Origin of the sequence: Enterococcus sp. AZ071 (assembly GCF_050499065.1) — a bacterium.
Taxonomy (GTDB): domain Bacteria; phylum Bacillota; class Bacilli; order Lactobacillales; family Enterococcaceae; genus Enterococcus_A; species Enterococcus_A ferrettii.
Genome location: NZ_JBIPAS010000001.1, coordinates 2867501 through 2925171, shown reverse-complemented (window position 1 = coordinate 2925171; position 57671 = coordinate 2867501). Strand labels below are relative to the sequence as shown.

The 57671-nt window shown below is 39.4% G+C and carries 43 protein-coding genes (2 of these 43 running past the window's edge); 13 read left to right on the top strand and 30 right to left on the bottom strand.

Annotation, left to right across the window (positions count from 1 at the left end; translation table 11 throughout):
- The 9 genes from IGI49_RS14450 to IGI49_RS14410 all read right to left on the bottom strand — a co-directional run.
- Positions 1 to 952, bottom strand: partial view of an ADP-ribosylglycohydrolase family protein gene (locus tag IGI49_RS14450; protein ID WP_429962256.1) — the 5' portion only. It extends 32 nt beyond the left edge of the window; the window shows 952 of its 984 coding nt (coding positions 1-952); it begins with the start codon at positions 950 to 952; its stop codon lies off the left edge, out of view.
- Complete coding sequence (locus IGI49_RS14445; RefSeq protein ID WP_429962255.1) at positions 953 to 2881, bottom strand: beta-glucoside-specific PTS transporter subunit IIABC; 1929 nt, start codon at positions 2879 to 2881, stop codon at positions 953 to 955. It lies immediately after the preceding gene.
- Positions 2882 to 2990: 109 nt separating this feature from the next.
- The gene (locus IGI49_RS14440; protein WP_429962254.1) at positions 2991 to 3821 is read right to left on the bottom strand and encodes a PRD domain-containing protein; all 831 of its coding nucleotides are present in this window, start codon (positions 3819 to 3821) and stop codon (positions 2991 to 2993) included.
- 151 nt (positions 3822 to 3972) lie between these two features.
- Entirely contained in the window at positions 3973 to 5175 is a 1203-nt protein-coding gene (locus tag IGI49_RS14435; protein ID WP_429962253.1) for a M20 family metallopeptidase, read from the bottom strand.
- Positions 5176 to 5191: 16 nt separating this feature from the next.
- Positions 5192 to 6007 carry a PTS system mannose/fructose/sorbose family transporter subunit IID gene (locus tag IGI49_RS14430; protein WP_207703277.1) on the bottom strand — a complete coding sequence of 272 codons (816 nt, stop codon included), beginning with the start codon at positions 6005 to 6007 and terminating at the stop codon, positions 5192 to 5194.
- A gap of 9 nt (positions 6008 to 6016) precedes the next feature.
- Positions 6017 to 6778, bottom strand: coding sequence for a PTS mannose/fructose/sorbose/N-acetylgalactosamine transporter subunit IIC (locus IGI49_RS14425; RefSeq protein WP_207703278.1), 762 nt, complete (start codon positions 6776 to 6778; stop codon positions 6017 to 6019).
- 15 nt (positions 6779 to 6793) lie between these two features.
- Positions 6794 to 7282 (bottom strand): PTS system mannose/fructose/N-acetylgalactosamine-transporter subunit IIB, encoded by a 489-nt coding sequence (locus IGI49_RS14420; protein WP_207703279.1) that lies wholly within the window; start codon positions 7280 to 7282, stop codon positions 6794 to 6796.
- A 28-nt stretch (positions 7283 to 7310) separates the two neighbouring features.
- Positions 7311 to 7712 carry a PTS sugar transporter subunit IIA gene (locus IGI49_RS14415; protein WP_429962252.1) on the bottom strand — a complete coding sequence of 134 codons (402 nt, stop codon included), beginning with the start codon at positions 7710 to 7712 and terminating at the stop codon, positions 7311 to 7313.
- Between the two features lie 125 nt (positions 7713 to 7837).
- A complete protein-coding gene (locus IGI49_RS14410; protein ID WP_429962251.1) occupies positions 7838 to 10657 on the bottom strand; it encodes a sigma 54-interacting transcriptional regulator in 2820 nt (939 codons plus the stop codon).
- A 483-nt stretch (positions 10658 to 11140) separates the two neighbouring features.
- Between IGI49_RS14410 and IGI49_RS14405 the strand changes: the two genes are divergently transcribed.
- Both IGI49_RS14405 and IGI49_RS14400 read left to right on the top strand, forming a co-directional pair.
- Positions 11141 to 13450: a MucBP domain-containing protein gene (locus IGI49_RS14405; RefSeq protein ID WP_429962250.1), complete on the top strand. Its 2310-nt coding sequence runs from the start codon at positions 11141 to 11143 to the stop codon at positions 13448 to 13450.
- Between the two features lie 137 nt (positions 13451 to 13587).
- Entirely contained in the window at positions 13588 to 15021 is a 1434-nt protein-coding gene (locus tag IGI49_RS14400) for a helix-turn-helix domain-containing protein (RefSeq protein WP_429962249.1), read from the top strand.
- Here the strand turns inward: IGI49_RS14400 and IGI49_RS14395 are convergent, their stop codons facing one another.
- From IGI49_RS14395 to IGI49_RS14375, 5 genes are all read right to left on the bottom strand, one after another.
- Positions 15022 to 17577, bottom strand: coding sequence for an HAD-IC family P-type ATPase (locus IGI49_RS14395; RefSeq protein WP_429962248.1), 2556 nt, complete (start codon positions 17575 to 17577; stop codon positions 15022 to 15024).
- 514 nt (positions 17578 to 18091) lie between these two features.
- A complete protein-coding gene (locus tag IGI49_RS14390; RefSeq protein ID WP_429962247.1) occupies positions 18092 to 19087 on the bottom strand; it encodes a choloylglycine hydrolase family protein in 996 nt (331 codons plus the stop codon).
- Positions 19088 to 19452: 365 nt separating this feature from the next.
- Positions 19453 to 20787 (bottom strand): hypothetical protein, encoded by a 1335-nt coding sequence (locus IGI49_RS14385; protein WP_429962246.1) that lies wholly within the window; start codon positions 20785 to 20787, stop codon positions 19453 to 19455.
- A 473-nt stretch (positions 20788 to 21260) separates the two neighbouring features.
- Entirely contained in the window at positions 21261 to 21668 is a 408-nt protein-coding gene (locus tag IGI49_RS14380; RefSeq protein ID WP_429962245.1) for a hypothetical protein, read from the bottom strand.
- Positions 21669 to 22209: 541 nt separating this feature from the next.
- Positions 22210 to 22818 carry a hypothetical protein gene (locus IGI49_RS14375; RefSeq protein ID WP_429962244.1) on the bottom strand — a complete coding sequence of 203 codons (609 nt, stop codon included), beginning with the start codon at positions 22816 to 22818 and terminating at the stop codon, positions 22210 to 22212.
- 100 nt (positions 22819 to 22918) lie between these two features.
- Between IGI49_RS14375 and IGI49_RS14370 the strand changes: the two genes are divergently transcribed.
- Complete coding sequence (locus IGI49_RS14370; protein WP_429962243.1) at positions 22919 to 23491, top strand: TetR/AcrR family transcriptional regulator; 573 nt, start codon at positions 22919 to 22921, stop codon at positions 23489 to 23491.
- 752 nt (positions 23492 to 24243) lie between these two features.
- Here the strand turns inward: IGI49_RS14370 and IGI49_RS14365 are convergent.
- The 5 genes from IGI49_RS14365 to IGI49_RS14345 all read right to left on the bottom strand — a co-directional run bounded on the left by IGI49_RS14365 (position 24244) and on the right by IGI49_RS14345 (position 29224).
- Positions 24244 to 24600, bottom strand: a complete 357-nt coding sequence (locus IGI49_RS14365) for a hypothetical protein (protein ID WP_429962242.1) — start codon at positions 24598 to 24600, stop codon at positions 24244 to 24246.
- Positions 24601 to 24718: 118 nt separating this feature from the next.
- On the bottom strand, positions 24719 to 26581 hold the full coding sequence (locus IGI49_RS14360; protein WP_429962241.1) for an ATP-dependent nuclease: 1863 nt from the start codon (positions 26579 to 26581) through the stop codon (positions 24719 to 24721).
- A gap of 5 nt (positions 26582 to 26586) precedes the next feature.
- Positions 26587 to 27672, bottom strand: a complete 1086-nt coding sequence (locus IGI49_RS14355; protein WP_429962240.1) for a DNA cytosine methyltransferase — start codon at positions 27670 to 27672, stop codon at positions 26587 to 26589.
- Positions 27673 to 28000: 328 nt separating this feature from the next.
- Entirely contained in the window at positions 28001 to 28399 is a 399-nt protein-coding gene (locus tag IGI49_RS14350; protein WP_429962239.1) for a VOC family protein, read from the bottom strand.
- Positions 28400 to 29224 carry a helix-turn-helix domain-containing protein gene (locus tag IGI49_RS14345; RefSeq protein ID WP_429962238.1) on the bottom strand — a complete coding sequence of 275 codons (825 nt, stop codon included), beginning with the start codon at positions 29222 to 29224 and terminating at the stop codon, positions 28400 to 28402.
- Between the two features lie 193 nt (positions 29225 to 29417).
- On the opposite strand from IGI49_RS14345, the gene IGI49_RS14340 reads away from it, so the two are divergent.
- The 3 genes from IGI49_RS14340 to IGI49_RS14330 all read left to right on the top strand — a co-directional run bounded on the left by IGI49_RS14340 (position 29418) and on the right by IGI49_RS14330 (position 32066).
- Positions 29418 to 30650, top strand: a complete 1233-nt coding sequence (locus IGI49_RS14340) for a replication initiation factor domain-containing protein (RefSeq protein WP_429962237.1) — start codon at positions 29418 to 29420, stop codon at positions 30648 to 30650.
- A gap of 89 nt (positions 30651 to 30739) precedes the next feature.
- Positions 30740 to 30922, top strand: a complete 183-nt coding sequence (locus IGI49_RS14335; RefSeq protein ID WP_429964925.1) for a DNA-binding protein — start codon at positions 30740 to 30742, stop codon at positions 30920 to 30922.
- Positions 30923 to 31019: 97 nt separating this feature from the next.
- A complete protein-coding gene (locus IGI49_RS14330) occupies positions 31020 to 32066 on the top strand; it encodes a tyrosine-type recombinase/integrase (protein ID WP_429962236.1) in 1047 nt (348 codons plus the stop codon).
- 56 nt (positions 32067 to 32122) lie between these two features.
- On the opposite strand, the gene rpsI is transcribed toward IGI49_RS14330, so the two are convergent.
- Together rpsI and rplM are read right to left on the bottom strand one after the other, a co-directional pair.
- A complete protein-coding gene (rpsI, locus tag IGI49_RS14325) occupies positions 32123 to 32515 on the bottom strand; it encodes a 30S ribosomal protein S9 (RefSeq protein ID WP_207671589.1) in 393 nt (130 codons plus the stop codon).
- A 15-nt stretch (positions 32516 to 32530) separates the two neighbouring features.
- The gene (gene rplM / locus IGI49_RS14320) at positions 32531 to 32977 is read right to left on the bottom strand and encodes a 50S ribosomal protein L13 (protein ID WP_342662608.1); all 447 of its coding nucleotides are present in this window, start codon (positions 32975 to 32977) and stop codon (positions 32531 to 32533) included.
- 313 nt (positions 32978 to 33290) lie between these two features.
- Between rplM and IGI49_RS14315 the strand changes: the two genes are divergently transcribed.
- Together IGI49_RS14315 and argH are read left to right on the top strand one after the other, a co-directional pair.
- Positions 33291 to 34499: an argininosuccinate synthase gene (locus tag IGI49_RS14315; RefSeq protein ID WP_429962235.1), complete on the top strand. Its 1209-nt coding sequence runs from the start codon at positions 33291 to 33293 to the stop codon at positions 34497 to 34499.
- A gap of 327 nt (positions 34500 to 34826) precedes the next feature.
- Positions 34827 to 36203, top strand: a complete 1377-nt coding sequence (gene argH, locus IGI49_RS14310; protein WP_429962234.1) for an argininosuccinate lyase — start codon at positions 34827 to 34829, stop codon at positions 36201 to 36203.
- Positions 36204 to 36266: 63 nt separating this feature from the next.
- On the opposite strand, the gene IGI49_RS14305 is transcribed toward argH, so the two are convergent.
- A complete protein-coding gene (locus IGI49_RS14305; RefSeq protein ID WP_429962233.1) occupies positions 36267 to 36734 on the bottom strand; it encodes a Dps family protein in 468 nt (155 codons plus the stop codon).
- 120 nt (positions 36735 to 36854) lie between these two features.
- Between IGI49_RS14305 and IGI49_RS14300 the strand changes: the two genes are divergently transcribed.
- The gene (locus IGI49_RS14300) at positions 36855 to 37547 is read left to right on the top strand and encodes a prepilin peptidase (protein ID WP_429962232.1); all 693 of its coding nucleotides are present in this window, start codon (positions 36855 to 36857) and stop codon (positions 37545 to 37547) included.
- 23 nt (positions 37548 to 37570) lie between these two features.
- Here the strand turns inward: IGI49_RS14300 and msrA are convergent, their stop codons facing one another.
- The 3 genes from msrA to rpoB form a co-directional block, all read right to left on the bottom strand.
- The gene (msrA, locus tag IGI49_RS14295) at positions 37571 to 38092 is read right to left on the bottom strand and encodes a peptide-methionine (S)-S-oxide reductase MsrA (RefSeq protein ID WP_429962231.1); all 522 of its coding nucleotides are present in this window, start codon (positions 38090 to 38092) and stop codon (positions 37571 to 37573) included.
- A 304-nt stretch (positions 38093 to 38396) separates the two neighbouring features.
- Positions 38397 to 42050, bottom strand: coding sequence for a DNA-directed RNA polymerase subunit beta' (gene rpoC / locus IGI49_RS14290; RefSeq protein ID WP_429962230.1), 3654 nt, complete (start codon positions 42048 to 42050; stop codon positions 38397 to 38399).
- A 71-nt stretch (positions 42051 to 42121) separates the two neighbouring features.
- Positions 42122 to 45742 carry a DNA-directed RNA polymerase subunit beta gene (gene rpoB, locus IGI49_RS14285; RefSeq protein ID WP_429962229.1) on the bottom strand — a complete coding sequence of 1207 codons (3621 nt, stop codon included), beginning with the start codon at positions 45740 to 45742 and terminating at the stop codon, positions 42122 to 42124.
- A 704-nt stretch (positions 45743 to 46446) separates the two neighbouring features.
- Between rpoB and IGI49_RS14280 the strand changes: the two genes are divergently transcribed.
- From IGI49_RS14280 to IGI49_RS14265, 4 genes are all read left to right on the top strand, one after another.
- On the top strand, positions 46447 to 47436 hold the full coding sequence (locus tag IGI49_RS14280; protein ID WP_429962228.1) for an ABC transporter substrate binding protein: 990 nt from the start codon (positions 46447 to 46449) through the stop codon (positions 47434 to 47436).
- A 28-nt stretch (positions 47437 to 47464) separates the two neighbouring features.
- The gene (locus tag IGI49_RS14275; protein ID WP_207705037.1) at positions 47465 to 48400 is read left to right on the top strand and encodes an ABC transporter permease; all 936 of its coding nucleotides are present in this window, start codon (positions 47465 to 47467) and stop codon (positions 48398 to 48400) included.
- Positions 48375 to 49178, top strand: coding sequence for an ABC transporter ATP-binding protein (locus tag IGI49_RS14270; RefSeq protein ID WP_429962227.1), 804 nt, complete (start codon positions 48375 to 48377; stop codon positions 49176 to 49178). Before IGI49_RS14275 ends, IGI49_RS14270 begins: the two co-directional genes overlap by 26 nt.
- Positions 49179 to 49262: 84 nt before the next feature.
- Positions 49263 to 50219 carry a biotin--[acetyl-CoA-carboxylase] ligase gene (locus IGI49_RS14265; RefSeq protein ID WP_429962226.1) on the top strand — a complete coding sequence of 319 codons (957 nt, stop codon included), beginning with the start codon at positions 49263 to 49265 and terminating at the stop codon, positions 50217 to 50219.
- A gap of 39 nt (positions 50220 to 50258) precedes the next feature.
- Here IGI49_RS14265 and sstT read toward each other — a convergent pair whose 3' ends face one another.
- The 5 genes from sstT to IGI49_RS14240 all read right to left on the bottom strand — a co-directional run.
- Positions 50259 to 51491, bottom strand: coding sequence for a serine/threonine transporter SstT (gene sstT, locus IGI49_RS14260; RefSeq protein WP_429962225.1), 1233 nt, complete (start codon positions 51489 to 51491; stop codon positions 50259 to 50261).
- A gap of 237 nt (positions 51492 to 51728) precedes the next feature.
- Positions 51729 to 53078 (bottom strand): glutathione-disulfide reductase, encoded by a 1350-nt coding sequence (gene gor, locus IGI49_RS14255; protein ID WP_207705041.1) that lies wholly within the window; start codon positions 53076 to 53078, stop codon positions 51729 to 51731.
- A gap of 60 nt (positions 53079 to 53138) precedes the next feature.
- A complete protein-coding gene (locus IGI49_RS14250) occupies positions 53139 to 54380 on the bottom strand; it encodes a peptidase U32 family protein (protein ID WP_429962224.1) in 1242 nt (413 codons plus the stop codon).
- Positions 54381 to 54392: 12 nt separating this feature from the next.
- Complete coding sequence (locus tag IGI49_RS14245; protein WP_429962223.1) at positions 54393 to 55313, bottom strand: peptidase U32 family protein; 921 nt, start codon at positions 55311 to 55313, stop codon at positions 54393 to 54395.
- Between the two features lie 110 nt (positions 55314 to 55423).
- Positions 55424 to 57671, bottom strand: partial view of an ATP-dependent Clp protease ATP-binding subunit gene (locus IGI49_RS14240; RefSeq protein ID WP_429962222.1) — the 3' portion only. It continues 251 nt past the right edge of the window; the window shows 2248 of its 2499 coding nt (coding positions 252-2499); the start codon falls outside the window, past its right edge — the gene reads right to left on this strand; its stop codon occupies positions 55424 to 55426.

Sequence of the window (57671 nt, the reverse complement as noted above, 5' to 3'; positions counted from 1 at the left end):
GCTGTTCAAAATCCAGCTCATTAACCTCTTCGATTTGACGGATCATTTCTTTCGGCAAATCTGGCTGCATACCGCCGCAAATTGCAGCACTGATAGCGCCAATGGTATCCGTATCCCAGCCGACTGAAGCACTTAATTGTGCTGCCTTCAGTGGATTACCAGCTGCTAACTCAACGATTGCAAAAGTGCTGGGGATCGTCTCGATCGTTTCCATTCCGGTCCCAATTTCTTCGTACAAGCGTTGCAGAATGATCGATTCATCGGATTCTTCTTGCAGAATTTTTCGAGCCTGCTTCATGCGGAAGGCCAGGGAAGCGGCTGGAAAATCATGACCATACTCTTTGGCAGCATCGATTGCGGCAAAAGCAAGCTGCCAAATTGCTTCGATCGATTGACCGCCACGAACAGTATAGCTTACTGCGGCCGCGACAGCACTGGCACCTGCAATAGCAATTTTTGTGTTGTGGGTTGGCAGGCAGATTTCAGCAACATTTTTTATCAGCTCGGGAAGCTTGCGGTAATCACTGATTAAGCCGATGGGGGCAATCTTCATAGAGGCGCCATTGGTTGTACCAGTTACTCCCGTTTCTTCAATAGGCACCCCCTGAGCAATTTTGTCCAGAGCCTTCAAGGTCGACGGTCCGGAAACAAAAGCTGAGACAGGTGAGTTATCATTCCATTCCCGTAATTCTGCCACATAGTCGGCCACCTGAATGCGGCCTTTGTTCTTCTTAATCATCGATAGAATCATCAGGACATTGATGGTGTCATCCGTGATTGCTCCAGCTGCCAGTTTGCGGCCAAAGACATCATTTTCGTTGGAGGCAACCAGCTCTGTTACACCCTTAGGAAATTGTTGGCGGATTTTTTGCTGTGACCAGCACTCGGTGGGCATGCCCAATGCATCTCCTAAAGCACCGCCGGCTAATACGCCCCATATTTTTTCTCGCATTTAATTTACCTCCGCTAAGTTGTTGAATTCCGTTTGATTGTTAAAAGGAATCACCGTCAAAATTTTCTCTCCAGCTTTGATGTTGCCAGCCTGTTCACTCATTACATCTAAAAACTGATCGGTATTCGTTACAGCAATCAGCGATTCTACCGAATAACCAGCTGCTTTGATTTTTTCTAAATCTACCTCAAGAATTTTTTCACCTTGAACGACGGTTTGGCCCTTCTTCACTAGTGGTTTAAAGCCTTCCCCTTCCAATTCGACGGTATCAATTCCAATATGAATTAAGATTTCGATTCCCGTATCGCTGACAATTCCGATTGCGTGTCCGCTGGGAAAAACAGTTTCGATCGTACCAGTTACCGGTGAGATGATTTCGCCATTTTTCGGCACAATTACGATGCCATTGCCTAAGGCTTTTGAAGCAAACGTTTCGTCAGCGGAGCTTTCGATAGGTTTTAATTCACCAGTGACCGGAGCCACAATTACTTCCGTTTTTACTAATTCCTTCTTCGGCTCATCCACCACATCATCTTCTTTTTTAAAGGTCATGTAGGTTAACATAAAGGCCACTACTGAGGTCGCAATCGTTGCGATAATTGCCATAATCAAGCCATTCATGCTGCCAGTTTCAGGATTGATAAAGGCTGCAAAGCCTAAAATACCAAAGGACATAGCATACATTTTCGTAGCGGAAAAAGCCATAATCAAGGAGCCTACTGCCCCACCGATCATTGAAAAGGCAAAGCGTTTCTTCACTGGCAGACTGAATCCATAAATGGCCGGCTCAATAATACAAAACAGACCCGATACCATCGCTGGGATTGCTAAGGCTTTTTGATCCTTCGAGCGTGTTCGCAGGAACACTGCCAGCACCACAGCTGTTTGCGCAAAGTTGGCAGTAAAGGACATTGGGAAAATGTAGTCCACTCCTGATTGTGCCAGGTTGGTAATCCCAATCGCTGAAATTGGCCAGTGCAAACCGAAGATGACTAACGGTTGATACAGTAATGCAACGACCAAGGAAGTCACGATTGGTGAGATGTCATACAAGCCTGACACTCCAGCACTGATTAACGAGCTAAGTACATTGGTAATTGGTCCAACAATTAAAATTGCTAAAGGAACGGTAATTAAAATCGTCAAAAAAGAATTCACATTATGAGCAATTACAGCGGGCACAACCTTCTTTAACCATTTTTCCACCTTTGAACCAACATAGACGATAAAGATAATCGGAATGACGGTATATTGATAGCCAGTAGCCGGGAACAGAATCGGAATACCAAAAAAGGTATTGTAAACCGGTGTTTGGAACAACGTACCCTTAAACAACGTATACAAAACATTGCCATCCGATAAGCCGGTCATCAATTCTGGAATAATCAATGTCGCCCCCAGCATCATACCGACAAAGGGATTCATTTTGAACGCCTTGGCACTGGTATAGCCTAAGGTAACTGGTAAAAAGTAGAACACTGCTTGCCCCATCGCATGCAGAATGATGTAGGCACCATCGGTTACAGACAACACCTGAGTAGCCGTCAGCAAAGCCAAAATCCCCTGCAGCAAACCAGAAGCAGTCAAAATGCCCAGAACCGGTGTGATCACTTTGGTAATCGTATCAACTAAAGTACTAAGCATCCCTTTCTTTTCTTCTGCCACCGCAGCTGTTGCATTGCCATTCAAATTCTCCTGAACCACCTGAAAAACTTCTGCTACATGCGTTCCAATGACGACTTGGAAACGTCCGCTGGCAAATTGCGCACTCATCACATCCGGTGATTGAACAATTTCTTCCTTTTTGACCAGCGAATCATCCTTCAAGGTAAAACGCAGTCGAGTCATACAGTGCGTCACACTTAGTACGTTATCCTTACCTCCTACATTTTTCAAAATGAACGTTACCAGCTCTTGATACTTTTCCATCCTGTCTCTTCCTTTCTTTTTTTGGGGTATCAAAAAAGGCAACACTCAAACAAGAGACGCTGTACATCTCTTGCTTGGGTGTTGCCTGCTTTATCAGTTACAATCCCGTTTATTTAATTAGCCGTTGGACATGTAGAATTAAATACATTTCTTCCTCCGGGTAAATCTGACAATGTAATTTGTCCTGCAGATAGCTCTTAATAATCCCGACGCTCTCTGTAGCCTTCGGATAAAACTGTACCACCTGATCGAACATCTCGGGTACCGCTTCTCGTCTTGGTTCATTTATTATGACACGTTGGATGAAGAATTTCAAGTGGGTCACAAAGCGAATATAATTCAAAGAATCCATATCCAGCTGAATGCCCAAGCAATCCTCCACGATCAAAACAATTTTTTGCAGCGTCTCAGCCGTCAATAAAGTCTGAGTCGTATCATTCCCTAATCCACCGTTGATAAAGTGCAGCGCAATAAAACCAACCTCGTCTTCATTCAGCTCAATGCCTTCATAATAAGCAATGGTTTCCAGTGCCTGCAATCCCGCTGCGTACTCCTTCGGATAAAATTTCTTGATCTCCAGCAGCAGTGCATTGCGAATGGTCTCCCCCTTACGGAAGCGATTAACCGCATAATTAATGTGATCCGCCAAACCGATGTAGGTATTGCCGTCGAAATTCTTCTTCAATTCAACTTCAGCATTCTTGATAATCACCGTAACCATCTCTAATCGGTTCACCGGAACCTCTTCAATTAGCTGAACAAAGCGATCCGTCACATTCGGAGAATCCACCACAAAGGTCTTTTCAATCTTTTCCTTTTGGACGGTTTCACCCACCTTTTTCCGAAAAGCAATTCCTCGTCCAATTAGAATACGTTCTAACCCTTTGGTATCAATTACCAACACGACATTGTTGTTAAAAATCTTTTTTATTCTAAGCAACTCACATCACCATCCCCAGGTCACGCTTTCATAGGTTATGCTACAGGTTATTTTATTTTTGTCAAGAAAGCGGGAGATACCTAAACGGATGTGTACTCTTTTTTTGAATAGGATGAATCAAGCTGGAACGTGTTCGCAAAGCAGTCTCACTTTAGAATTCCGGTGATTGCTGCCGTTCTCTCAGTTCCGCCCAAGCATCCTCAATCAGCTGCGAATCTAACAGGCAGTCAATGGCACAATAAGCCAACAGCTTGCTTGAAAAAATGCCCACATATTCAGAGCGTTTGGAGATAGCCAGTTGTTTGAACTGTTCCGTATGGTTGGAAATTTTTTCCTCGGTTAATAAAGAAATATATGGATTCAATCCAGGAACAATCCGCTGAACATTGCCAAAGTCTGTGGCACCATTATCAGCTGGTGCTCCAGCCATCACTGGTTCACCTAGCAGAGCCATATTTTGCTTGCCGACTTTTTCGAGAACGTCATTGTCTATTCTTCCTAAATAACCGGGCATTTCATTAATGCTGCAGGTGCAGCCAGTAGCAATGGCCGCTCCCTCCGCACAGCGCTTAATTTTTTCAACAGCGTTTGTCAGTGCCAAGGAACCAAAGCTGGTAATCAAACATTTTGCAGTTGTTTGCTCAGGAATCAAGCATTCTGAGATTCCACCCTCCTGCAGAAAGTAGCTGACTCCGATTTCTTTTGGCAGCTGCTGCCGTACTAACCCAATCGCGTTAAAAAATAGGGTCATGGCATCTAGTGCATTAATTCCGTCCTCGGGATGAGCTTCCGCATGGGCTGTTTTCCCTGTGAAGGTGACGTCCAATTCAAATTCAGACTTACACTTACCGGCAATTCTTGAAACCCCAGAGGTCGGATGCATTAACAAGGCAATGGCGACATCATCAAACACGCCATGGGCAATGTGGATGATTTTTCCTCCACCAGATTCTTCAGCTGGGCAGCCCACCAAGCGCAGGGTTCCTTCAAGCTCGTGCTTTTCCATTACTTCTTTTACTGCTAGTGCAGAGCCGATTGAGGAGACCGCAATTAAGTTGTGCCCACAGGCATGTCCAATCGGCAATGCATCATATTCGCCACAAATCGCAATGACTGGATCCTTCACACCCGTTGGACAGCACTCTGCAACAAAGGAAGTTTCCATCTCCGAAACACCTTTTTCGATCTTACTAAAGCCATGCTTTGCCAAAAAATCCGTTAATACCTTTTGTGCCTTGAATTCTGTAAAAGCTAGTTCAGGATTCTCGTGAATGTAACGGCTAATCGCTAACAGCTCTTCCTCCGCCTGATCAATAACCTGCTCGGCTTCTTTCTTGATTGTTACAGCCTCCATCGCTTTCTCTCCCTTTTTATAAGATGTTGAAATAGGATCCGATTAGTGAAAAAATCAGAATTGCGACCACAATCGCAATGTAATTGTCTTTTTTCTTCAAATAGAAATATACTGAAAAAATTGCCAGTAAAGGCAGCAAGCCTGGAACAATCTCATCTAAAACGTTTTGGATCACAATCGGATCCGTATTCTTCACCTTGATTTCAGTAATGATCTCAAAGGTGATATAGCTTGCTGACAAAGCACCCATCATAAATAATCCCATAGCTGAAGAAGCATCAATCAGTTGATTAATCAGTCCATCCTTCAACACTTTATTAATTGATTTTGTTCCCAAGTTGTAGCCTAAGCTGAATAGACGGTTACAGATCAGGTAGCCGGCAATTGGGAATAAGAAAACAATTACCCCACTTAACACATTTCCTTGAAGCGCCAAGGTTAAAGCCATTGAAAGAACTACCGTTTTCAACGTACCCCAAATCAGAGTATCGCCAATTCCAGCAATCGGTCCCATTAAACCAGTCTTCAAGCTGGTAATGGTTTCACTAGGAATAGTCACACCGTTGGCCTTTTGTTCCTCCATTGAGATAATTACGCCTAAAATCATTCCGCCAAACGTCGCTTCTGTATTGAAAAATTGCAGATGCCGTTCGATTGCCTCCACCTGTTCATCTCTTTCCGGATATAATTTTTCAATGCAATAGCTGATACTAGAAGCAAAAGGCACTGCCTGCATACGTTCATAGTTGCTGCCCAGCTCCGCAAAGGTATAGTAGCGGAAAAAGCTTTTATTCAAATCTTGTTTAGTCAGTTTAATTTCTTTTTTATCCATGTTGTCCTCCTAAGATTCATTCGCCACCGTTTCGTTTTTGTTGGTATTTAAGAAAATGAAAATTGCGACACACGCACCAAAGATAGACGCACCCATTGCATTCAGTTCAAAGTACTGTACCAAAAAGAAAGCAATGAAAAATAATGGCATATATTTACGTTTCATAATAACGGAAATAGCAATTGCAAACCCTAAGGCCGGCAAAATCCCCCCAGCGACTTCCATCCCATGCATAACCCATTCTGGAATGGCTGTAATAATTTTTCCAATGATCGTTGGTCCAGTTGCTACAGCCAGCAGCACAATCGGGAAGGAGAGCAAAAAGGCGACGGCTACCGGGAAAATCAGTTGATATTTTCGAACCATTTGTGCTGGATTTTTCTCAATCATGTCATCCAGCTTGTGAATACCAAAAATATTGATGGTTTTCTTCACTTCATACAACAAACCGCCGATAACTCCAAAAGGAATACCAATGGCCACAGCAGCACCAGGCTCTAGTCCATTTTGAATCGCGATAGGGATCGCAATCAGTGCCGCCAATCCGCCATCTGCAGGTACAATGCCCCCTGGATAAATCATACCGATATACATCAGCTGGATTTGCGCCCCAATCAGCAATCCTTTGCTGGTATCTCCCATGATAAAACCTACAATAATTCCAGAAAGAATCGGTGTTGTAATAATTTCTGAGAAGGTGTAGCCTAATTCTGAAAATGCTAAAAATTGTAAAGTTGCACAAACTAAGGCAACGAAAATAATCTTATCCATCACTCATCCTCCTGTTTAACTGTAGAATTTTTCTAAGGCTTTTTCTAACGACATCGTTGGCTCTGAAGGCAAGACATTCAGATAGATAACCAGCTCTCTTTTCTTTAATTCTTCTAAAACAGCGACATCCTCCTTGCTAAAGGAAATGCCTGGTAAGATGGTCGTACCTCCTCGTTTGCCCCCTAATCCGCCAATTTGAATTTCTTTTAGTGGAAATCCTAGCTTCGCTAACTCCAAGGCTGTCCCAACATCCTTTAGCAGCAGCAATACATTTCCCTCACCCAGTGTCCCATCCGCTTGTTTTTGACAGATTTCGTTTACCCCATAAATATCGACCTTGATGCCAGCTGGTGCAGCCATTTCATAAACCTCGGCTAAAAAATCATTGCTAGCCAGCTCGTCATTTACAATAATGATTCGATTAATCATCATTTGCTTTACCCATTTAGTAACGACTTGTCCATGTATTAAGCGGTAATCCATTCTAATTAGCTTGATATCCATTTCAACTTTCCCCCTTTTTAACAGCTTCCTACCTTCTCAACAGCTTTTCCTGCAGTACACAAAAATTTTGTTCATAATTTGTTTTACAGATCGCCGAAAGCTCCGCTTCCTCCATTCCTTGTCCTCGAGCCTCCAATAATGTAATCAACAATGGAATATTTGCACCGGTAAATCCTATACAGCCATACTTTTTGATTAAAACACTAGAAACATTTGCAGGTGTCCCACCATACAAATCCGCTAAAAAAATGACTGGCCCGTCTACCTCCTTTAATTGCTGTTCAATTGTATCCAGATAGTCTTCCGGAGCCACCTCCTTCAATAAAGGGAACGTTTTTATCTTTTCGATTTTTCCATAAATCATCTCTGTACTTTCTACAATTGCTTCACATAACCGTCCATGACTGACGACGAAAATCCAACTATTCAACTCGTTCGCTCCTTTCCTCTCTCTACTTTTATATAAGCAAGCGCTGTGCCAAAAAAGAAAAGGCTTTTCCCCTTTAGGAAAAGCCTTTTCTAAAACACACTAGTTATATCGCTTCTTTTTCTGTGTTAATCTGTGTCAAAAATTCCCATGATCAAACGAACCTCGGCTTCGGGAATCTGAAGCGGAAAAGCGTCTTCAATCAGCTGCAATGCTTGCTTTACTCGGTGGAACAGCTCTGAGCTTAATTCTTCTGAAGACGTTGCTTCAGCAAAGGAGAAGGGCTCATTCAAAATCAACCGTTCAATCATACAGCTTGTATGCAAAATGAAATTAATTTTTTTGTGACTTTCCAGCTCAGCCGGCACGAGATCCTTCAGCAGTTCAAAGACACTGCATAGTACATCATAGGCCTTTTGCGGGTCTAAAAAATCCAGATAATCCGTTAAGAAATCGCGAACCATATAATTGGGAAGCTCTCTCTTGGGTTCCGAAACATGCGATTTATTTACAATGGCTTCCAGCCTTGAGAAGCCATTGCCGATAATCAATTCATCTACCGGAATATACGGTACAGCTGGTAAAGCCAAATCAACCGTCCCCACTACTGCCAGCACTTCACTTGAGTATTCCGTTTCATATTCCTCAGCCTTGATTCGATTATCGTGAGAAATCACTTGAATCCCCAGATAATTATTCTTCAACAAATAGTCTTCAATGATTTTGCAGATCCGCTTTGCGGTGCCCACTCCACTGATACAAGTAGTTACAATTTTGGTTCTTTTCTCATGGAAAAGCTCCTCTTCTGTTTCGCTGCCAACAGATTCGCCAACGAAGGGAAGAAAGCGACTAACACTATTTTTTAGTGCTGCTACATCTACTGGATTAACTGCACTTTTTCTGGCTGCTTCTAAAATTAACGGTGTGCCATAAATCTCAATACACTTTGTCGGAATACTGGTCGCTCGGGTAATCATCTTAGGAAAAGCCAGCAAGGAGCCCATGTCCGCAAAAATCAAAATTCCCTTACCTTCATTGATCTCCTTAGCTTTACTAACCACCTTTTCAAAAAATGATTTAACCGATTCGTTTAGATCCATGTCCATTCCATGAACATAATCAATGTTCAGCAGCTGATTAACCGTCTGTGCCATGTATTTGGCCGTTCCATTCCCATGACATAAAATCAAAATCGCGACTTTTCCATTGAGTCGTTTTTCTTCATAATCACTTGCTAGAAAAGCTGTCAAAAAAATCATTTCCTCTTCGGGAATTTTGACCGACAAATACTCCTCCAGCATTTCCTTGACCATCGTCGCAGTTGCATAGATTTGAGGGTCTTGACTTAAAATTTCTCGCAATTCAGCAGGAGCCGTGTCCAAGCTGGTACCGTTAGACACACGCTCTAACAATGAACTAATGTGCAGTGTTAGCGAGACATAGACTTTGCGATCAAATTCCTTGGCTAACCGATTTTCTGCTGCTTTTAGGGCATGGTATACTGCGTGATAAATTTTTTTACTAACCAATTTATATAATTCATCATTGCCAATATCGATTTCATTCAACTGGTATTTCTCATTTAAAAATTCCGCATAATCGTCAATAAACAACGTAATCTCTTCGATTGTTCGCTGCCGATCCTTTTTCTTATCCTCACTTTTCAGATATAGATTTTTCATCTGTTGATACAAATGCTGATTGACAGAGTAGTCTTGAAGCTTATTCCTGCTATTTTTACCTGAAAAAATAAAATAATCCGAGGAATGATCACGAAAAATCGCATGCAGCGGCTCCCGATAATCCTTGTGATCAAGTGTACCTTCTTGAATATATTGGGGAATGTCAGAAAACTCTACTTCCAAATGTTTTCTGTCTTGAATGGAATAGTCTAGATAAGCACGAGCACACATTAGCTGAATATCAGCCTTCAGCTGGCCAACATTGCCCTTTGCTTCATATAATAAAAGTCCTTGAATAACATCCTTTGCTACATAGATGTCCTTTTCTAAAACCTTCGATTCAGAATTAAAAAACGCTTTGATTAATTGGAACTTTTCTTTGATTGACCGCTCCTTTAATGCAGGAAGATGGATCGAGAGGGGAATTCGTCGTAAAAATGTTCGAAGCAGCGTAGACTCGGTGTCCTCAGTCGTTGCACAAATAATCCTGACTGCGGCCTTAATTGGAGGGCTGGTATCGCCTAACCGATTATAAACACCCTTATCCAGCAGCGTGAAAAGAATTTCTTGTCCCTGCGGCGGTAAGCGATGTACCTCATCTAAAAACAAAACTCCGCCGCTTGCTTTATCGATAATTCCCGCTTTATCCTCCTGTGCTCCAGTATATGCTCCTTTGACATAACCAAACAATTGACCCAGTAGCAGCTGAGGATTATCTGAATATTCAGCACAGTTGAAGGTAACAAATGAGGCCTTTCTGTTAATCATTTTATGCTCAACTGCGTATGTATAGGTGGCCTCTGCAAAGCTGGATTTCCCCGATCCACTAGGTCCTGACAACAAAATATGTAGCCCGTTTGGCGGATAAATAATCCCAGCCTGTGCTTGCTTTATCGGTAAAGAGAGACTGCGATCATTGCCAATCATCCGAGAAAAGGTCATGTATTTTTTTTCAAGTTCTGATTCAGTCTGTGTCGAGACCGTTAAATTTAAACTGCTCAGCTGGTGATCAATAACTTGATCCTCTCCATACAATGCTTGCAATTGTTTCACGGTAAAATAGCGCACGGGTCGTCCTTTGATTTTGATTACCGTTTTCTCACTGACTAAGCTATTCAAATCACGACTCGTATTACTCCGATCAACCGAGGCTTGTTCCGCAATCTCTGTTGTTTCATAGCCGGAAAAACCCTGTTCGATGTCAGTTAGGGTCACAGTCTCACACATTTTAGATAAAGTAAAAAATATTTTATTCTTCCTATTCATTTTATTCCCCTCCCCTTCTATTTATTTTACATAACATTGAATCGTTTAGCTATAGACGCAGGTGACTTTAGCTAAACCTTCTTTTTGAACACTTAACAGATCTTTGGCTTACTGACTATCATGACAACCATCCGATTCATTTTTATAAATAGACGCGCTTTTCATTATTGAAAAAAATTTGTTCACTCAAATGAACGTTCTTGAGTATGGCCCACGAAAGATTTTCTTCTCCGTTTGGAAACACCCAAAGTTGTTTTTAACGCATTTTGTTATTTCTTTGTTATTTTCAACATTATTTTCTGTTGCCTTCACGGAAAAAAGCTGTTAAAATAAACTCCGGCTATTCTCATAATATACTCATAAAATTATTTGCTTTATTTAATAGCCAAAATAAACTATCCCCATAGGACTGACTTCACTAGAACAGGTACTGAATTATTGGTAGTTTGTGTAGTCTGGATTATTCAAAAGGAGAAGATACAAATGAAGTGTATATTTATAAAGAGGAAATACCTTATTATCACGATTTTTCTACTTGCTTTAAGCTTAATAAACACCCTCTCAGCACATGCAGATGGATGGAAATACTATTATATTGGTGATACTGAGCTTTCCACTGGATCAAACCAGCGCAGAAATGGCTGGCATACAGCTCTATATGAGTTTGATACTGTCCAGGTATTTGCTTATTTGAATAATCCTAAGAAAACAGCAATTACCAATCCACAACCTGGAGAAGACTATCCGCTGATTGCCTTTACCTTTGCTGGAGCCGGTTATACCCCCATGGAGGCTGACTTCAGCTATACTACGAGTAAAGATATAATGCTCGACAATTCTTTGATCGGTCATGTGTACACAACCTATTCCAACCTCGGCTTTACACAGATAGCTAAATTTGATAGTCCCAACGCAGAGTTAGTACAAACTTACGAAAACATCACTATCGAGTCAAATGTTTCTTACTACCTGCAATTTGGAAGCGTAGATCTAACTAAAAGACCGCAAATAACTGTACTAAGGACTGCCACCCTAAATGGTCACGAATATACTTTGTATAACGCTGGTACTCCTTATCTTCATTCAGATCTATCTACCTACGATATGACTGGTTATGTGCTTGGCGGTCCAATCACATGGCCTAGCGACGGTATGTACGGTCTTACCAGAGTGACCGAACCCGGCATTCCTAATAATGGTGTTTATATTAAAGACTCTGCTGTGATTAGCAGTAAAAAGACAAAAGCACCCGCAGGTCCGGTTACTGTACGTTATCTTGATGAAAATCAACAACCCATCCATGACGAAAAAAAAGTTTATGGCCTAGTTGGAAATCCTTACGATGCTTCAACTGATGAATACAAATTAACGATTGACAGGTATTCTTTAGATGAGAGCAAGCTGCCTGCAAATGCCTTAGGAACATTCACTTCCAACGGACAAATTGTTACCTATAATTATACAAAAAATAAGGCTGCAGCTAAGGATGTCACTATTCGTTATGTCGATCAGGAAGGGAATCAAATTCATGATCCGCAAACAATCAGCGGTTTCGTTGGGGACAGCTACGATGCTTCCGGCGATGTATACAAATTAGCTATCGATGGGTACACACTGGACGAGACTAAGCTGCCAGAGAATATCAGCGGAGCCCTCTCCGACCAAGATCAAACTGTTACCTTTGTCTACGCTAAAAACCAAGTGAAGGCTAAAGATGTCACTGTTCGTTATGTCGATCAACAAGGTAAGCAACTTCACGATCCACAAACAATCAGCGGTTTTGTCGGGGACAGCTACGATGCTTCCAGCGATGAATATAAATTAGCTATTGATGGGTATGCATTGGATGAAACTAAGCTGCCAGAGAACATTAACGGAGTCCTTTCCGACCAAGATCAGACTGTTACCTTTGTCTACACTAAAAATCAAGTGAAGGCTAAAGATGTCACTGTTCGTTATGTCGATCAACAAGGTAAGCAACTTCACGATCCACAAACAATCAGCGGTTTTGTCGGCAATAGCTATGATGCTTCTTCTGAGAAATACAAATTAGCCATCAGCGGTTATTCACTGGATGAGAAAAAACTACCACAAAATATCAAGGGTACTTTCTCTGATAAAGAGCAATCTGTCACCTTTGTCTACGCTAAAAACCAAGCAAAAGCTAAAGATATCACTGTTCATTACGTCGATTCAAAAGGCAAACAAATTCACGATCCACAAACGATCAGTGGTTCTATCGGAGATAGCTATGATGCTTCTGTGGACAAGTACAAATTAGCCATTACCGGTTATTCATTAGATGAGAAAAAACTGCCACAAAATATCAAAGGATTCTTTTCGGATAAAGAACAGTCCGTTACCTTTGTCTACAAAAAAATAGATGATCCAGTTCCAGCTAAAAAAGGGACTGTAATTGCTCAATATATCGATGAAACAGGTACGCCACTCATTCCAGAGGAAGCTCAAAGTGGATCGCTAGGCGAAAAGTATACTACTAAAGCAAAAAGTATTGATGGTTACGAGCTAATCCAAAGCAAGCTTCCCGAAAATGCTGACGGCTTCTTTACTGAAAAGCCGATTACAGTCACTTACGTCTATGCCAAGCAGCAAAAACCAGTAATCACTGACAAAACTACCCACACTCCTACTGGTAAAGAAACACTGTCCACTTATTCAAATACACTGCTCCCAAAAACTGGTGAGAATAAATCCATTGTTCTTACTTTGTTAGGATTAGTAATTTTGATTTTTGCAGGTGTGTTTATTTATAGAAGAAAGAATAATCAGTAACTTAAAAAACAACCTAGCCCCCTCTTGGAAGATGGCTAGGTTGTTTTGGCCTTATCATAAATTGCACTAAACTATGTTGTTGAAAATTGACCCTTCTCCGGTTTATTCGTATTCTTATATCAGAAGGATGTGTTTTCATGTATTCATTACTGAAAAAAATTATCACTGAAAAAGATATCCACCGACAGGTTTCCTTATTGGAGCAGCTCCTCAATCATCCAAACATCACGGCAAAGGAGCTTTCTCAGAAAATCCATACAACCCAACGGACAATTTTCTCCGATCTGCAGCTTATTCGTGACCAGCTGCCGCCTGGCTGGCAAATTGATTCTAGCAGTCAAGGTATTCAGCTGATTAATGAGCAACAACAGCTGGCCAATGATTTATGGTCGTTATTTCTCCCGCAATCGGTCAGTGTTCAATTTATTAAGTCCTTATTTTTCACCAAAGAATTGGCTACAGCCAGATTCCTGCAGGAAAATGGTCTTTCACTGGAAACCTTAAAACGGCATACAGCAAAGATTAATCAGCATTTGAAGCCCTATCATATTCAAATCAAACTAACAGCTAAAACTGCTCAGCTGCTAGGCAATGAAAGTGCCATTCGCATCTTTTTCCATCGCCTGCTGACGCCCTTTACGCATAATAACTATTTCTTTGAAGACTATGCGATTCACGAAGAACACTATTCGCACTATTTGAAGCAGCTTACGCAGTCGCCCTTAGCGGTAGAAACCGAGCAAATTTTTGGCACCTGCTGGTTTTTTATTAACACCATTCGCATTAAAATTAATTGCCGAATGGACGATTTTACCTTCAATGAAAATGATCCTTTGTATCAGCTTTATCAGATGTCCCTGACTGAGTTGTATCAAAAAGAAGGGGTCTATTTAAAAGAAGAAGAAAGCTTTTTTGCCTTTTTCTGTTTCCTGGAAAGCTGGAATTACAACAATTCCTTTGGTGAAGCAATTGACTTGGCCCAGCATTATCCGACGTTAGCTGCTGTCGCTAATCAATTGACGGAACAGGTTGCCAACCAAACTCGAATTTCCCTGCAGCAATCACAGCTGGCGGAAAATCTTTTGCTGCTCTTGTTAAAATACAATGAATCCACCTGGCTGTCAGAACAATTCCAATTGGAATACCAGGAACTGCTGACAGAGCGAAAAGACGATGATCGCTACCGGAGTGACGAGGAGCTTTTGCCGATTCTTCAACCCGTCCTGCAGTTGGATAATCCGGTTTATTTACTAAACTTGATCTCGCTTCTGGAGCAGCAAGCCTTGTTTGCCCTTCAGCCACAAATTATGACCGTTTATTTTATTTTTCAAGGCGAACCAGCCTGGAAGGTTTTTCTCCAGCAGGAATTAACTGACCTGTTGGGCCGCCGGGTTCATTTGCAAAATCTTGAAGCCTTGCAGGTGCAGAATACTGCCTTCGAACCGCAGGATATCATTGTTTCCAATATTCCTTTGGAAGCTATGCCGGTGCCCGTTGTTTATATCTCGACGATTCCCACAAAAAATGAGCTGCGGCAATTAACCGAGCTCACTTTAGAACACTATCTATAATCAGCTAAGATCACTGGAGGTTTGGCTCTGACTGCGGATAATTCGTTTAGTCAGGCCTTTTTCCACTTCAACAATCAGGAACAGCAGCGCTGCATTGGCAAAAATAATTAACTGCTGTGTGCCGCTTAAAGTAGTCGTTCCAACCCACTGCTGCATAATTGGCAGAAATAATACGGCCGATTGCAGGACTGTTAAGATGCCCAATGAAATAAACAATGGCCGATTCTGGAACAAGCCTTTATTGATTGAAGGATTGGTCAATTCCCGACAATTAATCATGTAAACTGCTTGGGCCAACACAATATTTTGCAGGAGAATCGTCTGCTGTAATGCTTGCCCTTCAAATCGCATCGCCAAGAAGTAAGCTGGCAGCATGATCAACAGCGAAACATAAATAACTCTAAACAAGCTGTAACCAGTTAAGATTCCTTCACTGGCATCCCTTGGCGGCTGGTTCATACTATCCTTGGCCGCCTTTTCGAAGCCTAGAGCATAGGAAAGCGTAATAGTTGTGACCATGTTTACCCACAAAATTTGAATGGGAGTTAATGGCAAAGGCCGGTTCATCAATAGAGCAAAGATGACTATCAATCCCTGTGCTAAAGCTGTCGGCAGAAAGAAATTAATCGTTTTCTTCAGATTGTCAAAAATCTTCCGGCCTTCCTTGACGGCTTTAGCAATGGTATGGAAATTATCATCCGCTAAGACCATATCTGCCGCCTGCTTGCTGACCTCGCTGCCTTTAATGCCCATCGCAATACCAATATCGGCTTTCTTCAGCGCCGGCGCGTCATTCACACCGTCACCAGTCATTCCAACAACTTCACCGTTGTCCTGCAGAGCACTAACAATTCTTAGCTTGTGCTCTGGTGTTGTTCGAGCGAAGACATCCACCTTTTGAACCTTTTTTGCCAATTCCTTATCACTCAAAAGATCGATTTCAATTCCCTCTAAAACTGTATCGGTATGCTTCAATCCGATTTCTTTCCCAATGGCTTTAGCAGTATCCTTGTGATCTCCCGTAATCATCTTCACAGCAATACCAGCGGTTTGACATTCTTTTACTGCTTGAATTGCACTAGCTTTTGGCGGATCAATGATTCCGGCTAAGCCGGCAAAGCTTAGGTCCGTCAAGGCTTCATGCGTCAGTTCCTGTCTTTCTGACACCTGTTTAAAAGCAAAGCCCAAAACCCGTTGTCCTTGTTGCGCAAATTGCGAAGCCTTCTTCTGCCATTTTTGTCTTTCTTCTGTCGTTAAATTCGCCTTATCCAGTAAAACCTCCGGCGCTCCTTTGACAAACATCACTGCCTGATCACCTTCTGAATGAAGCGTCGCCATGTATTTATAGCTGGAACTAAAAGGAATTTTACTTTTAACTGTCTTCAATGCTTCTGTCTGATCTTGGTCTTCCACGTAATGTAGTAAAGCCAGCTCAGTCGGATTTCCTTTTAATTCTGCAACTGTTTGATTATCCGTCAGCTTTAGTTCTTGGCAATTATTCATGATTTCCACTACTCTTGCCTGCTCATGAGTGGCTACATTTACCACAGTCATTTCATTTTTAGTCAGGGTTCCAGTTTTATCTGAACAAATTACCGTCATAGAACCCAGTGTTTCTACGGATGGCATACTCTTGATAATCGCGTTTTCCTCAGACATTTCCTTAACACCCATCGACAAAATCATCGTCAATACGGCTGGTAATCCCTCAGGAATCATTGCCACAATCAATGCGATCATCGCCGAGAACATCAACTGCCACTCCATCCCATAACGGAAGGTGGTAAAAAACAGCAGGAAGATAATCAGCACAATAATGCCCCGAAAAATCTGCCGGTTCAATTGATGGATCTTCTTCACTAGCGGTGTCGTTTGCTGCTGAACGGACTGCAAGGCCTGATTGATTTTCCCAATCTCCGTCGCATCCCCCGTCTCAACCACAACCCCAAAAGCCGAACCCGTTTGAACCATGGTTCCTGAAAAAGCCATATTCTTCTGGTCCCCAGCAGGCACATCATCTGACAGCAGAGCTGTATTTTTCTCAGCCGCTTCTGACTCACCCGTTAAGATCGACTCTTCAATCAGCAAATCATGAACTTCAATCAAGCGAAGATCCGCCGGTACCACATCACCAGCCTTCAATGCCACAATATCTCCTTGAACCAGCTCCTCAGTTGCAACCGTCTGTTTGGTTCCATCAATCAGGACCACCGCTTCTTGGCCCATCATCTGCTTCAAGCCATCCAGCGATTCCTCCGCCTTACGCTCCTGCCAGTATCCGACAAAGCCATTCACGATAACCACTAGAAAAATAATTCCACCTTCGACATACTCACCAGTCACAAATTTCAATATTGCCGCTGCCAACAAGACCAGCATCAATAAATCTGTAAAATGCTTCAAAAACTTTTGCCACGGCTTCAGCTGCTGACGCTCCTGCATTTTGTTATAGCCATGTTCTTCCAGCCGCTGACTTCTTTCCTCTGGAGATAATCCAGCTGTCGTTGTATTTATCTGTTTCATGATGTCCGTACTTTTTACTTGATACCACTTCATGAGACATGCCCCCTCTTTTGTTGATAATCTAAGTATAGGGGCAATTGACGACTGATAATGGTCGATAATTTCAGACGACTGTGAAAAAAGTGGAGGTTTCTATCTCTTTGTTTTAAAAACACTTATTCTGTTCGCTCTTTTTTAATAGAGGAAACATGGTAGCTTTTTTTACGACAATAAAAGGAAGTAATGAAGGACAACCCAAAGCTGCAGTCCGCTAATACTGAGTGCAATTACTCTATTTTGACCTTACAAACAAAAAAGACACTTTCCAGTGCCTTTAACCTTCTGTATAAACAAATTAATGGTTTAAAAATCTCATGCTATGTCTGTAGGCATTTCGAGGTCATAACTAAATATGATCTATTCAATAGCTGACATTGATTACAAATCCTAAAAAAGTTTTACCTCTGTTCCTCGATCTAGACAAAAATAGGTGAATATCTCTTACCTAATTCAATTTGGTATTTAAAACAGTCCCTGCATCTATATAAAACATTTCAAATAGATTAAACTATTTTTCTGAAACAATGTTCATGTCTTGCTCAGATAACACTTTAAACTCTGCTGGTTCAGTCAAATGATCAAGTAATGTATCAGTCAATTCAATCTTTTGAATTCGATTATTTTCATAATTAGAAAAATAATAGGTACGACTTTCACTGCACATGGCTGCTACATATTGGGTATAGTCAGCATCACCATCTCTTTGAATGACTACACCCTTTGGTATCCTAACAGTGTTTAGAACATGCCAACAGTTGGATACAGCTTGTTCCTCACCCGCAGCCTTTTCAATTGCATACTTGAAAAACACAGCACGTACAAAACGAGAAGGAGGGGTAAAATCTCCAGGTAGACCAATTGATCCTGATCCTTGCCCAAAAGGATGAATTTCTCGATTCGCCACATGCTTATTTTCTACTTGCTCCGGAGCTATGTTGACATAGTTATTTAAATTCTTGAGATGCCAATTTAATTCAGGACTATTTGTCATAACTCCGACTGGATTTTCTTGAATTTTCAAATTTAAGTCAGTTGGTTCAATCACTACAGAACGACCAGTGGTATCTGTCAGAATCCAATGTAACGGAGTCACTATACCTAATAACGGAACATCAGCTTCTACAATACAAATATTATTGATGTTTTTTTCTAGTTCAGCAATATTTTTGTATTCAGTCAAAATTAATAAAGGTATTTCATGTGGTGCAACAGACACTTTTCCTTCAATAGCCACTTTACTATAGTTAACTTCATCCGGAAAATACAAAGATGCACAGCTTAGCCCATGTTCATTTACACCATCTGCAAAAAAATATTGCCCTAACTTTCTGCCTGCCCCAACAAATCCATATTTTCCAACTCTGACAGTTCTTTCAAAATCACTTTGCCATTTATAATTTCTAGGGCACACAACTGGGTTGCCTTCTAATTCAAATCCAAAATCCATCGTTCTCGCTAAGAAATGTTTTTTTTCGGTTGACTCGCTTGTAAAACTAGTACACATAATAATTCCTCCTACATTTAAAAAAAGAGACTTAGCAACTCATTTATTCATTTTTCAAAATAAATATTTTACGTTCTATACGGTATCTAATGATCATTCTCAAAACCTTATGTTTTCTTTTTAAATCGACTGACACTGATGATACTATTCTATTTGCCAGCACGAAATTGAACAAAACAATACGTCGGTACTAGTTCTTACTAAACTAGTACACTATCCAACCCCTTAGAGTGAAAAAAAACATTACATAAAGTAAATCAGAAAATATTTTTACCAATACTCACATCTGAGCTACTTTCTATTGTACGTGACGCACAATAGACAATTTCCCCCGAAAAATAATCCTCACTTTTCGATTTCACCATCTAAGTAACTGCCCCTCCATGCTTAGAGACAGTTAAAATAATTTCTGTTGAATACTGAATTTGCTCATACATTAATTCCATTTCAGGCTTTATGTACTCACGATGTACTTGAAATAAGAATTCAGGCATAGTAATCATTGATACATTAGGAATATTCCGTTTAAAAATCGGCATTCCTTCACCAAAATAAGGAGTTTCATTAGCATCTAAAAATTGAATAATATCTTTTGTTTGGCTTTTTTTTAAAATTTCAGAAACGATTACTTGTTGGTGTTGATTAGAAGTATATAAGTAATTCGTTTCCGGGGAGTCAGTTTGAATATATTCATTTTTGCTATTATCATATGATGCTAAACACCCCAAATGTTCTAACGTTAAAGAAAAGATAGCTTTCAAATGTCCTTCTTTTCCATCCCATAATTCTGGAAATTTATCCAGCCAACGACCGGTTGCTTTGTTTTTAGGTCCACCAATTTGGTCTTGTTGAAAGTGTCCGCTGACAAACGAAAAGACGAGTGTTTGCGGCAATTCAATGCCATTTTTTTTGAAAAAAGATAGCATACTCAATAGGGCAATTGGACCATTTTCTTCAATTGCATTAGGACCGTCAGTATGCGTTGTGATTAGTATAGACTCTTTTTTTTCTGACGAAGTTCCTGGTATTGTTACGTAAAAGGTTTCAGTCGGGCTGTCTAATGCATACGTCCCTGTCAAACATAAAGTAACAGGTTCTTTTTTAGTCAATTTCTTCAAAACTTGCTTATTTGCTGCAGATATCCAGACTGCCGGTATATCTAGGTATGCATTCGTAAATGGTAATACTTCATTTTCTGTTAATTCAGAACTGACTTCATCCCAAACAAATATAACTCCCGCTGCTCCTTTCTCCTTGGCTTTCTTAATAAGTGACAGAGCCATTCTTGAAGCAATAAGTGGATGGCTTATCACTCGGTCTAACAACTCAATTTCCCCATCCTTGCGCATCGAAATATCAAAAACAACAATTTTATCAGATATATCTTGAGTAAATGTCCTGTCCAAAAAAACAATGTCCTTTGTAATGCCTGCCTCTGGTGTTAATCCTGAATAAGGAAAGTATCCACTTACCTCAATACTCTCTCCCGCAACATATACGTTATATTTTTCAGGCTCCCAATAGTTAAAATAATGCGTTTCTGATACCGGACTAAAGCCAAGATCATTAATTTCATTTTTTAACCACGAAATAAATTGTTGGTGGCCTTTACTACCAGTCAATCTCGGAGGGAAATTATTTAAAGTATTTTGCCATTCAATCAGCTTTTGATAATTGTCACTTGTCCAACTCGCATTCATTTCTAAATAACTCCTATTTATCTTCTTAATTTCCAACAGATGCATCATAAAATTTTACAGATTTCTACTAACTATAAATACCCTGTCTAAAAAAATTAAAAGCTGCTATTGCTATTAAAAGGATAGCTGCTCCTTCTAGAAAAAATTTAGCCATTGAATCTTTTTCATTCAATCAATTTTTTACAGTCTTACTACAATTCAAAGGAATAGGGTGTTTAAATTACCAAATTTTATCTGTCCTTTTCGTTTTACTAACGTTAATTAAGTACATTATCCTTCACTTAATTCCATTAGCTGACCTATTGTTTATTTTACGTAGTTATTTCGTTAGTTACTTATTGACAAAGAACCTAAACTATTCTCCCGCAAATATTTAAAAACGCCTAAGCCCTTAGTTTTCGTTCCAGGCTTAGGTGTTTGTTTATCATTAAACTCTCTAGAAAATTCCTCTTATCCTGTCAAAATATTTTCATTTATTTCTGTTCTAATTTTTCAGCTTTTTTAAGAATTTTTTTGGCTTCGTGTAAGGCTTTTTGTTGTTCTAAATAACTCTTAGCTTTACCATCAGTTTCATTCATGTTTGTCAAAGTTTGATCTAATTTGTTAAACTCCTCATCAATTTCTTGAGCGAGAGTCAATTCGTCTTCCGTTGCATAAACTACTTCGTCAACATCTCTTGTAACCTCTTTATCTACTAATTTCGCTACTTTTTTTGCTTTTCTGATAATGACTCTTATTTCATGGATAGCCTTTTCTTGTTCATAAAAATAGTTGATCTTGCTCTCTGTTTCGTCCATTTTTTCTAAAGTTAGCTCTAATTCATTTATCGTACGATTAATCTTAGTTAATACATTTACTTCTTTTTCTTCAATTTTTGACATTTTATTTTCCTTCTTTCAGTATTTATAGATGTTTTCCAATGACCAGCTTATACGTATCAATCTATCCAAATAATTATTAAGTTTGGCATACTCATCAACCTTATGTAGCAAATCTGGTTGCCTAAGACCAAACATAACAAAATCAAATGGCTTACTCTTGGTAAATTTAGCCGCCTCCGTAGTTCTCACAACTCTTAGAAGAGACATGTTATTACCTATTTTCTGTTGTTGAGTCTCTTGAATTGTCTTATTTAACCGAGAATCTTCAACTGATTTAATGGGGATTTTATTACAATCAATTATCACTGTACTTGTTTGTCTTTCTCTAAAGTCAATTGATCCATTGTTCTGCTTCTAGTTTGCCAATTTCAACTACTAAATTACTTCAATTTTTTTCATAATCGATTGTGCTTGAACTTACTCCCCTGCTCTGACAATAATTTTAGCAACTACAAAGTAAACGTCTTTTCGTTGCCATTATTGACGCGCTTATAAACTACTAAGTCATTCTTTATTAGTCATGTTGATTGCTCCTTTTCATTTATTTTGATGGTTTTAAATGTTTCAATCTATCAACCAGTTCCTGTTGCTTCGCTTCTGCCATAGCTTTCCACTTAGCCTTTTTTTCTTTTTTCATTTGAGCATGAGCTTCTTTGGCTAAATGTTTTTCAAGTTCTTGATTTTCATAGATTTCTGTTTGAACATCAACATAACTTTTTCTAATAATTCTTACTGCACCATTTTTCATTAATTGATGGTCCAATAGCTCAGTATTAGTCTCGTCAATAATGCTAATCAAAGCCAATTTATCTGCTTCTAATTCTTTTCCTACTTGCTTTAAAATACTTTGGTTGTCATCCAGTTCGTCCAAATCAAAACCAGAACCAATTGTCATACCCAAACCACTTCCTAAAAGGATACCAACAGGTCCACCTAAGATACCAATTAACCCACCTATTAATCCGCCAGTCGCCCAATTCTCTTCGTATTGACTTAAGTCAAAGCCATCTTTTATTTCTAATGACTTACCTGTATTCTTAATAATTCCAGCTGCAATAATACCTAGTGATTGACTGTCCTGTTTCAATTCAGATAGACTTTCGTAGGTTTGACTCTCTTCATTAAAGATTGCAATTACTACATTTTTCATTGTTGCCACGTCCTTAAAATTAGTATTGGTTCCTTGTATGCTTTATAGTACAATATGACTAGACAAAAAAGAATGTACAAAAAGGGGCTATGGTGTAAATTTGGACACACACGATAAACTGTACACAAATCATTCGTATAATTTAAACGAAAAGCAAACTAACAGTCATAAGCATTTAGTAAGGGCCCTCTACACATTAGTAAGTAAACACTCTTTTGACAGTATTTCTGTTAAGGATATTTGCAAAGAAGCAGGTGTTAGCCGCTCCAATTTTTACAATCATTTTGAAGATAAATATCATTTATTATTGTTTTATCTTAAAACTCTCCATCTGGATCTCCAAAGTAAATTAGACTTTACTGAAACCCATATGATCTTTGATGAATTTTTAATCCATATTTATACACACCGTGAGTTTTTCCGTTCCTTGATTTCGTATCAAAATGGCAGTGAATTACGCCGCCTTTTGGAGAGCTCCCTTTATGAAAATATCAAAAATTTTCTATGGAAAAAAACTACATTAGCTGACCAGCAAACTGAAAGTTCTTTAACGGTCCATGCCGTATTTTTAACAGGTGGCATCAGCTGCACTATCCAGTGGTGGGTTCTAAATGATTTTCCAACCTCTCTTCAAGAGATGAGTCAAATGATTAATAAATTTGTCACCCATTAAAAGAAAAAAACATAAAGGTTCAGAGCCAATTAATTTTGCTCAGATCCTTTATGTTTTTTTGCACTAGAAAATTTTTGCATGGAACTTCAAATAATGACATACAACTTATTTTACGTTAAGCTCATTCAATGAATACACCTGGAATGGAACTATTTTCCGATAAGGCTTTCTCTGCGTTAGGAGAAATACCTCAAATAAATTATTTCTCTTCTATATCTAAAGAATCTCCTTCCTCTTTTGATCGTCTCTCTGAAACTACAGCTTCGTTAAACACATTGGATTTTCAGGAGCTACCATAAAGTATTTTTACATTTGACATGCAAGAATACTGGGGAATCGATAGTAATACAAAAAAGACACCTTCCAAAAAATGGAAAGTGCCTTGAAATCTTTGATATAACAAAGATTAACGTTTTGAGAAGAGACAAACGTAAATTTTAAGATTCTCAATCTATTGGAATCCTTTTATATCAAGGATTCAGCAGTATTAATGTTACATCAAAGTCGATAAAAAAGGATTCCGATAGACAGTATTTGAACCAATTTGAACCACGATAGATGGTAGTTGAATACGATTTTTTAGTTAACTTAAACTTGACTCACTACAAATATTAAGTGATAAAACCACCACAAAGCTTAATAAAATTCAATAGACAAGATCACGAGTATATCTCGAATCTCTACTTTTTAGTTAAGATAAAAATTCATGTAAATTTCAAAATCTATTTTCGCACAGAAAATAGCAATCATACTTAAAAATCATTGATCGCATCTGTCATAATTTGTAGGAAGTAGTCTTTCTCTGATACTTCTTCAAAACAATATAAAACCAATGATTTTCTTACATAATTGGCGTGATCACGTAAAAGTTTTGAATTCAACAGAAATCCTTTAGCTTTTGCAAATAGACCAGCAAAACGCATAACTGTTCGAGTATTTCCTTCTCTAAACGGATGAATTATCCATAGCCATACAATCAAATCTGAGAATAACGGAATCGTATACTCTAAACTAATCTCGAACCATTCTACTTGATTTAAATCATCAATTATTGTTTCAAGGTAAAGTTGAATTGATGAAATTTCACCATTCGTTAAATACATGCTCACCCAGAACAGCTTCTTTCTTATAGATATCTATTGTACTAATTTGCCTCGCCCACTCATATAGATTATCTTATGAAAAATTAAGCGCTGTAAAATATGACGAGAAAAATACAGTTTAAATTCACTCAAAAGATATTTTGTTAAGCAGTTCCGTAATGCATTTGTAAAGATCATTTTCCTTATTCATACATCCAACACATCTTTTTTGCTCATAAAAAATATCATCAGAAGATACTTCCTCTTTATCTAATGCTCTTTTAGCTTTATCAACAAAATAGAGCTTTCCATTTTCATCTTTTGAAAAATCATATTCCGACTCAACAATTTCTATCAAGGCAATTTCGGGTGTCGCCGTCGGTAAAAATAAAACATTCGAATTCCAATATTTTAAATAATCAAACTTCATTTGAATCAATTCATCTTCGTTTACTTTCCCAACACTTCCAGAAGGATTGAACTTTATCCTATTTCCAGATAATTTATCTATTAATGGTTGCAATTTATTGTAGTGCCCTTTGGGTATTAAATCTAAATCTATTTTTCTCGTTTCTTCATCAATCCATTCGATAGGCAGTATATCTCTTTCTATCTCTTCAATAGGGTGATACTGATCACCATCGAGTAAATAGTAAGTATCTTTCTGATGTTGAAGCGATGAATTAACAATATTTTTATTGATAATCGTACTTGCTCCACCTGGTAGAAATTCTACACTAACATTGTCACGAATATGCTGACTTCCACATTTTTCAATGACATGCTCAACAATCCACTTAGTTAATTTATCTTCGACAAAGATAGTCTTTTCAGCATCAATTTGCTCGCCTAGACCATAAAAAGCTTCTTGATATTCTATATCTTCTATAATATCAACTTCATCATTTTTAATTGCCATCAATTTTATAGCCTTTTTAGGAAAACTTTTAACTATATGCGTTGAATGAGTCGTTATAACCATCTGATGTTTTTTCTTTAAAGTTTGTTCTAATAAAAATTTTTTTAACCCGTAAATAGCGCTTGGATGTAAAGATATTTCAGGTTCATCAATCAATATTAGTGATTTTTCTTTAGCATGGTATATATCATTGACTAACAGTATGACCCTTGACTCTCCAGTACCAGCAAATGCTTCAGAATATTCTTGAGCATTCTTTTTCATCCATATTGTTTTAGAAGCTTTATTACCACCTGATTTTGTATAAAAACTATGTGTTATTATTCGAATTTCAGAATATTCTTCTCCCATTATATTGCTGATGATTTTACAAACAGCATCTGAAACTACTTCGTTTTTTTCCACTCTTTCTGTTCCATAATAACTATAGCTTTCTGCACCAGATTCAATCACATCTGCTAGTTTAGTTGAACGCTGCCTTATAAAGTCTTGCTTTTTTTGTTGAGTATCCGTCTTTTGAAAATCAAAATGATAAAAAAACAGGTCATAGGCTGAAACATACTCTTTACAATCACAATAAACTATGTTCTTTTTTATTGGGTCCCACCTTGTTATTGCTCTATTATTAGCTTTTTTAAGTTCCTTTTTGTTAGTTGGTTCCATCCCATACTGTTTTTTTGGTCTCGCAGGCTCCCAATAATCTGGATCTCCACTTTTTTTAATACGTGTCTTTAAAACTTCCACTACTCTGTCAACTTTATCAGGCTTATAACCATAAACAAAGCAGTGCCTATCAATAGATTTTTTCGCTTCTTCAATCTTATCAACATTTGTACTAAACCAATACTCTCCGACACTTGTCCCATGAGGTGCACCATAAAGGGCTTGCAAAATAGAGGTCTTATTGCACCCATTTTTACCAACTAAAACAGTAACTGGAAAGTCAAAATTAATACGCGTATCTTTAACCAGAGCCTTATACTTAGGAAACCTAATATGATTTATATATGGTTGATACGACTTAGGTTGTTTACTATAGCTGTTCTCAATTTTTCCAATCAACTCAACAATTTCATCTTCTATTTTCATTGCAACTATTCTCCTTTTAACAATTCGAACAAGTCGCTAAAATAGTTCCCGCTTGCTCTAGCTAAATTTACAGGCACAGCATTTCCAATTTGTTTCGCTAAATCACCTTTATTACCTGAAAAAATATAATCATCATCAAAAGACTGTAATCTAGCAGCTTCTCGTGCACTCAAAGCTCTATCTTGAAAAGGGTGTCCAAATCTTCCTTTTGAAAAAGTCATACACCCACCAGTAATTGTTATTGCAGGTTTAGTAATGTCTAAAATACCATAAACATCCCCATGTCCACTGGTGTTTTTATGGCAATTCAAGCTTAAATTCTCAGGTAAAGCCTTCCGACTTCCTCCATGTTCTCTAATATACCTCATACGTTGAATGTTCAAATCAGAAAGATTATTTGTGATATGATTATAGACCCCTTCTCCTTCGTATTCCATACCTGCTTCAATAGCTGGCAAGCCCAAAATAACATCTGCTGATAACCATAAAGGAAGTCTTTCACCATCTTGACAATGGGTAGGAGTTGGGAGACTTAGATTTCTCTTTTTTCGTTCCAATTTTTTCGATATATCTTTTCTCACTCCATGTAAAACTAAGCGTTTTCTACTTTGAGGAACACCGTAATCAGCTGAATTTAGGACGTCATATACTATCTCATATTTTTTAGATATCTCTTTTTTGAATTTATTAAAAATCTCCTTACCAATACCTCTAGTCATTCCAGCAACATTTTCCATCAACAAAAATTCTGGGTTCAAATCGTTAACACATCTTACGAATTCAAAGATTAGTTGATTTCTCTCATCATTAAATCCATTTTTTCTAATACTAGAGAATCCTTGACAAGGCGGACATGCTACTAAAAGTAACTTATCCTCTGGCTGCTTCATTAATTTTTTAATAAAAAGGCTGCTTGGTATCTCTCTTATGTCTTCACAGAAAACTTCAACTTCAGGATTATTATTTTTATATGTTTGCACAGCGACTTCATCAAGTTCAACTGCCAATTTAACTTTTACACCAGCCTTTTTTAGTCCAGCCGTAGTACCTCCTGCCCCACTGAACAAATCTATAGCAACTAAATTTCCCATAATCAATCTCCTTGATTCCTGAACGGTTTTAATAAACCTTATTTTATCATAAATTCCGAATCTATATTGAAGTAGTCATTTTCTTAAAAACTTACACTATTGATAATCTTCTGCTACTAGGCAATCACCACGAAGGGTTTCGCCCCAAGGCGAACTACCCTTTGTGGTGATTTTGCCTATTGCATAGCGGCGCAGCCGCTATGCATGCTTTTAAGCCCCTGATTCTAACAGGGGGCTAGCTATAAACTGAAATAAGTTGAAAATACCCGATTCAGCCCAATACATCAATGTTTTTCATGTCACTTTAGTTTGCTTTTTGTCACATTTTCTAAAAACTCTTCTTGTCACGTATTTCAACAATTGTTCCTTCTGGAGCTGACATTTTACAAAGATTTCCCCCAGCAACTTGATAGATGACATTACCATTTTTGCGTTTAAATCTATCTTCTTCAATCTCTATTTCGTTTATAAATTTTTGCACATCTCTAACCCATAGACAAAAATGGACAATCCCAACACTTTTTTCAGTGTTTATACTGTCACTAAGATGCGTTTTTCCTGTTTGTAATTCAATATAAAAATCTCCTAATTGCAACCATGAGTTATGGCTTCGACCATGAAAATCTCTGCTTTCATTTTCTAGAACAAAGCCTAATTTTTGATAAAAGGATAAAGATTGTTTGTAATCATTGGTTTGGATACAAATATGATGAAATATCGGTCCCATTTACCTATCCTCCCACTTTAGATACAAGAGCATTTTCTCAGTTTCCTTTATAAATGGATCATAGACAATTGTTTGGTCTGGTCGCCCATTTTTTTCAAAAATCTTTGTAGAATCATCGTAAATGTACTCCATTATATTTAAATCTTTTTTCTGTTTAAAGATTCCGTAATATACAATTACTGATTTCTTTAACTCGATACCTAATAAAGAAAATTGACGTGCGTAGTAATCAATGCTTAATTGTGTTTTCAGTGCAGGCCAATCATAATATAATTCTTCTTGACGTTCCGCAAATGTATAAGGCAAATAGTGAATGCGATGCAGCTCCTTTTCTACATAAACATAGAAAACAGGTTTCTCTATCCCCTTATCATTTACCAAAGCAAGATATAAATTATCAGAACCTATCATAGCTGTATAGGTTAAGTAAGTGCTCTCCTGCTCAACTAGCGTATCTGAATTTAAAATTCCTTGAAGAAACTCAATGATTGACATTTCATCGTATAAATCAATTTTACGTTGTTTTAAAAAAGTAATAATTTGTTTAATAATCAGCGGATTTAATTGCACTCGAAAATATTCTATCCCTATTTTTGAAATAAATTCTTCAGGTAACCCATAAAGGATTTCGTTTGCAGTAGTTTTACCTAAAAGGGCAATTTTCTTTAACTTATCTCCTTTAGGTAAATTAATTCCGCGTTCCCAATTGTTAACGGTCGTTTTGGGAGAATTGCTAACTAACTCTCCAAATTGCGACATACTGTATCCTAAATTCGTTCTTATTAATCGTATTCTTTTCCCTACTTCAACAGTATCCGGCTTCATTACCTTATCACCTCAAACTTTTAAACTACTCATATCATACCAAATAAGCCTAAAAACGGCAATGCAAAAATACTTATTTTAGTACTTAAAAATCTTGACAAGGCTGCAGATATATTTTATTATGTATTTGTACTTATTTAAGTACTTATCGGTTCTTTGAAAACTTAATACATGAAGAGGTGCTATAAATGGAATGACTCTAGAAAAAATAGGAAAATCAATCAAAGAAACTCGCGAACAAAAGGGTTGGACGCAACAAATATTAGCAGACAAAGTTGGTATTTCTCGTTCCTTACTTTCCAAATTTGAAAATGGCAATAGGAATTTATCAGAAAAGAAAATCAAACAAATTCTGGATTGTCTGCTCAGCGAGAAAGATAATGCTGGTTTAGAAGGGATCATCGATTATTTAACAATTCATTTTTTCTCTAACGATCACGAATTATTAGTCAAAGAAGTTTTAGGAGTCAGCATGAGACATATGGTCTACCATGAATCTGCTACTTTAGGTTACACTGGTCGTTTTAACTTATTAAAAGCCATTGATATCCGTATTTCTGACGATCCTGTCAAAGGAACTCTGTTTGAACTAAAAGGAACAGGTTGTCAATATTTATCGGGATGGTTAAGAGCAAGTAAAGAAACTTGGAATGATTTTTTTAAGAAAGTTTTAGAGTACGGTGGGAACTTTACTCGAGTTGATTTAGCATTAAATGATCGTACAGGGATTTTAGACATTCCTACATTAGCGAAAAAAATCAAAAAAGAGGAATACGAATCTACCTTTCGAATTGGGGATATTTATGAATCAAAGGATTTTGCTAATCGTGACTCTCACGGAGTAACCCTTTATTTCGGTTCACGAAAAAGCATGTTGTATTTTTGCTTCTATCAAAAGAATTATGAGCAGCGGCGAAAAAAGAACATTCCTTTAGAAGAATCCTCTATCATTAATCGGTATGAGTTACGAACTAGACACGAAAAAGCAGATAAACTCGTACAACAACTTTTAAAGGCAGACAAAATAGACCCAGTAATTTTCGCGTTAATCAACCACTCCATTTGTTTTTACGATCGAAAACCAAGTCAACCTAACGCAGAAGTTGATAAAAAGTGGCAAAATTTTATCGGAAATCATGGTGAACTTACTCTTACTCTAAACAGCAACCCAATGAGCTTAGAAAAAAGTTTTCATTGGTTACTAAAAAGCGTTTCGCCTACTATGAAACTTCTCAAAGAGTTCGGAGCTATTTTTCATGTAAATTTGATTGAATTAATTATGGAAATAGCAGATTTAAATGAAGAGGGGGAAAAAATTCTAGCTAACGCGAAGGAAAATCCAGAATGGTTCAAGGGAGAGATCAAGTACTACAAAAGAACAATACAAAGAAAACTAGAAGAAAAAGCAGAGCATCGCAAACAATGATGCTTACAATACTCCACCCTAGACAAGTTGAGTATAGCATATTGTGTGGTGTAAGCCAAAAAGATGAAAGGACCCATATATTGCAAGATATGACTTATGAACTTCCTTATTTACTTACTAGAGAACAAGCTTCAAAATTTCTTGGAATTGATCCGAAATCATTCGATAAATATATTCGAGCAAGCGATGATTTGGAACGTTTCATGATTGGAAGACAAGAACGTTATACCATTTCTTCTCTATCCAAATTCGTTAAAACTCATTCTATTTAAATAGTTGATGGTTGCTAGATTGCTTGTTGCTGTATACAATTGACTTTGTATTCAACTAGCATCTATCAACCATCTTTCTTGAAAGGAATTGATAGACTTGCCTAGTATTGTAAAAAGAGGAAAAAAATTTAGAGCGCAAATTTCGCTTTATAAACACGGCCAACATAAAAAACTGACTAAAACCTTTGATTCGAAAAAAGAAGCGACGCGTTGGGCTTTAGAAAATGAACTAGAGAAAGGAAATGGAAAACAGTTAGCAGAACGTACAACTACATTTGCTGATTTCTTTGAGAATTGGATGTATGTTATCAAGAAAAATGATGTGAAAGAGACAACTTTCCAAAACTATCAGCGTACATCTAAGATTGTAAAGAAACTGTTTGAGGATATTCAACTGAAGGATTTGAATGATATTGTTGTTCAAAGAAAGATTGATGAATACGCAAAAACACACTCTCGTAAGACTACTCATGAAGTATTGCTGAAAATCAAAACGGCCTTACGTGATGCTTACGCGCGTGGCTATCTCGCTACAGATTTTGCTAGTTTAATTAAAACACGGGGAAAAGTTTTAGACAAGCGCAATAGAGCTTTGTCTATTACTGAATTAAAAAAGCTACGGACTTATGTTATTGAAAATCCAGATAATGAATTTAATGTACTTGTGCTGCTAGCTTTAGAAACTGGGATGCGCCGTGGGGAGCTTTTTGGCATTCGACCAGAGAATGTTTTCAAATACGGTATTGAGGTTCGGCGATCTATAAGTCCTACTTCTGAGGATACTTCATTAAAGACAAAAAACTCTAAGCGAGATGTCTCCATCAACAAGGAGGTCTATGAAATTTTACTGGCCATTCCTGTTAAAGAGAATGGCTACTATTTCGATCCTAACGGCTTTAATCAATCTGCTAAACTAGCACAATTGTTAAAGAAGATAGATATTCCTAAAACGACTTTTCATGGTCTACGAGATACTCACGCTTCATTTCTATTCTCTCAAGATATTGATATTGCCTATGTGTCAAAGCGCTTAGGTCACGTTAATATCCAAACAACGCAAAATTACTATCTTGAATTGATGCCAGAAAAAAAGCACCAGCAAGATGCCGATGCTTTAGACTTGTTAAATTCTTTGTCGCGTTGATTTGAACCAACTTGAACCAAAAAACTCTTGTAAACGTTGATACAATAAGGAATTGATTAACGTTTTGAGAACTGTGAAGCTTTACGAGCTTTCTTAAGACCTGGTTTCTTACGTTCAACCATACGTGAATCACGAGTAAGCAATCCAGCGCGTTTTAATGGAAGACGGAAGTCAGGATCAACTTCTAGTAACGCACGAGCGATACCATGACGGATAGCGCCTGATTGTCCAGCGTAGCCTCCGCCGTCTACATTTACGAATACATCGTATGAACCTGTTGTTTCAGTTACGCCAAATGGTTGGTTGATAACTAAACGTAGGTCAGCATGTGGAATATATTCTTCAACGTCTTTTTTATTTACAGTAATTTTACCAGTTCCTGGTACTAAACGTACGCGAGCAACTGCATTTTTACGACGGCCTGTGCCGTTATATTGTACTTGTGCCAATGAATTTCCCTCCTGTTAAATTAAGTTTGTGATATCTAAAACTTCTGGTTGTTGCGCTTCATGTGGATGAGTAGCTTCACCATAAACGTGAAGTTTCATGCCTTGTTTGCGTCCTAGAGTGTTCTTAGGCAGCATCCCTTTAACAGAAGTTTCAATCAAACGGCGAGAATTTTTAGCACGTAATTCGCCTGCAGAGACTGATTTCAATCCGCCTGGGTACATTGAGTGACGGTAGTACATCTTGTCTGAAGCCTTATTACCTGTTAATTTCACCTTGTCAGCATTAATTACGATTACAAAATCTCCAGTATCTACATGTGGTGTGAATGTTGGTTTATTTTTACCACGTAAGATAGAAGCAACTACAGTTGAAAGACGTCCCATAGGAACATCGGTTGCGTCTACTACGTACCATTTACGTTCTACTTCGCCTGGCTTAGCCATATATGTTGTGCGCACGATTTCTTCCTCCAATTTCAATTTCGAATGTTTGACAAACACTTGAGTTTCCGGGGCTCTCGTGGGGCAAACAATACCATTTACCATAATACTTCCTAATGCCCGTCCTGTCAACGTTTTTCTGTTGTCTTTACAATTTTTTTCCAATCTTTTTCTTCATTTACTATACAAACTTTTCTGAACAAAAATGCATAAAAAGACAGTATTACAAAATATTTTTGTATAAATATTTAAAAAGTGCTTGATTTTTGTATTTTATGATGCTAAGATAACTTCAACACAAAATTAGATTTCAATGAAAAAGGGAGTTTTCAGGATGAAAGAAAAAGTAATTTTAGCTTATTCAGGTGGTTTAGACACTTCAGTTTCTATCAAATGGTTAGTTGACGAAGGCTACGATGTAGTGGCTTGTTGTTTGGATATTGGTGAAGGCAGAGATACTGAATTCATCAAAAACAAAGCCTTGCAGGTAGGTGCTTCTGCCTCTTATGCGATTGATGCCAGAGAAGAATTCGCACAAGATTTCGTTTTAGTCGCATTGCAAGGAAATACTTACTATGAAAATTCTTATCCATTGGTTTCGGCTCTCTCTCGTCCTTTAATTTCGAAAAAATTGGTTGAGCTGGCTCACCAAACAGGAGCTACTACGATCGCTCATGGCTGTACCGGTAAAGGAAACGATCAAGTACGTTTTGAAGTTTCAATCGCAGCACTTGATCCGAACTTAAAAATCATCGCTCCAGTTCGGGAATGGAAATGGTCACGGGAAGAAGAAATCAATTATGCAGCGGAAAAAGGCGTGCCGATTCCAGCTGACTTGGACAATCCTTACTCTATCGACCAAAACTTATGGGGTCGGGCTTGTGAGTGCGGAATCCTAGAAGATCCTTGGGCAACACCGCCAAAAGGTGCTTACGACATCACAGCTGAACTAGAAGAAACACCTGACGTTGCGACAATTATGGAAATCAGCTTTGAAAAAGGCGTGCCCGTTGCTTTAGACGGCGAAGAAATGCTGTTGTCAGATTTGATCATGAATCTGAATGCCGAAGCTGGCAAACATGGGATTGGCCGGATCGACCATATTGAGAACCGTTTAGTCGGGATCAAATCACGGGAAGTCTACGAATGTCCAGCCGCAACGGTATTAATGGCTGCCCATAAAGAACTGGAAGATTTGACTTTTGTCCGGGAAATGGCGCATTTTAAACCAATTATCGAGCAAAAATTAGGTCAAATGATTTACGATGGTTTATGGTTCAACCCAATCATGGATGCCTTGAAAGCTTTCTTGGCTGAATCACAAAAAGTGGTAAACGGTGTTCTACGGGTAAAATTATTTAAAGGCAATGTCATTGTTGAAGGACGGAAGTCTACCAACAGCTTATATAATGAAAACTTGGCGACTTATACCTCTGCGGATACCTTTGATCAAGATGCGGCAATCGGCTTCATTAAATTATGGGGACTACCAACTAAGGTAAACGCTGAAGTACAAGCAAGCACTAAACAACCTAGTTTATAAGAACTTGCAAGGTGAACCTGATGTGAGACAGCTTTTACTTGCCGGTAAATAAGGCTGTCCGGTTCACATCTTGCCATTGCTCTTAGGTGAGTTTCTTTTCCTGTAAAGGAAATAAGGAAACCAGCAGTGTGTTTCATCCTGAGGTATCTGAGAAGATGCCTCCTCCCAAGCAATCAAGACCGTTTCTGCGGTCTTTGGCTTCATGAACTGGCCTTCTAGTTCATGAAGCTTTTTTGAATAAAAATGTAAAAAGTCTGTTTTCATTTAGACCGAAAGCAGCTAGTCTAATAGATAGCAGGAATTTTATCAGGAAGCGGAGGAACAATTATGGCAAAGCTTTGGGGCGGTCGTTTTGATGGCAAAAATGAAGCGTGGATCGATGCATTTGGTGCATCCATTCCTTTTGATCAGCAATTAGCGAAACAGGATATTACGGGAAGTTTGGCTCACGTCAAAATGTTAGGTAAAACTGGCATCATTTCTGAGGAAGATGCGGCAGCTATTACTGCTGGCTTGCATACTTTAGCTGAAAAATTAGCCAAAAATGAATTAGTTTTCACGATTGAAAACGAAGATATCCACTTAAACTTGGAGAAAATGCTTCACGATGAAATTGGTCCTGTAGCCGGCAAACTGCATACAGCCCGCAGCCGGAATGACCAGGTAGCAACCGATATGCATTTATATCTGAAAGAACATGTACAAGGCATCGTTGAAAAGATTACGGACTTCCGTGAAGTTTTAGTAGCTAAAGCCGAAGAACATACTGAAACGATTATGCCAGGTTATACTCACCTGCAGCATGCTCAGCCAATTTCTTTCGGACATCACTTGATGGCTTATTACAATATGCTTACCCGAGATCAGGAACGTTTAGAAGAGAGCTTGAAACGGATTGACTTATCCCCTTTAGGCTGTGCAGCTTTAGCTGGTACAACCTTTCCAATTGATCGTCAAATGACAGCTGATGAATTGGACTTTGGCGGGATTTACAGTAATAGCTTGGATGGAGTCAGTGACCGCGACTTCATTTTAGAATTTCTAAGCAACAGTTCAATTTTAATGATGCATTTGTCTCGTTTCTGTGAAGAAATCATTTTGTGGTGCAGTCATGAATTTAAATTCGTGGAACTGACGGATACCTTTTCTACTGGCAGCTCAATTATGCCGCAAAAGAAAAACCCTGACATGGCAGAATTAATTCGCGGCAAGTCGGGACGTGTGATTGGCGATTTAGTCGGCCTATTAACCGTTATGAAGGGGTTGCCGTTGGCTTATAACAAAGATCTGCAGGAAGATAAGGAAGGCATGTTTGATACCGTTCATACCGTAGCTACCAGCCTAGAGATTATGACCGGCATGGTAGACACCATGAAGGTTCACACTAAAACCATGCACGATGCTACAGAAAAAGATTTTTCCAATGCCACTGAATTGGCTGATTACCTGGCAACTAAAGGCATTCCTTTCCGTCAAGCCCACGAAATTGTTGGCAAGCTGGTTTTAAGCTGTACCCAACAAGGGATTTACCTGCAGGATGTTCCGTTGAATGAATACCAGGCGATCTCGGAATTAATCAAGGAGGATATTTACGATACTTTAGCCTCTAAAACCGCCGTGGTTCGCCGGACTTCATTAGGCGGTACCAGTTTTGAACAGGTAGAGTGGCAGGTCCAAGAAGCAAAGAAAGCATTAAATAGATAAGAATAAAAAAGGAAAAACCTGAGCAGCCGTCAATATTCTGACAACCGCTCAGGTTTTTTCTAATTATGCATCAATTTCGGGTGCTTTGCCTAATTTCGCTTGCAGCATCCAAATTTTCTTTTCTACATCTGTCTTGTATTCAATGAAGATATCTTGTGTACAATCGTCGCCTTCTTCACCAGTTACATCGATTCCTTTTTGGTAAAGATCTGCCAAGTAACGATAGCCTTTAACTAAATTTTCCATCCGTTCAGGAATTGTACGGTCCCAACGACCTTTTTCATCTTCAATTCCAGTGTGTTCTGCCCATTCGCTTAAAGTTGAAAAAGGAGAACCATCCAAAGTAATCAGGCGTTCTGAAATGACATCCAATTGATCATTGATTTCATCCATGTAGTCATCCATTAATGGGTGCAGCGTTAAAAATTCAGGTCCGCGCATGTACCAGTGTGTTTGATGAATAACTACTGAAAATTGACTAAGATCCGCTACCAGTTGATTCAATACTTCTTTTGTTTTTTCAAATTTCATAAGTGCATTCCTCCTAAAGTTTGTCTCAATAAAAGCATAGTACACTTTGACCAAAAGTACAAAGAATTCGATAATTTTTTTTGTATTTTGCGTATCTTTCTTTAAAGGAGGATTTTCGTTATGCAATTTCTTTTGTTTCTACTCGGTACGATCGTTGGTTCGTTTCTTTGTTTGATTGCTGATCGCCTGCCTAAACACCAATCTATACTCTACCCTGGCTCCCATTGCACTTTTTGCGGTCAGCCCTTGCGACCACAAGAATTGATTCCGGTCTTTTCGATTATTCTGCAAGATTTTCGTTGTTCAGATTGCCAGCACAAGCTGTCTCTTCGTTATTTGTTTTGCGAAGTATTCACCGGCTGCCTCTTTGTGCTCTTTCTTCCAGAACTAAGCTGGAAAAACGGCTGGCTGCTCTTTTGGTTGTTAAGCAGCTATGTATTGGCAATGATTGATTACGATACGTTCTTAATAGAGGGGAGGATTTTAATTTTCAGCGGTTGTTCCCTCATTATCGGTGCCCTTTTTCTTGGTTGGCCGCTGCACTGGACTTATCCCCTCATTATGATTGCCGGTTTTTACCTGCTGCAAAAGCTGCTGCCAAACAGTATGGGAAGCGGAGATCTATGGATTATTGCCTTGTGGAGTCTATTTTTGCAAATTGATGAATTATTGATGGTTTTAATAATAGCTTCTGGCAGCGGAATTCTTTTTTACGCTGTGCAGCGGCTGCGCGAAAAAGTTTTGGTGGAAATTCCTTTTGTACCTTTTCTCTTCTTTGCTCTTTTAGTATTGCTGCTCCTGAAAAAAGCCTAGAACAATTTGCTCTAGGCTTCCTTCTATCTCCAATTTTTGCGAATAAATCCAGCACGGCCGGACCCTTCACTGTACATCTTGTAATGCAATTTATTCTTCTTATAGTAATCTTGGTGATAATCTTCGGCTGGATAGAAGGTTTTGGCTGGCTCAATCGAAGTTACGATTGGTTTGTCAAAATGTCCACTTGCCTGCAAACGTTCCTTTGAACGTTCAGCAACTGCTTTTTGCTCAGGAGAATTGTAAAAGATGACCGGGCGATAGGAATCTCCTCGATCAGCAAATTGTCCAAAAGCGTCAGTTGGATCGGTCTGCTGCCAGTAAATTTCTACTAATTGTTCATAGGAAATCACATCAGGATCGAAGGTAATTTCTACGGCTTCAGTATGCCCTGTTAAGCCAGAGCCGACCTGTTCATAAGTTGGATTAGGTACATGTCCGCCGGTGTAACCAGAAACAACTGTTTTGATTCCTGGCATTTGATCAAACGGCTTCACCATACACCAAAAACAGCCACCTGCAAAAATTGCTTTTTCTTCTGCCATTGCATTCATCCCCTTTGACTCTATCATAGTCGCTTTTGCCTGAATTGAAACAAATTTGCTCATAAAAGGAAAGATTTCGTAAATATGTTCAACTATTTATTTTTGCTTTAACAAAAATATGAAAGTTAGACTGACAGCTAGCTCTTTTTAAGGGATTCATTTTCGTACGCATACCATCCAACTAAACCTTTCTATTCGATTATTTGTTATTAATCAGTAACTTCCTTCTATTTTACTATCACTGCCAAAAGTTGGAATGGCAAAAAAACCTGCTCAATAATAAATTGAGCAGGTCCTTAATCTTTTATCCTAATGGATTGTTCAAAGCATCTTCGGCAGCTAATTGTGCTTCAATATCAGAGATACTGTAGACATTTTCACTGGCCACAACGACTTCTTTTGGTTCCATATTGCGGTAACGAGCCATACCAGTACCGGCAGGAATAATCTTACCGATAATAACATTCTCTTTCAATCCAAGTAATGGATCTTTCTTACCGCGAATGGCAGCATCCGTCAAGACCCGGGTAGTTTCCTGGAATGACGCAGCTGACAAGAAGCTGTTCGTTTCTAGTGAAGCTTTGGTAATACCAAGCAAGACTGGACGAGATGTCGCAGGTGAGCCACCAGCTACTAAAGTATTGTAGTTACGGTCTTTAAAGTCGGCAATATCCAATAATGTACCTGGTAAGATATCTGAGTCACCTGGGTCCATTACGCGGACTTTACGCAACATTTGACGAACCATTACTTCGATATGTTTATCACCGATTTCTACCCCTTGCATCCGGTATACTCGTTGTACTTCACGCAACAGGTAAGTTTCAACGGAGATTACGTCACGCACTTGTAATAAGTGTTTCGGATCAATTGAACCTTCTGTTAGTGGTGCACCACGGTGAACAATGTCTCCTTCTACAACTTTCATACGAGAAGTATAAGGAATAGTATATGTCCGAGTATCGGTTTCACCTTTGACTGTTACTTCTTTCGAACGGGTGGCAGCATCTTCAACGATTTCAGATACTTCACCAGTTACCTCAGTAATAACCGCCAAACCTTTTGGATTACGTGCTTCAAAAATTTCTTGGACACGAGGAAGACCTTGAGTAATATCGTCTCCAGCAACCCCGCCGGTATGGAACGTACGCATGGTCAACTGAGTACCGGGTTCACCGATTGATTGGGCAGCGATGGTACCAACTGCTTCACCGACTTCAACGTCATCACCAGTAGCCAAGTTGCGGCCGTAGCAATGTTTACATACCCCATGTTTTGTATTACATGTAAAGACTGAACGGATGGTTACTGTTTCAACACCAGCATCAAGCAAACGTTTTGCATCTGCTTCAGTGATCAGCGTATCGCCACCCATTAAGATTTCGTTCGTTTCAGGATGTCTCACCGTTTTTTGCGTATAACGTCCAACTAAACGTTCTTCCAGTGATTCAATAATTTCATTACCTTCACGAATCGCAGAAATTTCCAAGCCTCGGTCAGTTCCACAGTCGTCTTCACGAACGATAACATCTTGAGCAACGTCAACCAAACGACGAGTCAGGTAACCTGAATCGGCTGTTTTCAAGGCAGTATCGGTCATCCCTTTACGAGCACCGTGAGTAGAGATAAACATTTCCAAGACAGACAAACCTTCACGGAAGTTTGAAATAATCGGCAATTCCATGATTTGTCCATTCGGAGCGGCCATCAATCCACGCATACCAGCAAGCTGAGTAAAGTTGGAGATGTTACCACGGGCACCAGAATCAGACATCATGAAGATCGGGTTTTTCGCGTCTAATGATTCCATCAGTTTTTGTTGGATGGCATCTTTAGCTGCGTTCCAAACACCAATTACGCGTTCATAACGTTCATCATCGGTAATCAAACCTCGACGGAATTGTTTGGTAATGACACCGACTTGCTCGTGAGCTGCATCGATGATTTCTTGTTTTTCAGCCAAGGCCATGATGTCGGCTATCCCAACAGTCATACCCGCCATGGTTGAATGCTTGTATCCTAAATCCTTCATACGGTCCAACATCATGGATGTATCGGTTACTTTGAAACGCTTGAAGACTTCAGAAATAATGTTTCCTAGGTTTTTCTTCTTGAACGGTAAAATGATTTCTTGTTCCTTGATGATCGAAGGAATATCAGAACCTCTTTCGACAAAGTATTTGTCAGGGGTATGCTGCGTCAAGTTGAAATCAGTTGGTTCATTCAAATATGGGAACTCCTGAGGCATGATATCATTGAAAATAATCTTACCAACAGTCGTAATCATTAGACGTTCCTTTTGCCATTCGGTAAATGGTTTGTCGCCTAAAGTATTTGGATCAACAGCTACACGAGAATGTAAATGCACATAGCCATTACGCCATGCCAAAACAGCTTCGTTCATGTCGCGGAAAATCATGCCTTCCCCTTCACGGCCGTCTTCTTCCATAGTCAGGTAATAGTTACCCAAGACCATATCCTGAGATGGTGTAACAACTGGTTTACCATCTTTTGGATTCAAAATATGAGTTGCAGCCAGCATCAGCATACGTGCTTCTGCTTGTGCTTCTTCACCTAATGGTAAATGCACCGCCATTTGGTCTCCATCGAAATCGGCATTGTAGGCTTCACACACAAGTGGGTGAAGACGAATTGCCCGACCTTCAACCAAGATTGGTTCAAAGGCTTGGATACCAAGTCTATGCAAAGTAGGCGCCCGGTTCAGCAGAACAGGATGTTCACGAATAACTTCTTCTAAGATATCCCAAACAACATCTTCTTGGCGTTCAATTTTACGTTTTGCATTTTTGATGTTTGAAGCAATTTCCCGTTGTACCAACTCTTTCATTACGAAAGGCTTGAACAATTCGATTGCCATTTCTTTTGGTAAACCACATTGATACATCTTCAAGAACGGTCCAACAACGATAACTGAACGTGCAGAGTAGTCAACCCGTTTACCCAGCAAGTTTTGACGGAAACGACCTTGTTTCCCCTTCAACATGTGAGAAAGAGATTTCAATGGTCGGTTACCTGGTCCAGTAACTGGACGGCCGCGACGACCATTATCGATCAACGCATCCACTGCCTCTTGCAGCATCCGTTTTTCATTTTGAACAATGATATTGGGCGCATTCAAGTCTAATAGACGTTTTAACCGATTATTACGGTTGATTACCCGACGGTATAAGTCATTTAAGTCAGAAGTCGCAAAACGACCACCTTCTAATTGAACCATTGGACGCAAATCTGGCGGGATAACTGGAATAACATCCATAACCATCCAGCTTGGTCGGTTACCAGAAGAACGGAAAGCTTCCAATACGTCTAAACGACGGATAGCACGAGTCCGTTTTTGTCCTTGAGCAGTCTTCAATTCTTCTTTTAGTTCGGCAGATTCGCCTTCTAAATCAACTTGGTCTAACAGTTGTTTGATCGCTTCTGCACCCATGGCAGCGTGGAATTCTTGACCGTATTGATCACGCTTTTCACGGTATTCACGTTCTGTTAGTAGTTGCTTTCTTTCCAAGCTTGTATTACCAGGTTCAATAACTACGTAAGAAGCAAAGTAGATAATTTCTTCCAAGGCACGAGGACTCATGTCTAAAATAAGACCCATACGAGAAGGAATACCTTTGAAATACCAAATGTGTGTCACAGGAGCAGCTAATTCGATGTGTCCCATGCGTTCACGACGAACTTTTGAGCGAGTAACTTCTACACCACAACGGTCACAAACGATGCCTTTATAACGAATACGTTTGTACTTTCCGCAGGCACATTCCCAGTCTTTGGTAGGACCAAAGATCCGTTCATCAAATAACCCTTCGCGTTCTGGCTTTAAGGTACGGTAATTAATGGTTTCCGGTTTTTTAACTTCACCGTAAGACCAGCTTCTGATTTTTTCGGGAGAAGCTAAACCTATTTGCATACTTTCGAACTTATTAACATCGATCAAAAGGGTTTCCCTCCATTTCTTATACTCCGCAAGCCATCTAAACCACTAGATGACTTGCGTCAAACGGACTCTTATAAGTCTTCTGCTGTTTCAATTTCCTGGATTAAATCTGCGGCCTGGCTTTCACGTTCAGCAGCGGCTTTTTGTTCCAAGGCTTTAGCTGATTGTTGTTCAGCAAACTTGGTTAAAGCATCAACTGTGATCAAGTCGTCGTCATCATCATCCATGTCACGCAATTCAATTTCTTTGTCGTCGATATCCAATACTTGCATATCTAAACCAAGAGCTTGTAATTCTTTCACCAATACGCGGAAGGATTCCGGAACGCCTGGTTTTGGAATTGGTTCACCTTTGACAATCGCTTCGTAAGTCTTCACACGACCTACAACGTCATCTGACTTGTAAGTCAAGATTTCTTGCAAGGTATAAGCAGCACCGTATGCTTCCAGTGCCCAAACTTCCATTTCCCCAAAACGTTGTCCACCGAATTGCGCTTTACCACCTAATGGTTGTTGCGTAACAAGAGAGTAAGGTCCAATTGAACGAGCATGCAGCTTATCATCAACCATGTGGGCCAATTTGATCATGTACATAACACCAACCGAAATACGGTTATCAAATGGTTCACCTGTACGTCCATCATAAAGAACGGTTTTAGCATCGCCAGCCATACCTGATTCACGTACAGTTTCCCATACATCTGTATCGGCAGCTCCATCAAATACTGGAGAGGCTACGTGGATGCCTAAATAACGAGCAGCCATACCTAAGTGCAATTCCAATACTTGTCCGATATTCATCCGAGAAGGTACCCCTAGTGGGTTCAACATGACATCAACTGGTGTGCCGTCTGGCAGGTAAGGCATGTCTTCTTCTGGCATAATGCGAGAAACGACCCCTTTGTTTCCGTGACGGCCGGCCATTTTGTCCCCTTCATGGATTTTACGTTTTTGAACAATGTATACCCGTACCAGCATGTTAACACCTGGTGATAATTCGTCGCCGGCTTCACGAGTAAAGATTTTCACATCGTGAACGATTCCGCCGCCGCCGTGAGGAACACGTAATGATGTATCACGCACTTCACGGGCTTTTTCACCAAAGATAGCATGCAATAGACGTTCTTCAGCAGAAAGCTCAGTAACTCCTTTTGGTGTTACTTTACCTACTAATAGATCGCCATCATGAACTTCAGCACCAATGCGGATAATTCCCATTTCGTCCAAGTTCTTCAATGCGTCTTCCCCAACGTTCGGGATTTCGCGAGTGATTTCTTCAGGTCCTAATTTCGTATCACGAGCTTCTGATTCGTATTCTTCAATATGAATCGAAGTATACACGTCGTCTTTAACCAAACGACGGCTCATGATAATCGCATCTTCATAGTTGTAACCTTCCCAAGTCATGAAGGCAACTACTACGTTTTGACCTAATGCTAATTCTCCGTTTTCCATTGATGGACCATCAGCCAAAATGTCCCCAACTTCGACGATTTCGCCTAAGCCTACTAACGGACGCTGGTTATAGCTGGTACCAGAGTTGGAACGACGGAATTTAGTAATATCGTATTTATCCAAGGCGCCATTGTCGCGACGAACCCGTACTTCAGTTGCGTCTACAAATTCAACAACACCATCGTTTTTACATAATAAAGCAGCACCTGAGTCATGAGCAGCTGTATATTCCATACCAGTACCAACCCATGGAGAACGCGGTTGGATCAACGGTACAGCTTGCCGCTGCATGTTGGCACCCATCAAGGCACGGTTGGAGTCATCATTTTCCAAGAACGGAATACATGCAGTCGCTACCGCAACTACTTGTTTAGGCGATACATCCATATAATCCACTTTATCGATAGTTACTTCCAAGTTTTCACTAGTTGCTCGAGCCATAACTAGTTCTTCAACAAATGTCCCGTCATCGTTTAATTTGCTGTTGGCTTGGGCCACAACGTAATGATCCTCTGTGTCGGCAGTCAAGTAATCAATATGTTCAGTTACTCGGCCAGTTGCCCGGTCTACCCGGCGGTAAGGTGTTTCGATAAAACCGAATGTATTCACTTTTGCATAAGAAGCCAAACTGTTAATCAACCCGATATTCGGACCTTCCGGTGTTTCAATCGGACACATACGGCCATAGTGAGAATAGTGAACGTCTCGAACTTCATATCCGGCACGGTCACGAGTCAAACCACCAGGTCCTAAGGCAGATAGACGACGTTTATGCGTCAACTCACCCAGTGGGTTGGTTTGGTCCATGAACTGTGACAGCTGTGAAGAACCAAAGAATTCTTTGATACTTGCTACAACCGGACGAATGTTAATTAATTGTTGTGGTGTTAAAGTTTCAGTGTCTTGAATCGACATCCGTTCCCGAACCACACGTTCCATACGAGCCAGCCCGATCCGGAATTGGTTTTGCAGTAATTCACCTACGGAACGAATACGACGGTTCCCTAAGTGGTCAATATCATCCACGTTGCCGATGTTTTCCATTAAGTTCAAGAAATAACTCATTGAAGCAATGATATCTGCTGGGCGTACGGTACGTATTTCCGCAGGCGGATAGCCATTACCAATAACTGTTACTTCACGCTCTGGATCTTTCGGTGAATAAACTTTGATTGGTTGAACCGTCATTGGTTCAGTAACTACCGCATCATCTGAAGGGTAGTAAGTCACTGAGTTCAATCCTTTTTCCAAATGAGGGCCTAATTCTTCCATCACTTGGTGGGTTAAAACTGTTCCTTTTTCCACGATGATTTCGCCAGTTTCTGAATCCACTAAGGTTTCAGCTAAGGTTAAATTCAACAGACGAGTTCTTAAATCTAATTTTTTATTTACTTTGTAACGACCAACATTTGCTAAGTCGTAACGTTTTGGATCGAAGAAACGAGCTGTCAGCAAGCTTCGAGAGCTGTCGGCTGTTTTTGGCTCACCCGGACGAAGACGTTCGTAAACATCCTTCAAGCCTTCTTCGGTTCTAGAATCACTTGGGTTTTTATGCAAGTCTTTTTCAATCGTGTTACGCAATGATTCGCTTTCGCCAAACAATTCCATAATAGTATCATCTGAGCCAAAGCCTAACGCACGAACTAGAGTAGACAAAGGAATTTTCCGAGTACGGTCAATCCGTACATATGAAATATCTTTCGCATCTGTTTCCATTTCCAACCATGCACCACGGTTAGGAATGACTGTTGAGCCAAAGCCTTCTTTTCCATTTTTATCTACTTTCCCATGGAAATAAACACCAGGAGAACGTACCAGCTGCGAAACGATTACCCGTTCGGCACCATTGATAATAAAGGTTCCTTGTTCAGTCATTAATGGGAAATCACCAAAGAATACTTCTTGGGATTTAATTTCGCCAGTTTCGCGGTTTACTAAGCGTAAGATAACATGTAGAGGGGCAGAATAATTTGCATCGTGTTGGCGTGCTTCTGCGACGGTGTATTTTGGTTCCTTCAATTCATAGTCAACAAATTCCAATGACAGGTTTCCGGTAAAGTCTTCAATTGGCAAAATGTCTTCAAACATTTCTCTTAGACCTTCATCTAAGAACCATTGATAAGAATCTGTTTGAATTTCGATCAAGTTCGGTAATTCCAATACTTCACTGATGCGGGCAAAGCTTCTACGTGTGCGGTGTTTCCCGTATTTCACGTCATATCCAGCCAAGTTCTTCACTCCTTGTTAAAAGTCTGAAAACCGATCCGAAGATTCATGACATTTTTGTTACGAACGTTAAGTTCGTGTAACAAGAGACATTTTTTACGGCTTTTAGGCAAAAAAAAACCAAAAATAGAACGTTCTCTTGAAAAATTTTCGTGAGCTTCTACTTTTGTTTCCTTTATTTTAAACCGAAACGGACAATATTTCGTTCCTGTCTTAGATCATTTCAGATAGTTTTAGCAACTTCATATAATACATGAATCCAGCAAGAATGTCAATAGCTTCTGGAAATAATCGAGTTCTTGATGCAGGTTTTCTTAAACAAATTAACTCTACTCCTTCCAATAAAGTTAATATATAAACTCTCTTAATTTTCTGAACTTTTCGTTTTTATTATTGACATCTCATTTTTCTTACCTTATACTAATGAACAACCAGAAGTGGAGGTTTTTCTTATGAATATGATGACGATGAAAAAACCACAACTGAATAATCGCTACTTTAGCTATTTTAGATAATGTTTGTATTCATCACTGGATGCAAACAGGGCAAAACGCAAGTTTGTATCTATGATGGCTAGAGCAATTTCACGTACCACCAGCCACGTAGAGGAAATACTAAGTGGCTGAGGATAATAAAATGATTATCTCGTATGTACAATCATCCACTTAGCATTCTGAGTGGGTGATTTTTTGTATTATAAAAGGAGAGAAAAAAAGATGAAAAAAACTTTATTAGCAGGAATTAGCGTACTTGCCTTAGTAGCACTTGGGGCTTGCGGAGGCGGAAACAACGACACAACAGATAGCACTGGCAGTGCAGCGAACAGCGATGCCAAACATGTAGGAGTATTGCAATTGGTACAACATGCCTCATTAGATGGTGCCTACGAAGGATTCAAAGAAGGGCTGAAAGAGGGGGGCTATACTGAAGGCGAAAACTTAGTTATTGATTATCAAAACGCACAGAATAACCAAGACAACCTGAAGAGTATGAGTGAAAAATTAGTCAAAGACAAAAATGATTTGTTATTGGGAATTGCGACTCCTTCAGCACAATCACTACTAAATTCAACAACTGATATTCCAATCGTTGTAACTGCAGTAACTGATTTAGAAGAAGCGAAATTAGTTAAAAGCAACAAAGAACCTGGCGGCAATGTAACAGGTACTACAGATATGGTGCCAATCGATAAACAAACAGACTTGCTTCTGTCTTTAACTCCAGACGCTAAAAAAATCGGCATTATGTACAATGCTGGTGAAGCAAACTCTAAAATACAAGCAGATTTAGCACAAGAAGCTTTAGAAAAAGCTGGTGTTGAAGTAATCACTAAAACTGCTAACACAACTAACGATGTACAACAAGTAACTGAATCTTTAGCTAACGAAGTAGATGGCATCTATGTTCCAACAGATAACACGTTCGCTAGTGCTGCATCAATCGTTGGTGAAGTTGTTAAAGAGAAAAAAATTCCTTTAGTTGCTGGATCAACTGACCAAGTAGAAGCAGGTGGGTTAGCGACTGTCGGAATCAACTACAAAAAATTAGGAAAACAAACTGGCTTGATGGCAGCTAAAATCTTAGATGGCGACGCTGAACCAGCTACTATGCCCGTTGAAAGTGCTGACAGCCTTGAATTAGTTGTCAACAAAGAAATGGCCAAAGATTTAGGAATCGATCCAGATAGCATTAAAGAACCAGCGTAATATGCGCACCCAGAAAGAAGGATGAAGGATGAATATTTTGTCACTATTACTCTCAGCTACGTCACAAGGACTCTTATGGTCTTTACTTGCGATCGGTGTTTACCTGACCTTTCGTATCTTGGATATTGCCGATCTAACCGCTGAAGGAAGTTTTCCTCTAGGCGGCGGGATCGCGGCAGTTATGATTGTCAACGGTACCCACCCAGTGTTAGCTACAATTGCTGCCTTTTTCGGCGGCATGCTGGCGGGGTTGATTACAGGAATTTTGAATACAAAATTTCGTGTTCCAGCTTTGCTAGCCGGTATCATTACTATGACCGGTTTGTACTCCATAACTTCTCGAGTTATGGGCGCTCCAAACATTGCTTTGTTAGGTGAAGACACTGTTTTTACCCCAATTCAAAGCATGGGATTAATGAAAAACAATGCTGTGATTGCTGTCGGCGCTTTAATCGCTGTTTTAGTGATTGTTCTGCTCGTTTTGTTTTTCCGTACCGAGATCGGTTTAGCTATCCGGGCTACTGGCGACAATCCAGATATGAGTGAAGCAAACGGGATCAAAACTGAGAATATGAAGCTTTTAGGCTACATGATCTCTAACGGTTGTATCGCATTGTCTGGTGCGCTATTGGCGCAAAACAACGGCTTTGCTGATTTAAACTCCGGTGTGGGAACAATCGTTATCGGCTTGGCTTCTATCATTATCGCTGAAGTACTGCTGCACAATCGCCCCATTGCGACTCGTCTCATTACTATTGTCGCAGGTGCCATCATTTACCGTTTCATTTTGGCTTTAGTATTCGAAATGAACGTTCAGCCAACGGACTCAAAACTTGCTTCGGCCATCGTTTTAGTGGTTTGTCTATCCTTACCGCAAATTCGTCAAAAGCTAGGATTGAATATCCCAAAAAAAGATCGTAAGAAAGGAGTTGAGAACAATGCAACCAGTCTTAAAAATCAGTAATCTTCATCAATACTTTGAAAGAGGAACGATTAACGAAAATCATGTACTGCGCGGCATTGACTTAGCGCTGGAACCAGGAGACTTTGTTACGATCATCGGTGGAAACGGAGCCGGAAAATCAACTTTGCTAAATAGTATCGCAGGCACCTTGCCAATCGAAGAAGGCAAAGTCTTTCTAAACGATACAGACATTACTAAACAATCGGTTACCAAACGTGCCAAGAAAATCAGTCGTGTATTCCAAGATCCGCGTATGGGAACCGCCGTACGTTTAACAGTTGAAGAAAATCTAGCCTTGGCGATGAAACGCGGCTTCCAACGAGGGTTCGGTTTAGGTGTTCGCAGCAAGGACCGTGAATTCTTCCGAGAACAGCTGGCCACTCTAGATTTAAACTTAGAAAACCGCTTGGATGCTGAAATTGGATTACTGTCTGGTGGGCAGCGGCAAGCAATTACCTTGTTAATGGCTACCTTGCAGCGTCCTGAATTAATTCTGCTGGATGAGCATACTGCAGCGTTGGATCCAAAAACATCCATCACAGTGATGCACTTAACCGAAAAATTAATTCGTGAACATCAATTAACAGCCTTCATGGTTACCCATGATATGGAAGATGCTATCCACTACGGAAATCGTTTGATTATGCTTCACCAAGGACAAATTGCGATCGATATCCGACAAGAGGAAAAAGAACATTTAACCGTACCGAAATTAATGGAATTATTCCATCAAAACTCAGGTGCTGAATTAAAAGATGACGCATTATTGCTTAGCTAAAAATCAACTATTCATCCTTCTTGGCAGACTACTTTGCGGTAGTCTGCTTTTTTTGATACACTGACCAAAAAGGAGGCCATCTTGTTGTCGACAAAAGAAAAAGTATTACAAAAACTAAAAAATACGACTGGCTTTGTATCCGGCGAACAACTAGCACAAGAACTACAGCTTTCTCGCACGGCTATCTGGAAAGCAATTAAGGAATTAGAAAAATCCGGCTATCAGATTGAGCATCATTCAACCGGTTACCGTTACCAAGCTTCAGATGTATTAGACGCAGCGGAAATAGCAGCCGGTATTCAGGAACCATTGACAATACGTATTTTAGATACATCGGTTTCCACTATGAAAGATGCCCAATTGGCGGTACTAAATGGTGAGGAGCCACCAATTTTAGTAGTTGCTGATATGCAGGAAGCACCACGGGGCCGTTTCAACCGACCGTTTTTTGCTCTGGAAAAAGCAGGTATTTATATGAGCATTCTGTTAAAACCTGACACTCAGTTACATGAATTACCACAATATACCGTTTTGATGGCTGTAGCTGTCACTCAGGCTATTGATACTCTTGCCGGAGTCGATACTCAAATTAAGTGGGTAAATGATATCTATTTAAATGGGAAAAAGCTCGTAGGAATTCTCTCAGAAGCAATGATGGATGTAGAAATCAACAGACTTAAACATGTTATCATTGGTATGGGGATTAATTTTTCTGTACCTCAAGAAAAATTTCCACCCGAGCTGCAAGAAAAAGCGACCTCGCTATTTGCTGATGGGAAACCAACCATTACTAGAAATCAGCTGATTATCGAAATTTGGAATCAGTTCTTTCAATTGCTTGAACAAAAAGATTCTACGTATCTATCCATTTATCGTAAAAAATCTTTTGTTTTAGGTAAGAGGGTAACTTTTCAACAAAAAAATCAGCAATTTTCTGGTAAAGCGGTAGGGATCAGCGACACTGGTGAACTACTAGTCGACTTAGATGGTGAAATTACTGCACTTTCCTCCGGCGAAATCAGTTTAAGCAGTATTCAATAAAAAAAGAAAGCTCCTCTCGTCAATGAGAAGAGCTCCTTTTTAATTTGCTAAACGTTCCTTCAATTTTAAATCTTTGCCTTTTTTTCGCAAATCAGCTAATTCCGCCACTGCTGTGAAAAATAGATCATTGGATGAATTAACGGCTGTTTCCACTGAATCCTGAACGACACCAATGATAAATCCTACACCTACTACTTGCATCGCAATATCATTGGGAATCCCGAACAGACTACAAGCTAACGGAATCAGTAACAGTGATCCGCCGGCAATGCCTGAAGCCCCACAAGCTGATAGTGCAGATAATACACAAAGTATCAAAGATAAGCCCAAACCCACTTCGATTCCCAAGGTGTTTACCGTAGCCAAAGTCATAATCGAAATGGTTACAGCTGCTCCTCCCATATTAATAGTGGCACCTAACGGTAAAGAAATAGAATAAGACTCTTCACTTAATCCTAAATGTTTTGCCAACATCATATTAATCGGAATGTTCGCCGCAGAGCTTCGGGTAAAGAAGGCTGGAATAGCACTCTCTTTTAAACAGAAAAAGACTAACGTGTAAGGATTTTGACGAATCAAGATAAATGCAACGAGTGGATAAGCAATCAAGGCTACCACTAACATGGTTCCAACTAACAGTAATAATAACTGTCCATATTGGGCCAATCCCTTTACACCTGTAGTTGCAACCGATTGGTACACCAATCCTAAAATACCAAAAGGTGCTAGAGCAATAATCAATTGCACAACATGAGTAATAGCAGTCGCCAAATCATCTGCCAAGTCCTTCGTCCGTTGATCACGTGTCCGTAAAGCAAAACCAATTAAAGCTGCCCAAAACAGTAGAGCTAGATAATTGCCTTCCGCCATTGCTTGAATGGGATTTTGTACGATATTGGTCAAAATTGTATTCATCACTTCACTTAATGCTTGAGGTGCTTCTTGCATACCAGATACCTCCTGCAAGGTAATTTTTACTGGAAAAATAAAGCTGGCTACCACAGCAATCGCTCCAGCCAATAGGGTGGTAAATAAATACAACGCAATAATCGGCTTAATAAAAGTTTTTGTTCCTGTCTGATGTTTTGCTACCGAAGCTAAAATCAATACAAATACCAGAATTGGTGCAATTGCTTTTAATGCGCCTACAAACAAGTCTCCTAAAATAGCAATGAATGTCCATTGTGGAACGACAATACCTAGTATTGCCCCGATAATAATACCAATAACAATTCTTTTAATTAGGGATAAATTCTTAAAAAATTCCAACAAACCATTTCCTTCTCTCTACCTCATTTGCCATATTGAACAAAGCCATTTGCTGCTTAACCCACACAGCCACGTTCATTCTATCTTTAGTAAAATGAGATTTCAAGAAGAAATATAAGTTATCTTTCATTTGGCTTCCGTTTATCAAAAAAATAGTATTATGAGGTTAAAAAATACCACTATACTCATCAATTAGTTTAATGAGCATAGTGACATTTTTATCATTATTAAAGCGTTCGACTAACGCATCGTTACAAATTCTTCGCTGCCAGTAGGGTGGATAGCCACAGTATTATCGAAATCCTTTTTAGTAGCACCCATTTTGATCGCTACTGCAAATCCCTGCAGCATTTCATCCACACCCATACCAATGCCATGCAAACCAATAATTCGCTCCTCTTCACCTAAGCAAATCAACTTCATATCGCATTTTTGCCGATAGTCACTTAGAGCAAAATACATTGGTGTAAAACGGGAATGGTAAATTTTGATATCCTTTGAATCATACCGTTCGATTGCTTGTTCTTCAGACAAACCAATTGTTGCAATCGTTGGATGAGTAAAGATAACTGTTGGAATATTGTCATAATCCAGATACTCATCTTTCTTACCATTGAATAAACGTTCAGACAAACGTCGGCCTGCTGCAATCGCAACTGGCGTTAAATCAACCTTGCCGATCACATCTCCAATAGCATAAATACCTTCAGCAGTCGTATTTTGGTATTTATCTACGTTAACAAAGCCTTTCTCATTCAATTCAACAGTCGTATTTTCAATGCCTAACTTGTCTGTATTAGGCTGACGACCTCCTGCGAAAATGACACAATCACCTGTTAACGTTTCACCATTCTCGAAATAGACCGTAAAATTGCCTTGCTCATCTTTTTCTATCTTTTCAGCCACAAAATAAGGATGCAAGTCCATATTGTTATCGCGATAAATCTCCATTAAGTTCTCAGCCAGCATTTTGTCGAAAGTACGCAAGGGTTGACCATAACGAAAAGCCCAATGAACTTTCGTACCCATTCCCTGTAAAACACCACCCAATTCTGCTGCAATATAACCGGCACCTAGCATAATTGCTTCTCGCGGCTGTTTCTTCAAGGCAAAGAAACCATTAGAATCAATCGCTAGTTCACCACCAGGTATCTGCATTTGTGATGGTTGGCCACCTGTTGCAATCAAAATATGTGGAGCAGTATATTCCAGATCATTTACTTCTACTACATGGTCTGATTTAAAAGCCGCGTAACCATGGATACGTTTGACATGATTGCTGTCTAATCCACGATTGTAAGCACCATGCAAGAATTCAATATATTTTTCTCGACGATCCACTAATTGTTCGAAATTGAAGTTTTTTACATCAACGGATATTCCATAGCTTTCAGCATCACGTTCAATCATTTCCAGCATAGAACTAGCTTGCCACATCACTTTCTTAGGGACGCATCCCACATTCACACACGTTCCGCCAATTTCATGACCTTCAATCAGTAAAACCTTAGCGCCATGCATACCCGCACGATTTGCTGAAGCAATTCCGCCGCTTCCACCACCAATTACAATGTAATCATATTGTTCCATTAATGTTCCTCCTAAACCAGACAGCCGCCCAGACCATCCTATACTTAATATATTTGGGGGTTAATCTTTTTTCTTGCGAATCATATCACCGGCTTTTACCGGTTGTGCTATCGGCATCGTAAGAATCATCATCGGGTTCGGTGCTCGATCAATCGATTCACCCTCTTCATTTTTCATCTCATCCACAGTTTGGTGAAAGTGTTGGAAGTTGGGCCCATAAAATTCGATCTCATCTCCTATACGGAAATGATTCCGTTGCCGAATAGTAGCTATTCCCGCTGCTTCATCATAACTTAACACTTCGCCAATGAATTTATAAACCGGTATTTTTCGACGTGCACCAAATAATTGATCATTCTCAGTAGGTATATGATAATAGAAACCAGTAGATAATTCACGTTGTGCGACTTTCCACAACTCATCAATCCATTCCGGCTTGCAAATATAATTGTCTGGATCAGCCATGTAACTGTCAACTGCCGCTTTATAGACATTGGATACCGTTGATACATAATGAATAGATTTCATGCGACCTTCAATTTTCAAGCTGTCTACACCATTTTCAATTAAATCAGGAATATGTTCAATCATTGACATATCTACAGCACTCATTGAGAATTCTTCTGTCACATCGCCATTAGCAGTCAGGGAACGGTGCTCTTGAGCGTATGGTATATCAAAGAGTTCATATTTCCAACGACAAGACTGTGAGCAGCCTCCACGATTAGCATCTCTCATAGACATATGATTAGAAAGTGTACAACGACCAGAATAAGAAATACACATAGCCCCGTGTACAAAGGCCTCAATTTGAATATCTGTATGTCGACGAATTTCCGCCAATTCATCCATGGATACTTCACGAGCTAATACCACCCGTTCCAATCCCTCTTCCTTCCAAAACTCCAGCGTTTCATAATTGGTAGCTGAAGCTTGGGTTGATAGGTGAATTTCTAATCCAGGTGCCTCAGTCGAGCAAATTTCAATTAAGGCCGGATCTGAGATAATAACTGCTGATATTCCAATATCCCGTAATTTACGGAAAAAATCTCCCGCACCTTTCTCGTTACCTTCATGAGTTACCATATTAGCTGCTACATAGACCTTAGCATTATATTTTTTTGCAAAAGCAACGCCTTCTTCCATTTCCTCAAAAGAGAAGTTTCCAGCTCTTGAGCGCAATCCGTAAGCATCTCCGCCTATGTATACCGCATCTGCTCCATAATGGATAGCAGTTTTCAATTTTTCTAATGTTCCGGCAGGTGCTAAAACCTCCGGACGTTTTAATTGTTTTTGTCCCATTGTTTTGCTCCTTTATTTAATCGCCTCTGGGTCTAAATGATAAAAACCTGTATCCAACCCACGTTCTGCTGGATGAAACTGCTGAATCGTTTCTTCCACTGCTTTAGCTTGTTCCTCTGACCAATTTCCAGCTTCCAGTGCTTCTTTCGCTGCAGCAAATAATTGAGCAACTTTTACAAAAGTTTCTCCTGGTGTAAATAATCCATCTAGCTTCCAAGTAGTAAACCCTTGGGTATATAATTCACTCAATTCATTGATTAAATTAAGATCATTATCCGCAAAAATATGCGTGCCATGTTGATCTTCATAAATTGAATAATGAGTATCTTCCTTCTTAGGCTCGGACAAAAATAACCTGCGTTTGCGATCGATAGCTTCATCTTGTTCAGTATACTTAAAGTAATTTTTCAATAATGGCCGTTTAGACTGATGAATACACGTTGCACCATACACCAGTACCTCAACTGGAATGTTTACCTGCTGAGCCAAAACCTTCATTTCCTCAAATGGAACTTCTCGGGCCAACAATGCTCCAACTGCCCCCTTTTTCTGCCAGAAATTGATTTGCCGGGCATTAGTCACTAAAATCTCTGCATCATAAATAAACGGCAACGGATAATTTCCTTTACGCAATACTTGGATTACCCCTGTATCACCAACAACAATCCGGTCCGGTTGACACTCCACTAGAAAATCTAAATATTCTGGTACTTGTTTCATTTTGTCCGGGTGCATAATAGCATTGAGTGCAATATTCACTTTTTTCCCATGCTGATGTGCATACTCAATCACTTCTTTTTGTTCCACTCGAGAGAAAGAAGCCGGCAAACGTAAACCAAACTCCTCTTCTCCTATATATAATGTATCAATTCCGACATTTAACAACGCTTTTGCCTGATCGATAGATTCTACGGTAGCAATGATTTCAATCATTCTTTATCCTCCTTTATGACTGTTTCATACTATCACAGCTCTAAGAAGTTTCCAACCAGCTTTAGAAAAAAGAAGCTCCCCTCCTAAGAGGAAAACTTCTCATATAATTACTAAACTTCTTGGGGAATTTTGTCTTCTTTTGATGCTCGAACGGTTAACGTTATCTTACCTTTACTGGCACCAATAGTAACCGCATCTCCCAATTGAATTTGACCAGAAAGCAACGCTTCTGCTAAACGATCTTCCACTTCTTTTTGTAACGCCCTTCTGATTGGACGTGCACCATATTCAGGATCAAATCCAACTTTCCCAATAACATCAAAGGCCGAAGCTGTAATCTTTACCTTAATCTCATGCTCAGTCATACGTTCAACAATCGAACGACTCATAATTTTCACAATTTCATGAATTTGTTCCTGATCCAATGACTGGAACACTACTGTTTCATCAATCCGGTTCAAGAATTCAGGACGAAACGCTTTTTTCAACTCTTCCAAAATACGTTTCTCCATTGCATCATGATCTTTCGTAATATCCTTAACATTAAAGCCTACATTTTTTTCTTCGCGAATCTCGGTAGCACCAATGTTAGACGTCATGATTAAAATAGTATTACGGAAATCAACTTTACGTCCCTTAGAATCAGTTAAATGACCGTCATCCAAAACTTGCAGTAAAATATTGAATACATCCGGATGAGCTTTTTCAACTTCATCAAGCAAAATCACTGAATAAGGTTTCTGACGAATCTTTTCGGTCAATTGACCACCTTCTTCATAACCCACATAGCCCGGAGGCGAGCCAATTAGTCGACTCGTACTGTATTTTTCCATAAACTCGGACATGTCGACCCGAATTAACGCTTCCTCACTACCAAACATTGCCTCAGCCAAAGCTTTCGCTAATTCAGTTTTACCAACACCAGTAGGTCCCAAAAACATAAAAGAACCTATTGGGCGATTGGGATCTTTTAATCCACTGCGAGCGCGACGAATTGCTCGAGAAATAGCTTTTACAGCGGTATCTTGTCCCACTACTCGTTTATGCAGTACATTTTCTAGATCGAGCAAACGCTGACTTTCTTTCTTCTCCAACTGTTGCAAAGGCACACCTGTCCATTGAGAAACGACCGACGCAACATCTTCATCTGTAACCCGATTAATATAGCCATTCTCTTGTTTTGCTTCAGTAATAGCCGCACGTTCCAACTCTTGATTCAACTGTTTTTCTTTCATACGCAAACGAGCAGCAGATTCAAAGTCTTGATTTTGAATTGCTTTTTCTTTCTCTTCAGTCAAATCGTAAATTTCTCGCTGTAATTCATCTAATTCCGAAATCTCATCCGTTGTATCTAACCGAACCTTCGCAGCGGATTCATCCATAAGATCAATCGCTTTGTCTGGCAGTTGACGTGAATTAATGTAACGAACAGATAGAGAAACTGCTGCATGTAAAGCTTCATCCGTAATTTCAACGCTGTGATGTTCTTCATAACGTGGACGCAAACCTTTTAATATTTGCTCAGCTTCCTCAGGAGTAGGCTCATCAACTTGTACACGTGCAAAACGCCGCTCCAAAGCAGAATCTTTTTCAATATATTTCTGATATTCATCAAGAGTCGTTGCGCCAATTGTTTGTAACTCGCCTCTTGCCAAAGCAGGTTTCAAGATATTCGAAGCATCAATTGCCCCTTCTGCCCCACCAGCACCAATTAATGTATGCAACTCATCAATAAACAGAATAATTTTTCCATCATGATAAATTTCATCGATAACTTTTTTCAATCGGTCTTCAAACTCACCTCGATACTTCGTGCCAGCAACTAAAGCACCCATGTCCATCATCATTAAGCGTTTGCCTCGCATATCTTCTGGAACATCATTTGAAATAATCCGCTGTGCTAACCCTTCAACAATAGCAGTCTTACCTACACCTGGTTCCCCCACTAGTACAGGGTTATTTTTCGTTCTACGACTTAAAATTTGAACAACGCGGCGAACTTCACTTTCCCGGCCAACAACCGGATCTAATCTCTTTTCCCGAGCCAATTTAGTTAAGTCTCTGGCAAGACTGTCTAATGTTGGTGTACCTTGAGAAGTATTTTGCTGATTTTTTGCTACTGGCTTGCGGCGACCCATTCCTTGTTGATTCTGGGAAACATTCTCTGTTACTCCCATCTTTTTTAATAACAATTGTCGCATTTTAGGCAAACTCAAGCCTAAATTCACTAAAATATGCGAAGCAAGAATCTCATCATCTCTTAATAATCCTAATAAAATATGTTCTGTTCCAACTAATTTCGCATTGAACCGTTTCGCTTCATCATCAGCAAAAATCAAAATTTGCTTTGCTCTTGGA

Excerpts from the sequence above, each read along its gene's own strand:
- IGI49_RS14445 (WP_429962255.1), bottom strand. The coding sequence starts at position 2,881 with ATGGAAAAGTATCAAGAGCTGGTAACGTTCATTTTGAAAAATGTAGGA.
- IGI49_RS14435 (WP_429962253.1), bottom strand. The coding sequence starts at position 5,175 with ATGGAGGCTGTAACAATCAAGAAAGAAGCCGAGCAGGTTATTGATCAG.
- IGI49_RS14430 (WP_207703277.1), bottom strand. The coding sequence starts at position 6,007 with ATGGATAAAAAAGAAATTAAACTGACTAAACAAGATTTGAATAAAAGC.
- IGI49_RS14425 (WP_207703278.1), bottom strand. The coding sequence starts at position 6,778 with ATGGATAAGATTATTTTCGTTGCCTTAGTTTGTGCAACTTTACAATTT.
- IGI49_RS14420 (WP_207703279.1), bottom strand. The coding sequence starts at position 7,282 with ATGGATATCAAGCTAATTAGAATGGATTACCGCTTAATACATGGACAA.
- IGI49_RS14410 (WP_429962251.1), bottom strand. The coding sequence starts at position 10,657 with ATGAATAGGAAGAATAAAATATTTTTTACTTTATCTAAAATGTGTGAG.
- IGI49_RS14405 (WP_429962250.1), top strand. The coding sequence starts at position 11,141 with ATGAAGTGTATATTTATAAAGAGGAAATACCTTATTATCACGATTTTT.
- IGI49_RS14400 (WP_429962249.1), top strand. The coding sequence starts at position 13,588 with ATGTATTCATTACTGAAAAAAATTATCACTGAAAAAGATATCCACCGA.
- IGI49_RS14395 (WP_429962248.1), bottom strand. The coding sequence starts at position 17,577 with ATGAAGTGGTATCAAGTAAAAAGTACGGACATCATGAAACAGATAAAT.
- IGI49_RS14390 (WP_429962247.1), bottom strand. The coding sequence starts at position 19,087 with ATGTGTACTAGTTTTACAAGCGAGTCAACCGAAAAAAAACATTTCTTA.
- IGI49_RS14385 (WP_429962246.1), bottom strand. The coding sequence starts at position 20,787 with ATGAATGCGAGTTGGACAAGTGACAATTATCAAAAGCTGATTGAATGG.
- IGI49_RS14380 (WP_429962245.1), bottom strand. The coding sequence starts at position 21,668 with ATGTCAAAAATTGAAGAAAAAGAAGTAAATGTATTAACTAAGATTAAT.
- IGI49_RS14375 (WP_429962244.1), bottom strand. The coding sequence starts at position 22,818 with ATGAAAAATGTAGTAATTGCAATCTTTAATGAAGAGAGTCAAACCTAC.
- IGI49_RS14360 (WP_429962241.1), bottom strand. The coding sequence starts at position 26,581 with ATGAAAATAGAAGATGAAATTGTTGAGTTGATTGGAAAAATTGAGAAC.
- IGI49_RS14355 (WP_429962240.1), bottom strand. The coding sequence starts at position 27,672 with ATGGGAAATTTAGTTGCTATAGATTTGTTCAGTGGGGCAGGAGGTACT.
- IGI49_RS14350 (WP_429962239.1), bottom strand. The coding sequence starts at position 28,399 with ATGGGACCGATATTTCATCATATTTGTATCCAAACCAATGATTACAAA.
- IGI49_RS14345 (WP_429962238.1), bottom strand. The coding sequence starts at position 29,224 with ATGAAGCCGGATACTGTTGAAGTAGGGAAAAGAATACGATTAATAAGA.
- IGI49_RS14340 (WP_429962237.1), top strand. The coding sequence starts at position 29,418 with ATGACTCTAGAAAAAATAGGAAAATCAATCAAAGAAACTCGCGAACAA.
- IGI49_RS14335 (WP_429964925.1), top strand. The coding sequence starts at position 30,740 with ATGACTTATGAACTTCCTTATTTACTTACTAGAGAACAAGCTTCAAAA.
- IGI49_RS14315 (WP_429962235.1), top strand. The coding sequence starts at position 33,291 with ATGAAAGAAAAAGTAATTTTAGCTTATTCAGGTGGTTTAGACACTTCA.
- argH (WP_429962234.1), top strand. The coding sequence starts at position 34,827 with ATGGCAAAGCTTTGGGGCGGTCGTTTTGATGGCAAAAATGAAGCGTGG.
- IGI49_RS14305 (WP_429962233.1), bottom strand. The coding sequence starts at position 36,734 with ATGAAATTTGAAAAAACAAAAGAAGTATTGAATCAACTGGTAGCGGAT.
- IGI49_RS14300 (WP_429962232.1), top strand. The coding sequence starts at position 36,855 with ATGCAATTTCTTTTGTTTCTACTCGGTACGATCGTTGGTTCGTTTCTT.
- msrA (WP_429962231.1), bottom strand. The coding sequence starts at position 38,092 with ATGGCAGAAGAAAAAGCAATTTTTGCAGGTGGCTGTTTTTGGTGTATG.
- IGI49_RS14280 (WP_429962228.1), top strand. The coding sequence starts at position 46,447 with ATGAAAAAAACTTTATTAGCAGGAATTAGCGTACTTGCCTTAGTAGCA.
- IGI49_RS14275 (WP_207705037.1), top strand. The coding sequence starts at position 47,465 with ATGAATATTTTGTCACTATTACTCTCAGCTACGTCACAAGGACTCTTA.
- IGI49_RS14270 (WP_429962227.1), top strand. The coding sequence starts at position 48,375 with ATGCAACCAGTCTTAAAAATCAGTAATCTTCATCAATACTTTGAAAGA.
- gor (WP_207705041.1), bottom strand. The coding sequence starts at position 53,078 with ATGGAACAATATGATTACATTGTAATTGGTGGTGGAAGCGGCGGAATT.
- IGI49_RS14250 (WP_429962224.1), bottom strand. The coding sequence starts at position 54,380 with ATGGGACAAAAACAATTAAAACGTCCGGAGGTTTTAGCACCTGCCGGA.
- IGI49_RS14245 (WP_429962223.1), bottom strand. The coding sequence starts at position 55,313 with ATGATTGAAATCATTGCTACCGTAGAATCTATCGATCAGGCAAAAGCG.